This is a genomic window from Azohydromonas caseinilytica (assembly GCF_012927045.1).
GTDB lineage: Bacteria > Pseudomonadota > Gammaproteobacteria > Burkholderiales > Burkholderiaceae_C > Azohydromonas > Azohydromonas caseinilytica.
The window spans coordinates 57,341-101,170 of sequence record NZ_JABBFW010000019.1 but is presented as its reverse complement, the minus strand read 5'-3'; the positions used below and the strand labels follow the sequence as shown (position 1 = coordinate 101,170).

48 protein-coding genes and 1 tRNA gene (1 of these 49 running past the window's edge) are annotated in these 43,830 nt (G+C 69.2%); 30 read left to right on the top strand and 19 right to left on the bottom strand.

Annotated features, from left to right (window positions below; translation table 11 throughout):
- Nucleotides 1–128: 128 nt before the first annotated feature.
- From ruvC to dusB, 4 genes are all read right to left on the bottom strand, one after another.
- The gene (gene ruvC / locus HHL10_RS21650; protein ID WP_169162478.1) at nt 129–677 is read right to left on the bottom strand and encodes a crossover junction endodeoxyribonuclease RuvC; all 549 of its coding nucleotides are present in this window, start codon (nt 675–677) and stop codon (nt 129–131) included.
- 128 nt (nt 678–805) lie between these two features.
- The gene (gene purH, locus HHL10_RS21645) at nt 806–2,398 is read right to left on the bottom strand and encodes a bifunctional phosphoribosylaminoimidazolecarboxamide formyltransferase/IMP cyclohydrolase (RefSeq protein ID WP_169162477.1); all 1,593 of its coding nucleotides are present in this window, start codon (nt 2,396–2,398) and stop codon (nt 806–808) included.
- A gap of 41 nt (nt 2,399–2,439) precedes the next feature.
- A complete protein-coding gene (locus HHL10_RS21640) occupies nt 2,440–2,709 on the bottom strand; it encodes a Fis family transcriptional regulator (RefSeq protein ID WP_169162476.1) in 270 nt (89 codons plus the stop codon).
- A complete protein-coding gene (dusB, locus tag HHL10_RS21635) occupies nt 2,706–3,737 on the bottom strand; it encodes a tRNA dihydrouridine synthase DusB (RefSeq protein ID WP_169162475.1) in 1,032 nt (343 codons plus the stop codon). The genes HHL10_RS21640 and dusB overlap by 4 nt, the downstream gene beginning before the upstream one ends.
- A 136-nt stretch (nt 3,738–3,873) precedes the next feature.
- Between dusB and HHL10_RS21630 the strand changes: the two genes are divergently transcribed.
- On the top strand, nt 3,874–4,356 hold the full coding sequence (locus HHL10_RS21630) for a YqaA family protein (RefSeq protein WP_169162474.1): 483 nt from the start codon (nt 3,874–3,876) through the stop codon (nt 4,354–4,356).
- Nucleotides 4,357–4,623: 267 nt separating this feature from the next.
- On the opposite strand, the gene HHL10_RS21625 is transcribed toward HHL10_RS21630, so the two are convergent.
- Nucleotides 4,624–5,943, bottom strand: coding sequence for a tetratricopeptide repeat protein (locus tag HHL10_RS21625; RefSeq protein WP_169162473.1), 1,320 nt, complete (start codon nt 5,941–5,943; stop codon nt 4,624–4,626).
- 132 nt (nt 5,944–6,075) lie between these two features.
- On the opposite strand from HHL10_RS21625, the gene HHL10_RS21620 reads away from it, so the two are divergent.
- Complete coding sequence (locus tag HHL10_RS21620; protein ID WP_169162472.1) at nt 6,076–7,140, top strand: GlxA family transcriptional regulator; 1,065 nt, start codon at nt 6,076–6,078, stop codon at nt 7,138–7,140.
- Nucleotides 7,137–8,630, top strand: coding sequence for a carboxypeptidase M32 (locus HHL10_RS21615; RefSeq protein ID WP_169162471.1), 1,494 nt, complete (start codon nt 7,137–7,139; stop codon nt 8,628–8,630). Before HHL10_RS21620 ends, HHL10_RS21615 begins: the two co-directional genes overlap by 4 nt.
- 34 nt (nt 8,631–8,664) lie before the next feature.
- On the opposite strand, the gene HHL10_RS21610 is transcribed toward HHL10_RS21615, so the two are convergent.
- Together HHL10_RS21610 and HHL10_RS21605 are read right to left on the bottom strand one after the other, a co-directional pair.
- Entirely contained in the window at nt 8,665–9,555 is an 891-nt protein-coding gene (locus HHL10_RS21610) for a LysR family transcriptional regulator (protein ID WP_169162470.1), read from the bottom strand.
- Nucleotides 9,556–9,792: 237 nt separating this feature from the next.
- Nucleotides 9,793–10,026, bottom strand: a complete 234-nt coding sequence (locus HHL10_RS21605; protein WP_169162469.1) for a hypothetical protein — start codon at nt 10,024–10,026, stop codon at nt 9,793–9,795.
- Here HHL10_RS21605 and HHL10_RS21600 point away from each other — a divergent pair.
- Nucleotides 10,025–10,492 carry a hypothetical protein gene (locus tag HHL10_RS21600; protein ID WP_169162468.1) on the top strand — a complete coding sequence of 156 codons (468 nt, stop codon included), beginning with the start codon at nt 10,025–10,027 and terminating at the stop codon, nt 10,490–10,492. The two genes, HHL10_RS21605 and HHL10_RS21600, sit on opposite strands and share 2 nt — an antisense overlap.
- 103 nt (nt 10,493–10,595) lie before the next feature.
- Here HHL10_RS21600 and dmeF read toward each other — a convergent pair whose 3' ends face one another.
- Together dmeF and HHL10_RS21590 are read right to left on the bottom strand one after the other, a co-directional pair.
- Nucleotides 10,596–11,636 (bottom strand): CDF family Co(II)/Ni(II) efflux transporter DmeF, encoded by a 1,041-nt coding sequence (gene dmeF, locus HHL10_RS21595; protein ID WP_310734647.1) that lies wholly within the window; start codon nt 11,634–11,636, stop codon nt 10,596–10,598.
- Nucleotides 11,637–11,739: 103 nt separating this feature from the next.
- Nucleotides 11,740–12,243 (bottom strand): DUF411 domain-containing protein, encoded by a 504-nt coding sequence (locus HHL10_RS21590; RefSeq protein ID WP_169162467.1) that lies wholly within the window; start codon nt 12,241–12,243, stop codon nt 11,740–11,742.
- Between the two features lie 229 nt (nt 12,244–12,472).
- Here HHL10_RS21590 and argB point away from each other — a divergent pair, with 229 nt between their 5' ends.
- From argB to tatC, 13 genes are all read left to right on the top strand, one after another.
- On the top strand, nt 12,473–13,384 hold the full coding sequence (argB, locus tag HHL10_RS21585) for an acetylglutamate kinase (RefSeq protein ID WP_169162466.1): 912 nt from the start codon (nt 12,473–12,475) through the stop codon (nt 13,382–13,384).
- Entirely contained in the window at nt 13,384–14,064 is a 681-nt protein-coding gene (locus HHL10_RS21580) for a pyrimidine 5'-nucleotidase (protein ID WP_169162465.1), read from the top strand. Before argB ends, HHL10_RS21580 begins: the two co-directional genes overlap by 1 nt.
- Nucleotides 14,065–14,211: 147 nt before the next feature.
- On the top strand, nt 14,212–14,853 hold the full coding sequence (gene slmA / locus HHL10_RS21575; protein WP_169162464.1) for a nucleoid occlusion factor SlmA: 642 nt from the start codon (nt 14,212–14,214) through the stop codon (nt 14,851–14,853).
- Between the two features lie 18 nt (nt 14,854–14,871).
- Complete coding sequence (pdeM, locus tag HHL10_RS21570) at nt 14,872–15,528, top strand: ligase-associated DNA damage response endonuclease PdeM (protein ID WP_169162463.1); 657 nt, start codon at nt 14,872–14,874, stop codon at nt 15,526–15,528.
- An 86-nt stretch (nt 15,529–15,614) separates the two neighbouring features.
- Nucleotides 15,615–16,547, top strand: a complete 933-nt coding sequence (locus HHL10_RS21565) for an ATP-binding protein (RefSeq protein ID WP_169162462.1) — start codon at nt 15,615–15,617, stop codon at nt 16,545–16,547.
- Nucleotides 16,540–17,016, top strand: coding sequence for an NUDIX domain-containing protein (locus HHL10_RS21560; protein WP_169162461.1), 477 nt, complete (start codon nt 16,540–16,542; stop codon nt 17,014–17,016). Before HHL10_RS21565 ends, HHL10_RS21560 begins: the two co-directional genes overlap by 8 nt.
- Nucleotides 17,017–17,029: 13 nt before the next feature.
- Entirely contained in the window at nt 17,030–17,419 is a 390-nt protein-coding gene (gene hisI / locus HHL10_RS21555) for a phosphoribosyl-AMP cyclohydrolase (RefSeq protein WP_169162460.1), read from the top strand.
- A complete protein-coding gene (locus HHL10_RS21550; RefSeq protein ID WP_169162459.1) occupies nt 17,416–17,766 on the top strand; it encodes a phosphoribosyl-ATP diphosphatase in 351 nt (116 codons plus the stop codon). The genes hisI and HHL10_RS21550 overlap by 4 nt, the downstream gene beginning before the upstream one ends.
- 24 nt (nt 17,767–17,790) lie before the next feature.
- Entirely contained in the window at nt 17,791–18,189 is a 399-nt protein-coding gene (locus HHL10_RS21545; protein ID WP_235971702.1) for a DUF4870 family protein, read from the top strand.
- Nucleotides 18,190–18,206: 17 nt separating this feature from the next.
- On the top strand, nt 18,207–18,554 hold the full coding sequence (locus tag HHL10_RS21540) for a histidine triad nucleotide-binding protein (RefSeq protein WP_169162458.1): 348 nt from the start codon (nt 18,207–18,209) through the stop codon (nt 18,552–18,554).
- A 206-nt stretch (nt 18,555–18,760) separates the two neighbouring features.
- Nucleotides 18,761–19,003: a Sec-independent protein translocase subunit TatA gene (gene tatA, locus HHL10_RS21535; RefSeq protein ID WP_169162457.1), complete on the top strand. Its 243-nt coding sequence runs from the start codon at nt 18,761–18,763 to the stop codon at nt 19,001–19,003.
- Nucleotides 19,004–19,101: 98 nt separating this feature from the next.
- Nucleotides 19,102–19,587, top strand: coding sequence for a Sec-independent protein translocase protein TatB (gene tatB, locus HHL10_RS21530; RefSeq protein WP_169162456.1), 486 nt, complete (start codon nt 19,102–19,104; stop codon nt 19,585–19,587).
- Entirely contained in the window at nt 19,584–20,378 is a 795-nt protein-coding gene (tatC, locus tag HHL10_RS21525; protein WP_169162455.1) for a twin-arginine translocase subunit TatC, read from the top strand. Before tatB ends, tatC begins: the two co-directional genes overlap by 4 nt.
- 104 nt (nt 20,379–20,482) lie before the next feature.
- On the opposite strand, the gene HHL10_RS21520 is transcribed toward tatC, so the two are convergent.
- A complete protein-coding gene (locus tag HHL10_RS21520) occupies nt 20,483–21,646 on the bottom strand; it encodes a S1C family serine protease (RefSeq protein WP_169162454.1) in 1,164 nt (387 codons plus the stop codon).
- 14 nt (nt 21,647–21,660) lie between these two features.
- Between HHL10_RS21520 and HHL10_RS21515 the strand changes: the two genes are divergently transcribed.
- Together HHL10_RS21515 and pdxA are read left to right on the top strand one after the other, a co-directional pair.
- Entirely contained in the window at nt 21,661–22,413 is a 753-nt protein-coding gene (locus HHL10_RS21515; RefSeq protein ID WP_169162453.1) for a Nif3-like dinuclear metal center hexameric protein, read from the top strand.
- Nucleotides 22,414–22,418: 5 nt separating this feature from the next.
- Nucleotides 22,419–23,480 (top strand): 4-hydroxythreonine-4-phosphate dehydrogenase PdxA, encoded by a 1,062-nt coding sequence (gene pdxA, locus HHL10_RS21510; RefSeq protein WP_235971701.1) that lies wholly within the window; start codon nt 22,419–22,421, stop codon nt 23,478–23,480.
- On the opposite strand, the gene mscL is transcribed toward pdxA, so the two are convergent.
- A complete protein-coding gene (gene mscL / locus HHL10_RS21505) occupies nt 23,477–23,929 on the bottom strand; it encodes a large conductance mechanosensitive channel protein MscL (protein ID WP_169162452.1) in 453 nt (150 codons plus the stop codon). The genes pdxA and mscL overlap by 4 nt on opposite strands.
- 215 nt (nt 23,930–24,144) lie before the next feature.
- Here mscL and petA point away from each other — a divergent pair, with 215 nt between their 5' ends.
- The 6 genes from petA (at nt 24,145) to HHL10_RS21475 (ending at nt 28,317) form a co-directional block, all read left to right on the top strand.
- Entirely contained in the window at nt 24,145–24,744 is a 600-nt protein-coding gene (gene petA, locus HHL10_RS21500) for a ubiquinol-cytochrome c reductase iron-sulfur subunit (RefSeq protein WP_169162451.1), read from the top strand.
- Nucleotides 24,745–24,769: 25 nt separating this feature from the next.
- On the top strand, nt 24,770–26,170 hold the full coding sequence (locus HHL10_RS21495; protein WP_169162450.1) for a cytochrome b: 1,401 nt from the start codon (nt 24,770–24,772) through the stop codon (nt 26,168–26,170).
- Between the two features lie 23 nt (nt 26,171–26,193).
- Complete coding sequence (locus tag HHL10_RS21490) at nt 26,194–26,964, top strand: cytochrome c1 (protein ID WP_169162449.1); 771 nt, start codon at nt 26,194–26,196, stop codon at nt 26,962–26,964.
- Nucleotides 26,965–27,070: 106 nt separating this feature from the next.
- Nucleotides 27,071–27,688, top strand: a complete 618-nt coding sequence (locus HHL10_RS21485) for a glutathione S-transferase N-terminal domain-containing protein (protein ID WP_169162448.1) — start codon at nt 27,071–27,073, stop codon at nt 27,686–27,688.
- A 3-nt stretch (nt 27,689–27,691) separates the two neighbouring features.
- Nucleotides 27,692–28,210, top strand: a complete 519-nt coding sequence (locus HHL10_RS21480; RefSeq protein ID WP_169162447.1) for a ClpXP protease specificity-enhancing factor — start codon at nt 27,692–27,694, stop codon at nt 28,208–28,210.
- Between the two features lie 31 nt (nt 28,211–28,241).
- Nucleotides 28,242–28,317, top strand: a tRNA-Thr gene (locus tag HHL10_RS21475).
- Nucleotides 28,318–28,469: 152 nt separating this feature from the next.
- Here the strand turns inward: HHL10_RS21475 and HHL10_RS21470 are convergent.
- Nucleotides 28,470–28,772, bottom strand: a complete 303-nt coding sequence (locus HHL10_RS21470) for a hypothetical protein (protein WP_169162446.1) — start codon at nt 28,770–28,772, stop codon at nt 28,470–28,472.
- Between the two features lie 164 nt (nt 28,773–28,936).
- Between HHL10_RS21470 and secA the strand changes: the two genes are divergently transcribed.
- From secA to HHL10_RS21455, 3 genes are all read left to right on the top strand, one after another.
- Nucleotides 28,937–31,672 (top strand): preprotein translocase subunit SecA, encoded by a 2,736-nt coding sequence (secA, locus tag HHL10_RS21465; protein ID WP_169162445.1) that lies wholly within the window; start codon nt 28,937–28,939, stop codon nt 31,670–31,672.
- 36 nt (nt 31,673–31,708) lie between these two features.
- On the top strand, nt 31,709–32,938 hold the full coding sequence (gene argJ / locus HHL10_RS21460; protein WP_169162444.1) for a bifunctional glutamate N-acetyltransferase/amino-acid acetyltransferase ArgJ: 1,230 nt from the start codon (nt 31,709–31,711) through the stop codon (nt 32,936–32,938).
- 172 nt (nt 32,939–33,110) lie between these two features.
- Nucleotides 33,111–37,025 carry a DUF3683 domain-containing protein gene (locus HHL10_RS21455; protein ID WP_169162443.1) on the top strand — a complete coding sequence of 1,305 codons (3,915 nt, stop codon included), beginning with the start codon at nt 33,111–33,113 and terminating at the stop codon, nt 37,023–37,025.
- Between the two features lie 13 nt (nt 37,026–37,038).
- Here the strand turns inward: HHL10_RS21455 and HHL10_RS21450 are convergent, their stop codons facing one another.
- Both HHL10_RS21450 and HHL10_RS21445 read right to left on the bottom strand, forming a co-directional pair.
- The gene (locus tag HHL10_RS21450; RefSeq protein WP_169162442.1) at nt 37,039–37,596 is read right to left on the bottom strand and encodes an MgtC/SapB family protein; all 558 of its coding nucleotides are present in this window, start codon (nt 37,594–37,596) and stop codon (nt 37,039–37,041) included.
- Nucleotides 37,597–37,688: 92 nt separating this feature from the next.
- Nucleotides 37,689–38,678 (bottom strand): Bug family tripartite tricarboxylate transporter substrate binding protein, encoded by a 990-nt coding sequence (locus HHL10_RS21445; RefSeq protein WP_169162441.1) that lies wholly within the window; start codon nt 38,676–38,678, stop codon nt 37,689–37,691.
- A gap of 91 nt (nt 38,679–38,769) precedes the next feature.
- On the opposite strand from HHL10_RS21445, the gene HHL10_RS21440 reads away from it, so the two are divergent.
- Both HHL10_RS21440 and ubiE read left to right on the top strand, forming a co-directional pair.
- Complete coding sequence (locus tag HHL10_RS21440) at nt 38,770–39,180, top strand: gamma-butyrobetaine hydroxylase family protein (protein WP_169162440.1); 411 nt, start codon at nt 38,770–38,772, stop codon at nt 39,178–39,180.
- Between the two features lie 8 nt (nt 39,181–39,188).
- Nucleotides 39,189–39,920, top strand: a complete 732-nt coding sequence (gene ubiE / locus HHL10_RS21435) for a bifunctional demethylmenaquinone methyltransferase/2-methoxy-6-polyprenyl-1,4-benzoquinol methylase UbiE (RefSeq protein WP_169162439.1) — start codon at nt 39,189–39,191, stop codon at nt 39,918–39,920.
- Between the two features lie 35 nt (nt 39,921–39,955).
- Here the strand turns inward: ubiE and pssE are convergent, their stop codons facing one another.
- The 5 genes from pssE to HHL10_RS21410 all read right to left on the bottom strand — a co-directional run.
- Complete coding sequence (gene pssE / locus HHL10_RS21430; protein ID WP_169162438.1) at nt 39,956–40,447, bottom strand: PssE/Cps14G family polysaccharide biosynthesis glycosyltransferase; 492 nt, start codon at nt 40,445–40,447, stop codon at nt 39,956–39,958.
- A complete protein-coding gene (locus HHL10_RS21425) occupies nt 40,444–40,908 on the bottom strand; it encodes a glycosyltransferase family protein (RefSeq protein ID WP_169162437.1) in 465 nt (154 codons plus the stop codon). Before HHL10_RS21425 ends, pssE begins: the two co-directional genes overlap by 4 nt.
- Nucleotides 40,905–41,726, bottom strand: a complete 822-nt coding sequence (locus HHL10_RS21420) for a hypothetical protein (protein ID WP_235971700.1) — start codon at nt 41,724–41,726, stop codon at nt 40,905–40,907. The genes HHL10_RS21425 and HHL10_RS21420 overlap by 4 nt, the downstream gene beginning before the upstream one ends.
- A gap of 129 nt (nt 41,727–41,855) precedes the next feature.
- The gene (locus tag HHL10_RS21415) at nt 41,856–42,953 is read right to left on the bottom strand and encodes a Gfo/Idh/MocA family protein (RefSeq protein ID WP_169162435.1); all 1,098 of its coding nucleotides are present in this window, start codon (nt 42,951–42,953) and stop codon (nt 41,856–41,858) included.
- A 39-nt stretch (nt 42,954–42,992) separates the two neighbouring features.
- A protein-coding gene (locus HHL10_RS21410; RefSeq protein ID WP_169162434.1) for a glycosyltransferase crosses the window boundary here: on the bottom strand, nt 42,993–43,830 show its 3' portion. The gene runs 257 nt beyond the window's last position; the window shows 838 of its 1,095 coding nt (coding positions 258–1,095); the start codon falls outside the window, past its right edge; it ends in the stop codon at nt 42,993–42,995.

The following is a 43,830-nucleotide window of genomic DNA, read 5'->3' as shown; positions in this document are numbered from 1 at the left end:
CGTCTCCCAGGGCCAGGGCCCGCTTGCGTCTTGCTTCACCCATCGGGTGAGTCTGCAGGATCGGCTCAAGTGCTTGTCAGCATTGGCCCGCTGGCCGTCTCACGGGGTAGTAACTGCCGGATTTAGGATCAGTACACCCGTCCCTTGCGGTACATCGCGTGCTGGCGCCGATCCAGCGTGCCGGCGCCGGCCATGGCGGCCAGCGAGGTGGCCGCATGGGCGTGGGCGATGGCGATGCCCAGCGCGTCGGCCGCGTCCGGGCCCGGCGGCGCGGGCAGGGAGAGCAGCCGCATCACCATGTGCTGCACCTGCTCCTTGCGCGCATGGCCGCTGCCGACGATGGCCTTCTTCATCTGCAGCGCGGTGTATTCCGACACCGGCAGGCCGCCCGCCACCAGCGCCGCCAGCGCCGCGCCGCGCGCCTGGCCCAGCAGCAGCGTGCTCTGCGGGTTGACGTTGACGAAGACGATTTCCACGGCGGCGCAGGCCGGCGCGTAGCGCGACTGCACCTCGCGCACGCCCTCGAAGATGATCTTCAGCCGCCCGGGCAGGTCGCCGCGCGCGGCGTCCTTGGTGCGGATCGTGCCGCTGGCCACGTAGCCCAGGTGCGGGCCGTCGGCCTCGATGACGCCGAAGCCCGTGGTCTGCAGGCCGGGGTCGATGCCGAGGATGCGCATGGGTCAGACACATTCACCCGTCATGCCCGCGAAGGCGGGCATCCACGCGTGCCGGGCTGCAGCCCGTTGTGCGTGGACACCCGCCTGCGCGGGTGTGACGAAGTCTTTTTGATGGCGGCGAATCGGGATCAGTGGCGGAAGTGGCGCGTGCCGGTGAACACCATGGCGATGCCGCGCTCGTTGGCGGCGGCGATCACCTCGTCGTCACGCACGCTGCCGCCGGGCTGGATCACGCAGCTCGCGCCCGCGTCCACCACCACGTCCAGGCCGTCGCGGAACGGGAAGAAGGCGTCGCTGGCCACGGCCGAGCCCTGCAGCGTCAGCTGGGCGTTCTCGGCCTTGATGCTGGCGATGCGCGCGCTGTCGATGCGGCTCATCTGGCCCGCGCCCACGCCCAGCGTCATGCCGCCGCCGCAGAACACGATGGCGTTGCTCTTGACGAACTTGGCCACCTTCCAGGCGAAGAGCAGGTCCTGCATCTGCTGCTCGGTGGGCTGCAGCGTGGTCACGACCTTGAGGTCGGCCGGGTCGAAGTCGCGGTTGTCGGCGGTCTGCAGCAGCAGGCCCGAGCCCACGCGCTTGGCGTCCATCAGGTTCAGGCCCTGCTCCCAGGCGCTGGCGCCGCCGCGCGGCAGCTCGATGTGCAGCAGCCGGGTGTTGACCTTGCTGGCGAACACGGCGCGGGCCTCCTCCGTGAAGCCCGGGGCGATCAGCACTTCCACGAACTGCTTGGCCACCAGCTCGGCGCCGGCTTTGTCCAGCGGGCGGTTGAAGGCAATGATCCCGCCGAAGGCCGAGGTCGGGTCGGTCTTGAAGGCCTTGGCGTAGGCCTCGGCGACATCCGCGCCCACGGCCACGCCGCAGGGGTTGGCGTGCTTGACGATCACGCAGGCCGGCACGTCGGCGAAGGACTTCACGCACTCCCAGGCCGCGTCGGCATCGGCGATGTTGTTGTACGAGAGTTCCTTGCCCTGCAGCTGCCTGGCCGTGGCCAGCGAGCCCGGCGCCGGGTACAGGTCGCGGTAGAACGCGGCCTGCTGGTGCGAGTTCTCGCCGTAGCGCAGGTCCTGGATCTTGACGAAGCGGCCGTTGCTCTGGCCGGGGAACAGGTTCTGCTTGGGCTGCTCGCCCTCGGCACCCAGCTCCAGCGCGGAGAGGTAGTCGCTGATGGCGCCGTCGTACTGCGAGATGCGGTTGAAGGCGTCCACGGCCAGCTTGAAGCGCGTGGTGCGCGACACCTTGCCCTCGGCCTTGAGCTCGGCCAGCACCTGGGCGTACTGGGAGGCGTCGGTCAGCACCGCGACGTCGTTCCAGTTCTTGGCGGCGGAGCGCACCATGGCCGGGCCGCCGATGTCGATGTTCTCGATGGCGTCCTCCAGCGTGCAGCCGGCCTTGGCCACCGTGGCCTCGAAGGGATAGAGGTTGACCACCAGCAGCTCGATGGTGTCGATGCCGTGCTCCTTGAGCGCCGCCATGTGCGCCGGCACGTCGCGGCGGGCCAGCAGGCCGCCGTGCACGCGCGGGTGCAGCGTCTTGACGCGGCCGTCGAGCATCTCGGGGAAGCCGGTAACTTCGGCCACCTCGGTGACGGGCAGGCCGGCGTCGGCCAGCAGCTTGGCGGTGCCGCCGGTGGACAGCAGCTTCACGCCGGCCTGGTGCAGTTCGCGCGCGAACTCGACGATGCCGGTCTTGTCGGAGACGGAGATGAGGGCGGTGGTCATGCTTGGAGGGGGAGAGTGAATCGGTGGAAGCCGCGGTGGCTTCAGGTGGACGAGGAGGAGGGCGCGGACGGCGCTCCCCCCAGCAACTTGTGCTCGACCAGCTTGCGCCGCAGCGTGTTGCGGTTGATTCCTAACCATTCGGCGGCCTTGCTCTGGTTGCCGGCGGCGTGCTGCATCACCACCTCCAGCAGCGGCTTCTCGACGATGGTGAGGATCATTTCGTGGACGGAGTGGGGCTGGGCGCCGTCGAGGTCCCGGAAGTACTCCTCCAGGCTCTCGCGCACGCAGGCCTCGATCAGTTGCTTGCTCATGCGGTGAGTTCGAGTAATTCGTCGTTGGCCGCCAGTGGCAGGCGCTCGTGTTGCAGCGCCAGGGCGTCGAACCAGTCGCCCACGGCCTGCAGCTGCTGTTCGCAGCTCTCGATGAGGTTCATGCGGGCGCGGAAGTCCTCGCCCCCGGGCAGGGCGCGCACGGCCCAGCCGATGTGCTTGCGCGCGCTGCGCACGCCGCTGAATTCGCCGTAGAGGCCGTAGTGGTCCTGCAGGTGCTCCAGCAGCCAGGTGCGCACCTCGCGCACCGTGGGCGGTGCCAGCAGCTCGCCGGTGGCGAGGTAATGCGCCACCTCGCGGAAGATCCAGGGCCGGCCCTGCGCGGCGCGGCCGATCATCAGCGCGTCGGCCTGGGTGTAGTCCAGTACCCGCTTGGCCTTGAGCGGCGAGTCGATGTCGCCGTTGGCGACCACGGGGATGCGCAGCGCCGCCTTGACCGCGGCCACGGTGTCGTACTCGGCCTCGCCCTTGTAGCCCTGCTCGCGCGTGCGGCCGTGCACGGTGAGCATGGCGATGCCGGCGCTCTCGGCCGCGCGCGCCAGGCGCAGCGCGTTCTTCTCGGCGGCGCACCAGCCGGTGCGCATCTTCAGCGTCACGGGCACGTGGCGTGGGGCACAGGCCGCAACGACGGCTTCGACGATGTCGATGGCCAGCGGCTCGTTCTGCATCAGCGCCGATCCGGCCCAGACGTTGCAGACCTTCTTGGCCGGGCAGCCCATGTTGATGTCGATGACCTGGGCGCCGCGGTCGATGTTGTAGAGCGCGGCCTCGGCCATCTGCGCCGGGTCCACGCCGGCGATCTGCACCGCGATGGGCTCGACCTCGCCGGCATGGTCGGCGCGGCGCGAGGTCTTGAGCGAATTCCACAGCTCCCGCTTGGAGGTGACCATCTCGCTGACCGCGTAGCCCGCACCGAGCCGCTTGCACAGCTGGCGGAACGGGCGGTCCGTGACCCCTGCCATGGGGGCGACGAACAGCGTATTCGGCAGCGTGATCGCTCCGAGTTTCATGGCGCAGGCGGGGGGAGGTGCTGAAAAAGGAGGCAGGAGTATAGCGGCGGCGCCCGGGCCGACCGCCGTGCCGGGGGCCATGCCCGGCGGGATCGGGCCACCCGGGAGCGCTCCCGGGGCTGCCCATAATGGCCCGATGGAAGCATGGATGCAGTCGTTGCTGGAGGCGCTGGCGTTGCCGGAGTTCGGGCTCAGCACCGTGTTCGTCGTGGCGCTGGTGTCGGCGACGCTGCTGCCCCTGGGCTCGGAGCCGGCGGTGTTCGGGCTGGTGAAGCTGGACCCGGCGCTGTTCTGGCCGGCCGTGCTGGTGGCCACCGCCGGCAACACGCTGGGCGGGGCCATCAGCTGGTGGATGGGCTACGGCGCGGAGGTGGTGGTGGAGCACGCGCGCCACAAGCCCACCGAGCACCGCGTGCTGGGCTGGCTGGAGCGCTTCGGCCCCAAGGCCTGCCTGCTGAGCTGGCTGCCCATCGTGGGCGACCCGCTGTGCGCGGTGGCCGGCTGGCTGAAGCTGCCGTTCTGGCCCTGCATGCTCTACATGGCCATCGGCAAGTTCGGCCGCTACCTGGTGATGACGGCGGCGCTGCTGTGGTGGTTTCCGGGGCAGATCACGCCGTGAAGGTGTCCGCTTGGGTCGTTCGAAGCCAAGGCGGGCCGCACCTCATTTCGTCATCCCCGCGCAGGCGGGGACCCAGGCGGTCCCACGTTGGCCTGCCAGGGGCGACGTGGGCACCACGAGGCCGACAGGCCTTGGCGTTCCGCCCAAGCAGCTTTCGGCTGGCTTAGGGGCCGCCTGGATTCCCGCCTGCGCGGGAATGACGATGTAGTGGGCGCGGCATGTCGGCTGGCGGCCTACGCCCGTCCGGCTTTCCTTGAACGGCCCTCCTCAACCTTCCCCACTCCTCCTCACCAGCCGCTGCGCCAGCGCGCTCGCCGGCCGCACCGCGAGGCGCTCCGCGGTCAATCCCCGCGCCAGCGCCTGGTCGCCGCCGCGCAGCGCGGCCTCGATGAGCGTGAGGTCCAGCAGGTCGCGTTGCGCGTGGCTGCCGCCGAAGCGGTGCGCGCGGTGCCGGATCGGGCGCAGCAGCGCCACGCATGGCGCGTAGTCTCCGTTGCCATAGGCCATCACGGCGCGCGTGGCCGCGCCGCCCACGTCGCGGATGAAACCGGCGTTGTCGTCACCCGTCTCCAGCGCCGCGGCCTGCGCTTCCAGCAACCGCTGCTGCTCGGCACGGCGCCCGGCGCCGGTGAAGGCCAGCATCGCATGCAGATCGTTGAAGGCGTAGCGGCTGGCCTGCACCAGCGGCGCCCAGCGATCCGCCAGCGGCTGCCAGCGCGCGCCCACGTCCAGCCCGCGCAGCTGCAGCCGCCACAGCATGGCGCTGGCGTCGATCAGGTCCAGCACCTGCGGCAGCCCCGAGCCGGCGATGGCCTCGTCGTACAGGCGCAGCACCTCGTCGTGGTGGTCCAGCTCCAGGTGGAACAGCGCCAGGTGCCACCAGTTGTGCACGCCCAGGAAACTGCCCGGCGCCCAGCTCGCCGAGTTCGGCTCCAGCCAGGCGATGCCGTCGGCCGGGCGGTTGCGCATCTCCAGGGTGTGCGCCACGGCATGCCAGGCCCAGCTGTCGCGCGACTCCAGCTCCACGGCGCGCCGGCCCTGGGCCTCGGCCTGCACGTAGTCGCCGGTCTCCTCCAGCCCGAAGGCATGCATGCCCAGCACGGCGTGGTAGCCCGGCATCGACGCGTCCCAGGCGGGCAGGGCGCGGGCGACGCGGTCGCGCAGCATGCGCGAGTCGCCGGTGAAGAAGTCCACCTGGTGCCCGGCCTGCAGCGCCAGCGCGTCGCGCGGGTACTGCAGCGACAGGTCCTCCAGCGCGCGGGCGGCCTCATGCCAGCGCCCCTGCGCCAGCAGGGCGGCGGCGTGCAGGTGCATGCGCTCGCGCTCGCTGGCCGGCAGCGCGGCGCCGGCCTCGCAGGCGGCGCGGGCCACGGGCAGGCCTTCGGGCTCGGTGCCCAGCAAATACAGCCAGGCCTTGAAGGCATGGGCCATCGGCATCTCGGGTGCGGCCTCCAGCGCGCGCTCGATGCTGGCGGCCGGGTCGCCCACCAGGCAGCGCAGCTCGTGCGCGGCCTGCTCCCAGGCGTCCAGGGCGGCGGGGGTGGCGCCGGTGAGGGCGTGGCCGGTGGCGTCGTGCAACGGGTTCATGGCGTCTCCTTACTGGCTTCTCGACTCAGCGCCGTCCGCCGGGGAGCGGACCACAATCGCGCTGGCGCCACTGTGCGCGCGAGCGCGTCCAGGCACCGCAGCCATTCGTGCAACAAAGCGGACGTTCATGCCATGGCCGGTCCCCTTGCCCCGATCACCGTGGCGCTGCTGGCCACCCCCGACAGCACCGCATCCACCCTCTACGGCTTCTTCGACTGCCTGGCCGGCACCCGGCGCGACTGGAGTTTTCTGCACGGCGAGCCCGAGGCCACGTCGCCTTTCCGGCCGCTGCTGGTGAGCCGCCACCGTGAAACCTTCGCTGCCGCCAACGGCGTGCGCATCACGCCCGACGCGGCACTGGCCGACTGCCCGGCGCCGCCGGTGCTGTGCATCACCGACCTGGCCGTGCCGCCGGGCGAGGCGGTGGCCGGGCGCTATGCCGAGGAGGTGCGCTGGGTGCGGCAGGCGCATGACGCCGGCGCGCTGGTGGCCAGCGCCTGCTCCGGCGCGGTGCTGCTGGCCTGCACTGGGCTGCTCGACGGGCGCGAGGCCACCTCGCACTGGGCCTACTGCGACGCGCTGCAGCGCCGGCACCCGGCCACGCGCTGGCACCCGGAGCGCGGGCTGGTGACGGCGGGCGAGCGCATCCTCATGGCCGGCAGCGGCGTGGCCTGGCACCTGCTGGTGCTGGCGCTGATCGCGCGCTTTGCCGGGCCCCAGGAGGCGATGCGGGTGGCGCGCATCAACCTGATGGACCCGGGCCAGACCCCACCGGTGGCCTATGCCTCGCTCACCCGCGGCGGCTGCGCCGCCGACCCGCTGGTGGCGCGCTGCCAGGCCTGGGTGGCGATGAACTATCCCTGCGAGTCGCCGGTGGCGCAGATGGTGGCGCTGTCGGGGCTGGCCGAGCGCACCTTCAAGCGCCGCTTCACGCAGGCCACCGGCATGACGCCGCTGGAGTACGTGCACACGCTGCGGCTGGAGGAGGCCAAGCAGATGCTGGAGTCCGGCAACGCGCCGGTGGAGGCGGTGGCGCTGGAGGTGGGCTACCAGGACGCCGGTTTCTTCGGCCGGCTGTTCCGCCGCCACGTGGGCCTGACGCCGGCGCAGTACCGGCGCCGCTTCGGCACCCTGGCACGCCGGCTGCACGAGCTGCAAGGCCCGGGCACATCCCTTTCCCGTACCCTGACGCAATGAGCTCTCCCACCCCCGACTACGAGGCCCTCGCCGCCACCAACCGCCGCCTGCACCGGCTGGAGCACCTGCAATCCATTGCCTGGTGGGACCAGGCCGCCTTCATGCCGCCCAAGGGCAGCGAGGCGCGCGCCGCGGCGCTGGCCGAGCTGGCCACGCTGCTGCACGGCCTGCGCACCGACCCGGCGCGCCAGGAGCAGCTTGACCGCGCCGGGCAGGAGCCGCTGGACGAGACGCAGCGCGCCAACCTGCGCGAGATCCGGCGCGAGCTCGACCTCGCCACCGCGCTGCCGGCCTCGCTGGTGGAGGCCAGGCAGATCGCCGGCTCGCGCTGCGAGCACGCCTGGCGCCGCCAGCGCCCGGCCAACGACTGGAAGGGCTTCGCCGCCAACCTGCGCGAAGTGGTGCGCCTGGCGCGCGAGGAGGCCGAGCTGCTGTCGCAGCGCCTGGGCGTCCCGCGCTACGACGCGCTGATGCAGCGCTTCGAGCCCGGCATGAGCAACGCCGAGGTGGAGCGGGTGTTCGGCGACCTGCAGACCTGGCTGCCCGACCTGGTGGCGCGCGTGCGCGAGAAGCAGGCGTCCGAGACGGTGCTGGTGCCGCAGGGCCCCTTCGACGTGGCGGCGCAGCGCGCGCTGTGCGAGCGCGTGATGGGGCTGCTGGGCTTCGACTTCGAGGCCGGGCGCCTGGACGTGAGCACGCATCCCTTCACCGGCGGCGTGCCCGAGGACGTGCGCATGACCACGCGCTACCGCGCCGACGAGTTCCTGGGCAGCCTGATGGGCACCATCCACGAGACCGGCCATGGCCGCTACGAGCAGAACCTGCCGCGGGAGTGGCTGGACCAGCCCGTGGCGCTGGCGCGCTCCATGGCGATCCACGAGAGCCAGAGCCTGAGTTTCGAGATGCAGCTGGGTCGGCATCCGGGCTTCATCGGCTTCATCACGCCCTGGCTGGTCGAAACCTTCGGGCCGCAGCCGGCGCTGGAGGCGGGCAACCTGCAGCGGCTGGTGACGCGCGTGGAGCCGGGCTTCATCCGCGTCGATGCCGACGAGCTCACCTACCCGGCGCATGTGCTGCTGCGCTGGCGCATCGAGCGCGCGCTGATGGAGGGCGAGATCGAGGTGGACGACATCCCGGCGCTGTGGGACGAGCAGATGCGCGACCTGCTGGGCCTGGACACGCGCGGCAACTACCGCGACGGCCCGATGCAGGACGTGCACTGGACCGACGGCGCCTTCGGCTACTTCCCCTGCTACACGCTGGGCGCGATGTACGCGGCGCAGTGGTTCGCCACGATCCGGCGCGAGCATCCGCAGTTGGACGAGGAGATCGCCCGCGGCGAGCTGGCGCCGGTGTTCGACTGGCTGCGCGAGCGCATCTGGCTGCAGGGCAGCCGTTGGACCACCGCCGAGCTGACCCAGCGCGCCAGCGGCTCCGCGCTGGACCCGGCGCATTTCCGGCGGCACCTGGAGGGGCGGTATCTGGGGTGAAGGGCGTCGGGCCGGGCATAGCCCGGCCGCCCCGTCACACCAGCGTTCCCGCCTTGCGCCGCGTGAACCAGTCCGCCACGAAGTCCACGGTGGCTCGCACCTTGCGCGGCAGCGGGCGCTGGTCCGGATAGACCAGGTACAGCGGCGTGGGCGCCAGCTCCCATTCCGGCAACACCTGCACCAGCTCGCCGCGGTCCACCTCGTTCAGTACCAGGAAGGCCGGCAGCCTGGCAAAACCCTGGCCTTCGAGCGCAAGGCGCTTCATCAGCGGGTCGTTATTGATGCGCAGCCAGTGGCGCACTTCCACCGGCTGCTGCTTGCCGTCCTTGGTGAGCAGCCATTGCTCCTCGCCCTTGTAGCGGCTGTTGCTCAGGCAAGGCAGCCGCGCCAGATCGGCGGGCTTGGCCGGCGTGCCGTGGCGCTGCAGCAGCGAGGGATGGGCCACCACCCAGTCATGCAGCACCGCCAGCGGCTTGGCGACCAGCGCCGGGTCGGGCTCGCGCGTGAAGCGCAGCGCCAGGTCGGTCTCGGCCGCCTCCCGAGGCTGCGCGCCCGGGTCCAGGTCCAAGTCCAGATCGACTTCCAGCTCCGGGTGCTGCGCGTGCAGCGCCACCAGCATCTCGGCCATCAGCTCCATGCCCAAGGTGGTGGGCACGCTCAGGCGCACGCGCCCGCGCGCCTCGGTGCGCAGGCTGGAGACGGCGCGCTCGGCCTCGCTCAGCGTCTCGCGCAGGCGGCGGCAGTAGTCCAGGTACGTGGTGCCGGTCTCGGTGGGCTGCAACCGCCGCGTGGTGCGGTGCAGCAGCTTGGCGCCCAGCGCCTGCTCCAACGAGGACACCTGCTTGCTCACATAGGTCTTGGAGCAGCCCAGCCGCTCCGCGGCGCGCGTGAAGCTGCCGCTCTCCACCACGGCCAGGAAGGCCATGGCCCATTCGAAGCGGGGTTCTATTGTTTCCATAGCGTTGACACTGTACTCGCGGCGAGCTTTTTATTGAACGCATTGTTGCCCTCTGGAGTACGGTCTTCCCCTGGAGAAAGCACGGGCCTGGGGCGGGCGTCATGCCGCCGGAGCGCTTTGCCGCCGGGCACCTGCAAGCCTTCCAATGCGCCGCCTGAGGCGAGTGGATGCCCGGAAATTTCTCGCCCGAGGCTTCACGCTCACTCAACCGCCGGGGCCGATGGCCGATAAACGAGGCAGTTTCACCGGCGCATCAAACCCGGTGAAACGCCGCGCCTGGTAGGCACTTTCAGTATTTCGGGAAATGGCTTGCGCGCGGCGCCGGCGAAATTGCGCTGGCTGGCGGGTTGTTTCGAGGGCGCGCAGCCTGCGGGCTGCGAAACCCTTGATCCGGCTCAACGGAAACAGAAAAAGGGAAATGGAAGGGTGGCCCCGCATGGAAAGCCTCGGCCTGACGCGGCAGGAACGGCAGCACATCGAACAGGGCGGACGGCTGTTCGTGATCGAGGCCGTGCCGGGCGGACGGTGGCAGCTGGTGTCGGTGTCGGCGCAGGGCCGTGAGCCGCTGCCTACGCCGGGAGGCGAGCCGGGCTACGCCTTGCAGCGCGACGCGGTCCGGGCCGCCGCTGCCGCGGCCCAAGCCGCCGGTGAGGTCTGCCGGCTGCGGCCCTGCCGCTTCAGCTACGAGATCGAATTCCATTGGCTCGATGCCGGCATGGCCTGGCGCTTGTGCCTGCGCCAGGACGAGCGGGACGTGGACGAGAAACTATTTATCCCGGACGACAACCTCGACGACGAGGACGAGGCTTTCCAGGCGGCGCATGACCAAGCGCTGGAGGTGGGGGAGAGGTGGGTGGCAGGACGGTTGAAATCCGGGCAGCGTTTTCACGCCATGGAGATTTGAGGGCGCGGCATGGGCTCTCCCATATCGCCAAGGCCATGAAAAAGACCCGCGAAATATCGCGGGCCCTTTTTCCGTTCGGAGGATATTGAAAAGCCCCTGCGGCTCAGGCCGCGCCCCGGCATTGATGCACCTCCACCGTCACATGCTGCAGCGTGTGCAGGTGCTCCAGCCGCCGCCGGTACTGTGCCGGCTCCAGCGGTTTGTCGGCCACGACCGACGCCACCACGGACCACGCCTGCGGCCCCACCTGCCAGACATGCAGGTCGGCGAGCTGGGCGTCGCCGTCGCTCTCGATGGCCTGGCGCACCTGGGCGCGCAGCTCGGTGCTGGCGGTGGCGTCCACCAGGGCGTGGGCGGAGACTTTCAACACCCCGACCGCCCAGCGCGAGATCACCACCGCGCCCAGCACCGCCACCAGCGGGTCCAGCCAGCGCCAGCCGTAGCGCCAGCCGCCGGCCAGCGCGGCAATCGCCAGCACCGAGGTCAACGCGTCCGCCACCACGTGCAGGTACGCGGCGTTGAAGTTGTGGTCGTGGTGGCCGGCGCCATGGGAATGGCCGTGGCCGTGCGCATGCCCGTGAGCGTGGTCATGGTCATGGTGAGGCCCGTGGTGGTAGCCGTGGTCATGGTCGTCCTCGTGCTCGTCGCCATGCCCGTGCGCGCCGCGGTGCAGCAGCCAAGCGCTGCCCAGGTTCACGGCCAGGCCGATCAGCGCCACCGCCATGGCCTCGCCGTAGGCGATGGGATGCGGGTCCAGCAGCACCCGCACGGCATCGACCACCAGCCAGGCCGACACCGCCAGCAGCATCAGGCCGCTGGTGTAGGCGGCCAGCACTTCGATCTTCCAGCCGCCGAACGCATAGCGCTCGCTGCGCTGGGCGCGCTGCGCCAGCTGCGCCGCCAGCAGCGCGCCGCCCAGCGCCAGCGCGTGCGTGCCCATGTGCCAGCCGTCGGCCAGCAGCGCCAGCGAGCCGCTCCAGGCGCCGGCCGCCAGCTCGACCACCATGGTCAGCAGCGTCAGGATCGTGACGGCACGCAGCGCCCGCGCGCGTCCCTCGGCGCCGGCGTCCTGCCAGTCGTGGCTGTGGTGGAAAGGGGTCAGGTCGTGGCTGTGCTGCATGCCGCCATCGTAGGCAGCGTTCACGACCCCGCCGGGAAGGGCGGTTTGGGCGTGGCCGCCCCGGTGCGCAAGGGAATCCCCACGAGTTGCCGGAAGTCGCGCAACCCGTCGGGTTCGGCCGATGGGGTCAGGCGTTGTAGGTGGCCCAGACGCGGCTGCTGCCGTCGCGCTGCACCAGCAGCACCTCGTAGCGCTCGCGCCGGCCGCCGTATTCGGGGCCGTCCATGCCGGGCGAGCCCACCACCATGCCCGGCACCGTCAAGGCCAGCGCGTCCGGGCGCTCGCGCAGCAGGCGGCGCACGTCGGCGGCAGGCACATGGCCCTCGATCACGTAGCCCTCCACCAGCCCGGTGTGGCAGGAGCCGTACTTGGCCGGCAGGCCCAGCCTGGCGCGCTGCGCGCCGGTGTCCTGCACCTCGAACACCTGCAGGTCGAAACCGGCGGACTGCATGTGCGTGACCCAGTCCTTGCAGCAGCCGCAGCTGGGCGACTTCCACAGCTGCACCTTGGTCGGCGCGGCGGGCGTGGCGGCGTGCAGGACGGGCGCCGCGCCGGCCGCCAGCGCGGCCAGGCCGGCGGCGCGCAGCAGGCGGCGGCGAGCGGTATCGGGGAGGAATGCGGAAGTCTTCATGCGGGCAGTGTGAAGGAGGGGGAGCAGGGTGTCCTTGACGGCTTTCAAGCGCCGCGCCGTCGCGGCGACGACACCGGGCCCGGAGCTTGCCGCAGCGCGGCAGGGCCGTGTCGCGGCCACGTCAAGACCCCGCGCGGAGGCTTGAAGTTCCCCACCTACAATGCGCGCCGCCCGGCGCCGCCCCCGGCGCCTCTCTCCAGGCTCCCAGCCCCCAGCAGGACCGAATCCCATGAGCACTCCCGACCCGAGCACCCCCGACCTGTCGCATGTGGCCCCGCGCGAGAAGGCCGAAATCCTGGCCCAGGCGCTGCCCTACATCCGCCAGTTCCACGGCAAGACCATCGTCATCAAGTACGGCGGCAACGCCATGACCGACCCGGCGCTGCAGCAGGACTTCGCCGAGGACGTGGTGCTGCTCAAGCTCGTCGGCCTGAACCCGGTGGTGGTGCACGGCGGCGGCCCGCAGATCGACGAGGCGCTCACGCGCGTGGGCAAGAAGGGCCAGTTCATCCAGGGCATGCGCGTCACCGACGAGGAGACGATGGAGGTCGTGGAATGGGTGCTCGCCGGCCAGGTGCAGCAGGACATCGTCGGCCTGATCAACGCCGCCGGCGGCAAGGCCGTGGGCCTGACCGGCCGCGACGGCGGGATGATCCGCGCCCGCAAGCTCAAGATGGTCGACCGTGACGACCCCGAGAAGCTGCACGACATGGGGCAGGTGGGCGAGATCGAGGCCATCGACCCCAGCGTGGTCAAGGCGCTGCAGGACGACCAGTTCATCCCCGTCATCAGCCCCATCGGCTTCGGCAAGGACAACGAGTCCTACAACATCAACGCCGACCTGGTGGCCGGCAAGCTCGCCGAGGTGCTGCGCGCCGAAAAGCTCGTGCTGCTGACCAACATCCGCGGCGTGCTGGACAAGGAAGGCAACCTGCTGACCGACCTGACGGCCAAGCGCATCGACGAGCTCTTTGCCGACGGCACCATCTCCGGCGGCATGCTGCCCAAGATCGCCTCGGCGCTGGACGCGGCCAAGAGCGGCGTCAACGCGGTGCACATCATCGACGGCCGCGTGCCGCACGCCATGCTGCTGGAGATCCTGAGCGACCAGGCCTACGGCACCATGATCCGCTCGCACTGATGGCGCAGCCCGCGGTGCGCCGCGGCGCCGCCGTGTGGCTGTTCGACCTGGACAACACGCTGCACGACGCCTCGGCCGCCGTCTTCGGCGTGCTCAGCCCGGCGATGACGGACTACATCGCCACCGAGCTGGGCCTGGAGCATGCCGAGGCCGACGCGCTGCGCCGCCGCTACTGGCAGCGCTACGGCGCCACGCTGCTGGGGCTGATCCGGCATCACGCCGTCAAGCCCGCGCACTTCCTGCACCAGACGCACCTGCTGCCCGGGCTGGAGGAGAAGCTGCGCAGCCACGCGCACGACGTGGCGGCGCTCAAGCGCCTCAAGGGCCGCAAGTACATCCTGACCAACGCCCCGCGCGCCTACGCGCTGCGGGTGCTGCGCACGCTGGGGCTGCTGCAGCTCTTCGACGGCGTGCTCACCATCGAGGACATGCGCGTCTTCGGCCACTGGCGGCCCAAGCCGGACACCCGGATGCTGCAGCGCGTCTGCGTGCGGCTGGGCGTGGCGCCGCAGCGCTGCGTGCTGGTGGAGGACACGCTGGAGCACCAGAAGGGCGCGCGGCGCATCGGCATGGGCACGGTGTGGATGCAGCGCTGGGCGCGCCGCGCCGGCGCGCGCTGCTCCTCGCGTCCGCCCTACGTGGACCGCCGCGTGCGCCGGCTCTCGGCGCTGTGCCGCTGAGCGCGGGACCCGGGCATCACCCTGGGGCCGCCGGGGCTTAGAACGGCGGCGCCGGCTCGGCAACCCGTCGTTCGGATGGGCGCCGGCCTGGGCCGGGCCGGGCAAGCCTGTCCAGAATCCGGCGGTCACCACCCGACGGGGCTCTCCATGTCCGACCTGAGCGAAGCCTCCGGCGCACGCGCCGACATCCCTCCGGCTCTGGTGGCGCGCAAACGCCCGCGTCCCGGCGAGCGCCGCACGCAGATCCTGCAGGCCCTGGCGGCGATGCTGGAGCAACCCGGCAGCGAGCGCGTCACCACCGCGGCGCTGGCGGCGCGGCTGGAGATCAGCGAGGCCGCGCTGTACCGCCACTTCGTGAGCAAGGCGCAGATGCTGGAGGCGCTGATCGAGTTCATCGAGACCAGCGTTTTCACATTGCTGAACCAGATTGCCGAGCGCGAGAGCTCCGGCGTGCAGCAGGCGCGGCGCTCGCTGGCGGTACTGCTGCAGTTCGCCGAGCGCAACCCCGGCATGGCGCGGCTGATGGCCGGCGACGCGCTGGCCTACGAGGACGAGCGGCTCAACGCGCGCATGAACCACTTCTTCGAACGCCTGGAGAGCCAGCTGCGCCAGAGCCTGCGCCTGGCGGCACAGGCGGCCGGTTCGCCCAGCCCCACGGCGGACGCGCAGGTGCAGGCCTCCATGCTTTGCGCCTTCGCGCTGGGACGCCTGCAGCGCTTCACGCGCTCGGGCTTCCAGCGCCCGCCCACCGAGTACCTGGAAGCCACGCTGGCGCTGATGCTGCGCTGAGGGGTTCCAATCGCTGCCATGGAAGGCAGCGACACCTGGATCGAACGCGGCGGCGAGCGGCTGCAGTTGCTGGCCGAGCACGCGCTGTGGTGGCCGGCGCGGCGCGCGCTGCTGGTGGCGGACGCGCATTTCGGCAAGGCCGCCAGTTTCAGAAGGCTCGGTGTGCCGGTGCCGCAGGGCACGACGGGGCGCAACCTGGATCGGCTCACCTCACTGATCGCCCGCCACGGCGCGCAACGCCTGCTGGTGCTGGGCGACTTCCTGCACTCGGCCCATGCCCATGGCGCGCCGGACACGCTGGCGGCGCTGTCGGCTTGGCGCGCGGCGCATGCGGACCTGGAGATCGTGCTGGTGCGCGGCAACCACGACGACCGCGCCGGCGACCCGCCGGCGGCGCTGGGCATCGAGGTGGTGGACGAGCCGCTGCGCCTTGGCGGCTTGGCGCTGTGCCACCACCCGCGGGCGCTGCCCGGCGCCTACGTGCTGGCGGGGCACCTGCATCCCTGCATCAGCGTCGGCCGAGGCTTTGAGCGGCTGCGGCTGCCATGCTTCCACGTCGGACCCGAGGTGGGCGTGCTGCCTGCCTTCGGTGCCTTCACCGGCATGCACCCGGTGCGGCCAGCACGTGGCGACGAGGTGTATGCGGTGGCGGGCGAGCTGGTGCGGCGGGTGTAGGGCCGGCGTCCCGGGCCGGGAAGGGGTGCTGGAGCGCTGGCTACACTGCCCACCCTCGCAAGAATCGCCGTCCCGTTTCGCCTGTCATGCCTGATTTCGATTCCCTGATCGCGCGCGCCGAGGCGCTGTTGAGCCGTCTGGAAGCGGTGCTGCCGCAGCCGCTGGCGGCGCCGGACTGGTCCGCTTCGGTGGCCTTCCGCTACCGCCGCCGCCGCGGTGCCGGCGTGCTGGAGCCGGTGCGGCATGTGGCGGGCATCCGCCTGTCGGACCTCAAGGAGGTCGAGCCCCAGAAGGAAAAGCTGCTGCGCAACACGGCGCAGTTCGTGGCGGGCAAGCCGGCCAACAACGCGCTGCTCACCGGCGCGCGCGGCACGGGCAAGAGCTCACTGGTGAAGGCCTGCCTCAACGAGTTCGCGCCGCAGGGCCTGCGGCTGATCGAGGTGGACAAGGCCGACATGGTCGATCTGCCGGACCTGGTGGAGCTGGTGGCCACGCGGCCGGAGCGTTTCATCGTGTTCTGCGACGACCTCAGCTTCGACGAGGGCGAGCCCGGCTACAAGGCGCTGAAGTCGATCCTGGACGGCTCCGTGGCCCAGGCCAGCGACAACGTGCTGATCTACGCCACCAGCAACCGCCGGCACCTGCTGCCCGAGTACATGAAGGAAAACCTCAGCTACACGCACACCGCCGATGGCGAGGTGCATCCGGGCGAGGTGGTGGAGGAGAAGATCTCGCTGTCCGAGCGCTTCGGCTTGTGGGTGAGCTTCTATCCCTTCAGCCAAGGTGAATTCCTGGCCATCGTGGCGCAGTGGCTGCGCAACCTGGGCGTGCCGGAGGAGCAGATTTCCGCGGCGCAGAAGGCCTCGCTGGTGTGGGCGCTGGAGCGCGGCTCGCGCTCGGGGCGCGTGGCGTACCAGTTCGCGCGTGACTGGGCCGGACGCGGGCATGAGGACGACGCCGCGCCGGCGCCGGCCGCCGCGGCCGAGGACGAGCCGCCGCAGGGACTGGACCATGTCTGAGGCGCGGCGCATCACCCAGCTGCCCGAAGGCCGCACGCCGGTGGAGGTGGCGGTGGGGGTGCTGATCGAGCGCGATGCCGCGGGCCGGGAAGGCCGCTTCCTGCTCACCAGCCGGCCCGAGGGCAAGGTCTACGCCGGGCACTGGGAGTTCCCGGGCGGCAAGCTGGAGGCGGGCGAGAGCGTCGAGGAGGCGCTGCGGCGCGAGCTGCACGAGGAGCTGGGCATCGACATCGACGTGGCCAGCGTGGAGCGCTGGCATGTGGAGATCTTCGACTACCCGCATGCGCTGGTGAGGCTGCACTTCTGCAAGGTCTACCGCTGGACGGGCCAGTTCGAGATGCGCGAGGCGCAGCAGATGGCCTGGCAGGCGCTGCCGGTGCAGGTAAGGCCGGTGCTGCCGGGCACGGTGCCCGTGCTGCAGTGGTTTGCGCAGGAGCGCGGGCATGCCGGGCCCACCCATATCGACTGAGTACACTGAAACGATGGATTGGCTGGATGAAGTGAAGTGGGACCGCGACGGTCTCGTGCCCGCGATCGCGCAGGAAGCCGGCAGCGGCGACGTGCTGATGTTCGCGTGGATGAACCGCGAGGCCCTGGCGCTGACGCTGCAGCGCGGCGAGGCCGTGTACTGGAGCCGCTCGCGCCGGCGCCTGTGGCACAAGGGCGAGGAATCGGGTCATGTGCAGCAGGTGCACGAGATCCGGCTCGATTGCGACGCCGACGTGGTGCTGCTCAAGGTGACGCAGCGCGGGCACGAGCCCGGCATCGCCTGCCACACCGGGCGCCATTCCTGCTTCTACCGCCGTCTGGAGAACGGCGCCTGGAGCGCCGTGGACCCGGTGCTCAAGGACCCGGAGAGCATCTACAAATGAGCAACCAACAAATGCAGCTGGGCGACGAGGTGCTGGCGCGGCTGGCGGAGGTGATCGAGTCCCGGCTGCCCGCCAACGGTGGCGACCCGGCCAAGAGCTACGTCGCCAAGCTTTCGGCCAAGGGCCTGGACGCGGTGCTCAAGAAGGTGGGCGAGGAGGCGGTCGAGGTCGTGATGGCGGCCAAGGACGGCGCTCGCGACAAGGTCATCTACGAGGTGGCGGACCTCTGGTTCCACAGCATGGTGGCGCTGGCCCAGTTCGGGCTGCGGCCCGCCGACGTGCTGGCCGAGCTGGCGCGGCGCGAGGGCCTGTCGGGACTGGAAGAATTCGCCCAGCGCAAGGGCTGACATCCCAAAGCAACAGGAGCTGCCATGGCCACGCCGCCGATGCTGCCGCCCGACAACGTGCCCGAGTGGGAGCGCGAGCGGCATTTGCGCACCATCGGGCAGATCAGCTACGCGCTGCACGCCATCGTGGCCGTGGGCGCGGTGCTGCCGGCCTTCCAGCCCAGCGTGCTGCTGCTGATCGCGGCCTTCATCCTGGACCTGGTGAAGAAGGACGATGCCCAGGGCAGCTGGCAGCAGTCGCACTTCGCCTGGCGCATCCGCAGCGTGCTGTGGGCCGCCGGGCTGTACCTGATCACGGCGCCGCTGTGGCTGCTGTTCTTCATCCCGGGCTGGATCGCCTGGGGCGTGATCTCGATCTGGTTCCTCTACCGCGTGGTGCGCGGCTGGCTCGCCCTCAACGAGCGCCGCCCCATGCCCGAATAACCCTCACTCCCTCTTTCATGAGCACCGACCCGAACTGCATCTTCTGCAAGATCGCCGCCGGCCAGATCCCGTCGCGCAAGGTGTACGAGGACGAGGAGATCCTCGTCTTCCACGACATCCATCCTTGGGCGCCAGTGCACGTGCTGATGGTGCCCAAGGCGCACATCCCGTCGATGGTCGAGGTCGGGCCGGAGCACGCGCCGTTGCTGGGCAAGATGATGGCGCTGGGCCCCAGGCTCATGCGCGAGCTGGGCGTGAGCAACGGCTTTCGCACCATCGTCAACACCGGCGCCGACGGTGGACAGGAAGTGGGGCACCTGCACATCCACTTCATCGGCGGCCCGCGGCCATGGGCCAAGGGCTGAGAGCCGCGGCTCCGAGCCCACCCGCGTGGGCTTGGACGGCTTGAAGGGCCTTCGCTGTGCGAAGGCGCGGGCTGCAAGGCTGAGCCGCGCAACGACGATGCGGCCGGCAAGGTGAACGATTTGGGCGCTGCGGCGCTCCAAGCCCGGAAGGGGGAACTGTCATACGGCTCCCCCTAGAATCCCGGGATTAACAAGGAGTTGCGGACATGGGTTCTTTCAGCATCTGGCATTGGCTGATCGTGCTGCTGGTGGTGGTGCTGATCTTTGGCACCAAGAAGCTCAAGAACCTGGGCTCTGACCTGGGTGGCGCGGTCAAGGGGTTCAAGGACGGCATGAAGGGCGCGACGGAAGACAACGGCAGCACCGCGGCCGTGCCGCCGCAGCAGGTGACGGCGCACAAGGTCGCCGATCCCAACACGGTGGACGTCGAGGCCAAGACCAAGTCCTGAGCCCGAGGCGGCGCGGCTGAGCGGGCATGCATCGCGCATGACGGGCCGCGCCTCATTGCAGTCCAGCGGCGCCACGGCGCCGCGCAACCTGTCTCCGGATGATTGATTTCGGTTTCGACAAGCTGGCGCTGATCGGCGCGGTGGCGCTGATCGTCATCGGCCCCGAGAAGTTGCCGCGCGTGGCGCGCACGGTGGGCCACCTCGTGGGCAAGGCGCAGCGCTATGTGGCCGACGTCAAGGCCGAGGTCAACCGCTCCATCGAGCTCGATGAACTCAAGAAGATGAAAACGCAGTTCGAGGATGCGGCTCGCAACGTCGAACAGAGCGTGAACCAGGAGCTGCACGACACCACGCGCGACCTGGAGCAGAGCTGGAACCAGGCCACGGGCCTGGGCAGCGGCACGGCGGCTGAGGGCTCGGTCTACGAGCCGCTGCCGCCGCACTATGAGCATCCGCGCAAGAACTGGCGGCTCAAGCGTGGTGCCACGCCCCAGTGGTACAAGCACCGCAACGGCGTGCGCACGCGGGTGCAGTCCGGTGCGGCCCGGGTGGCGCGCTTCAGGCCGCCGCGTGCTTCCTCATGAGCGCCCAGCCTCCGCAGAAAGACGAACTCGAAGGCACTGAACAGCCGTTCGTCGAACATCTGGTCGAGCTGCGCGACCGACTCATCAAGGCCCTGCTGGCCGTGGGCGTGGTCTTCGGCGTGCTGGCCGTGTGGCCCGGCCCCGCCGGGCTGTACGACCTGCTGGCCGCGCCGCTGGTGGCCAACCTGCCACAGGGCGCCACGCTGATCGCCACCAGCGTGATCTCGCCTTTCCTGGTGCCGCTCAAGATCACGCTGATGGCGGCGTTCCTGATCGCGCTGCCGGTGGTGCTCTACCAGGTCTGGGCCTTCGTGGCGCCAGGGCTGTACGCGCACGAGAAGCGGCTGGTGCTGCCGCTGGTGGTGGCCAGCACGGTGCTGTTCGCCATTGGCGTGGCGTTTTGCTATTTCTTCGTCTTCGGGCAGGTCTTCAAGTTCATCCAGAGCTTCGCGCCCAAGAGCATCACGGCGGCGCCGGACATCGAGGCCTACCTCAGCTTCGTGCTGACCATGTTCATCGCCTTCGGCGCCGCCTTCGAGGTGCCGGTGGCGGTGGTGGTGCTGGCGCGCATGGGCGTGGTGAGCATCGAACAGCTCAAGGCCTGGCGCGGCTACTTCATCGTCGTGGCCTTCATCATCGCCGCGGTCATCACGCCGCCGGACGTGGTGTCGCAGCTGTCGCTGGCGCTGCCGATGTGCCTGCTCTACGAGCTGGGGCTGTGGTCCGCCAAGCTGTTCATCCGGGCCACCAAGGCGCCGGACGAGGAAGCGAGCGGGGACAACGCCGCCTGACGCGAGTCGGTCGGTCAGGGTGGGCGGGCTTCAAGCGCATCGCCTTCCTGGCCTCCCCGGATAACGGCGGCCCGCGGGCCGCCGTTTGCGTTATGGGAGATTGCTTATTGCTCGCGCTGGCCCGGCTTGGGGCGCTGGCCCACGGTGAGCTTGATGTCCAGCGCCTGGTCGCCACGCTGCACGCCGATCACGGCGTCGCTGCGCGGCTTGAGTGCGGCCACCGCGCCCAGCAGCTGGGCCGTGTTGGCGACGGGGCGCTCGCCCACGCGCGTCACCACGTCGCCGGGCCGCATGCCGGCCTTGCCGGCCGGCCCGTTCTGCAGCACGCCGGAAATCAGCACGCCCTCGCGCACGGGCAACTTGAAACTCTGGATGAACTCGGGCGTGAGGTTCTGCGGCTCCACGCCGATCCAGCCGCGCGTGACCTGGCCGTCGCGGATGAGGCTCTCCATCACCTGGCGTGCCGTGTCGGCGGGAATGGCGAAGCCGATGCCCAGGCTGCCGCCGCTGCGCGAGAAGATGGCGGTGTTGATGCCCACGAGCTGGCCACGCGTGTCCACCAGCGCGCCGCCGGAGTTGCCGGGGTTGATGGCCGCGTCGGTCTGAATGAAGTTCTCGAAGGTGTTGATGCCGAGCTGGTTGCGCCCCAGCGCGCTGACGATGCCGGAGGTCACCGTCTGGCCAACGCCGAAGGGGTTGCCGATGGCCAGGACCACGTCGCCGACCTGCAAGCCCTCGGTCGCGCCGAAGGTGATGGCGGGCAGGCGCTCCAGGTCGATCTTGAGCACGGCGACGTCGGTCTCGGGGTCGCTGCCCACCAGCCGGGCCCGTGCCTGGCGGCCGTCGGCGAGCTGCACCTCGATCTCGTCGGCATCCTCGATGACGTGGTTGTTGGTCAGCAGGTAGCCGCTGCTGGAGACGATCACTGCGGAGCCCAGGCCCTTTTGCGGCTGCGCCGGGCCCTCGCCGTCGCGAAAGAAGAAGCGGAACCACGGGTCCTCGCCATGCGGGTTGTTGCGCACCGCGGCCTTGCGCGCCACCACGCTGGCGACCGTAGGTGCGGCCGCGCGCGCCGCGGCGCTGTAGCCGCCGCCCGCCGGTGCGGAAGTGCCCGGTGCCGGAGGCGGCGCGCTGGCGATGGCGACGACCTCGGGCAGCACCTGCGCGGACCCGCGGCGCAGCCACTCAGGCTTGAGCGTGCTCACGACGAAGAGCAGGGCGACGGCCACCGTGACGGCCTGCGAGAAAATCAGCCAGGTTCTGCGCATGAAAGGAAGCGGCAATGGGCAGCGTGACGCGTGCCGAGATAGAGCAATACCTGAACCAGGCGCTGGCGGCGGACCGCTTCAAGGATTATGGGCCGAACGGCCTGCAGGTCGAGGGCAGGGGTGAGGTGCGCCGCCTGGTTTCGGGCGTGACTGCCAGCCGGGCGCTGATCGAGGCCGCCATTGCCGACGGCGCCGACGCCATCCTGGTGCATCACGGCCTGTTCTGGCGCGGCCAGGACGGCCGCCTCACGGGCTGGCTGGCCGAGCGGGTGCGACTGCTGATGCGGCATGACATCAGCCTGTTTGCCTACCACCTGCCGCTGGATGCGCATGCCGAGTGGGGCAACAACGCGCAGCTGGGCCTCCAGTTGGGCCTGACGGCCGACGCACGCTTCGGCGAGCAGGAGCTGGGCTTCATCGGCGACGGCGGCGGCATCACCCTGGCGGCGCTGGCCCAGCGCGTCAGTGACCGGCTCGGCCGTGCGCCGCTGGTGCTGCCCGGCGACGGCCGGCCGCTGCGCCGCATCGCCTGGTGCACGGGCGGCGCGCAGGGCTGGTTCGAGGCAGCCATTGCCGCCGGAGCCGATGCCTACCTCACCGGCGAGGTGTCGGAGCCGCAGGCGCACCTGGCGCGCGAGACGGGCGTGGCCTTCCTGGCCTGCGGCCACCATGCCACCGAGCGCTACGGCGCGCCGGCACTGGCCACGCATGTGGCCGAACGCTTCGGCCTCGCGCACCGCTTCATCGACATCGACAACCCGGCCTGAACGACATGCAGACCACCGCAACCGAGCAGCCGCTGCTCGTGACCATGGGCGATCCGGCCGGCATCGGCCCGGAGATCGTGCTGCGCGCGCTCATGCGCGAGGACGCCCCGGCGGCGCTGGTGCTGGGCTGCCCGCAGGCGCTGCGCCGTGCCGCCGCGCTGCTGGGCGAGCTGACCTGGCCCATCGCGCAGCTGGCGTCGCCAGCCGACCTGGCGCTGTGCCCGCCGCGCTGCATCCCGGTGTGGGCGCCGCCGGGGTTGCCGACGGGCCTGGAGGCGTTGACCTGGGGGCAGATCGACGCGCGTGCGGGCCAGGCCGCGGCCCTGTGCATCGAGGCCGCGGTGCGGCTGCTGCAGCAGGGTCTCGGGCGTGCCATCGTCACCGCGCCCATCCACAAGGAAGCGCTGTCGGCGGCCGGCGTGCCTTACCCGGGCCACACCGAGATGCTGCAGGCGCTGGCGGCGCCGCAGGGTGGCGAGCCGCCGCCGGTGCGCATGATGCTGGCCAACGAGGAGCTGAAGGTGGTGCTGGTCACCATCCACATGGCGCTGCGCCGGGCGCTGGAGGTGCTGGATTTCGAAGGCGTGCTCTCGACCCTGCGCATCGCGCACCGCGCTGCGGCGGCCTGGGGCCAAGCCACGCCGCGCATCGCCGTGGCAGGGCTGAATCCGCATGCGGGCGAGGGCGGGCTGTTCGGCGACGAGGAGTTGCGCTTCATCGCGCCGGCGGTGCAGGCGGCGCGCGAGGAGGGCATCGACGCGCGCGGCCCCTTCGCGCCGGACACCGTGTTCATGCGCGCGCGCCACGCGCCGCCGCGGCACCCGGGCGAGTTCGACCTGGTGGTGGCGATGACGCACGACCACGGCCTGATCCCGGTGAAGTACCTGGGCGTGGAGCAGGGCGTGAACGTCACGCTGGGCCTGCCCTTCGTGCGCACCAGCCCCGACCACGGCACCGCCTTCGACATCGCCGGCCGTGGCGTGGCCGACGATGCCAGCCTGCGCGCGGCGCTGCGCATGGCGCTGGCGCTCAGTGGCGGGCCGGTCGCGGCTGCCGGCGCGGCTTAAGGCTGCTGAGGTTTCTGCAGCGCGTCGCGGATCTCGCGCAGCAGCACGATGTCTTCGGGCGCCGCGTCGGGCGTCTCGGCCGGCGGCGGCGCGGGCTCCTCGCGGCGCAGCCGGTTGATCTGCTTGACCATCAGGAAGATCACGAAGGCCAGGATCAGGAAGTTCAGCGCCACGGTGATGAAGCTGCCGTAGGCGAACAGCGGCACGCCGGCCTTGCTCAGTGCGTCGTAGGTCATGGGGCCGGTGTAGCCCGGCGGCGGGTCGGCCAGGCGGATGAAGTAGTTGGAGAAGTCGAGCCCGCCGACGACGCGGCCCACCAGCGGCATGATCAGGTCCTTGACCATCGAATCGACGATGCGCTGGAACGCCACGCCGATGATCACGCCGACCGCCAGGTCGACCACGTTGCCTTTCATCGCAAAGGCTTTGAACTCGGAAAAGAAACTCATTGGCCGGTCCTTTCAACGGTTTTTATTAACCCGGTTGTAGCGCCGGGCATACGTCCGGCAGCGGCCAGTATTTCGAGTTTTTGATCCGCGTCAAAGTGGCAATCCATACCGTGACGGACGCCCGGCAGCGTCAGCCACTCGAAAGGCTTTGTGTCAATCCTTGTCCGCTAGAATCTAGGGTTGCCCCTGAATCCGGAAAAGTTCCTGAGGAAGCTATGACAAAGCCTGAAGTCGACCAAGGCCGCCGCACCTGGGTGGCGATTGCCTGTGGCGCAGGTGCCGTCGGCGGTGTGGCCGCAGCCGTACCGTTCGTGAGCACCTTCACGCCCTCTGAGCGTGCCAAGGCCGCTGGTGCCGCCGTCGAGGCGGACATCAGCGCCCTCAAGCCCGGCGAAAAGATGACCGTGGAATGGCGCGGCAAGCCGGTGTGGATTGTCAAGCGCACTCCGGAGCAACTGGCGGGCCTGAAGAAGACGGATGCGCAGGTGGTGGACCCGAACTCCGAGCGCAAGCCCGCCGAGCTCACGCCTGAATACGCGCGCAACGAGTATCGCTCCATCAAGCCCGAGGTGCTGGTGGTCGTGGGCATCTGCTCGCACCTGGGCTGCTCGCCCAGCGACAAGTTCCAGGCCGGCGCGCAGCCTTCGCTGCCCGACGACTGGCAGGGCGGCTTCCTGTGCCCCTGCCACGGCTCGACCTTCGACATGGCCGGACGCGTGTTCAAGAACAAGCCCGCACCCGACAACCTCGAGGTGCCGCCGCACATGTACCTGTCGGACACCAAGCTGTTGATCGGCGAGGACAAGAAGGCCTGACTTCCAGGCTCCCGGAGAACACCTCATGGCTGAATTCAAGACCGTTCCCGCCGATGCGCCGGTCGCCCAGAAGCTGCTGAACTGGGTCGACAACCGCTTTCCGGCTTCCAAGCTCTACAAGGAGCACATGTCGGAGTACTACGCTCCGAAGAACTTCAACTTCTGGTACATCTTCGGCTCGCTGGCGATGCTGGTGCTGGTGATCCAGATCGTCACCGGCATCTTCCTGGTGATGCACTACAAGCCCGACGCGAATGTTGCCTTCGCATCGGTCGAGTACATCATGCGCGACGTGCCCTGGGGCTGGCTGGTGCGCTACATGCACTCTACCGGCGCCTCGGCCTTCTTCGTCGTGGTCTACCTACACATGTTCCGCGGGCTGCTCTACGGCAGCTACCGCAAGCCGCGCGAGCTGGTGTGGGTGTTCGGCTGCGCCATCTTCCTGGCGCTGATGGCCGAGGCCTTCATGGGCTACCTGCTGCCCTGGGGCCAGATGAGCTACTGGGGCGCGCAGGTGATCGTGAACCTGTTCGCCGCCGTGCCCTTCGTGGGCCCGGACCTGGCGCTGCTGATCCGCGGCGACTACGTCGTGTCGGATGCCACGCTCAACCGCTTCTTCAGCTTCCACGTCATCGCCGTGCCGCTGGTGCTGCTGGGCCTGGTGGTGGCGCACATCATCGCGCTGCATGAAGTGGGCTCCAACAACCCCGACGGAGTGGAGATCAAGGCCAAGAAGGACGCGCTGGGCCGCCCGCTTGACGGCATCCCCTTCCACCCGTACTACACGGTGCACGACATCTTCGGCGTGAGCGTGTTCCTCATCGCCTTCAGCGCGGTGGTGTTCTTCGCGCCCGAGTTCGGCGGCTACTTCCTGGAGTACAACAACTTCATCCCGGCCGACCCGCTGAAGACGCCCGCGCACATCGCGCCGGTGTGGTACTTCACGCCGTTCTACTCGATGCTGCGCGCCACGACCGACGTGATGGTCAACGTGCTGTCGGTGGTCGTCGCGCTGGCCGCGGTGCTGGCCGTGCTCAAGGGCCGTCTGCCGGGCAAGGCCAAGGTCGGCGTGCTCGTGGGTGCCATCGTGGCGGTCGCGCTGCTCAAGACCTTCGACGCCAAGTTCTGGGGCGTGGTGGTGATGGGCGGTGCCGTGATCATCCTGTTCTTCCTGCCCTGGCTGGACTTCAGCCCGGTCAAGTCGATCCGCTACCGTCCGAACTGGCACAAGTACCTGTACGCCGTGTTCGTGGTCTTCTTCGTCGTGCTGGCCTACCTGGGCATCCAGCCGCCGTCGGAGATCGGCACCCTGGTGGCGCAGGTCGGCACGCTGTTCTACTTCGGCTTCTTCCTGCTGATGCCGTGGTGGACCCGCCTGGGCGAATTCAAGCCGGTGCCCGAGCGCGTCGTGTTCAAGGCGCATTGAGGCCAGAAGCCGGAGAAGCTCGAATGAAAAAGTTCATCCTTTCGCTCCTGGCCTCGCTGGCCATGGCCACCTCCGCCTTTGCCGCCGGCGGCGGCATCGCCTGGGACAAGTTCCCGGCGGACAAGCTCAACGACATGGCGGCGCTGCAAAACGGCGCCAAGCTCTTCGTCAACTACTGCCTCAACTGCCACTCGGCGGCGTTCATGCGCTACAACCGCATGCGCGACATCGGGCTGACCGACGAGCAGATCAAGGGCAACCTGATGTTCGCCACCGACAAGGTGGGCGACCTGATGAAGGTGTCGCTGGATGCGCGCCAGGCCAAGGAGTGGTTCGGCGCCACGCCGCCCGACCTCACCGTCATCGCGCGCTCGCGCGCCGACGGCGCCAAGGGCAGCGGTGCGGACTACCTCTACACTTACCTGCGTACGTTCTACCGCGACGATGCCAAGGCCACCGGCTGGAACAACTTGGCCTTCCCCAGCGTGGGCATGCCGCACGTGCTGTGGGAGCTGCAGGGCCAGCGCATCGCCAAGTTCGAGGAGGAGAAGGACCCGCACGACGCCAGCAAGGTGGTGCATGTCTTCAAGGGCTTCGAACAGGTGACGCCGGGTAAGCTCAAGCCTGAGGAGTTCGACAGTGCCATGGGCGACCTGGTGGCCTACCTGCAGTGGATGGGCGAGCCGGTGCAGAAGCAGCGCGTGCGCCTGGGCGTGGCGGTGCTGATCTTCCTGGGCCTGTTCACCTTCATCGCCTGGCGCCTGAACGCTGCCTACTGGAAGGACATCAAGTAAGACCGCATTGAACCGGCCCTGAAAGGCCGGCCAGACCCGCGCAGTGGGAGGCGTTGCCGCCCACTGCGCTTCATCTTTTTCAGAGAGACAACAAGGAGCCGATGCCATGATGGTGCTCTACTCGGGAACGACCTGCCCCTACTCGCACCGCTGCCGCTTTGTCCTGTTCGAAAAGGGCATGGACTTCGAGATCCGCGATGTTGACCTCTTCGCCAAGCCCGAAGACATCGCGCTGATGAACCCGTACAACGAGGTGCCGATCCTGGTCGAGCGCGACCTCATCCTGTACGAGTCGCACATCATCAACGAGTACATCGACGAGCGCTTCCCGCACCCGCAGCTCATGCCCGGCGACCCGGTGGCGCGCGCGCGCGTGCGGCTGTTCCTGCTCAACTTCGAGAAGGAGCTGTTCACGAACGTCAACGTGCTCGAAGGCCGCGGCCAAGCCGTCAAGCCCACCGACAAGCAGCTGGAGAAGGCGCGCGCGCAGATCAAGGACCGGCTCACGCAGCTGGCCCCGATCTTCGTGAAGAACAAGTACATGCTCGGCGACGACTTCTCGATGCTGGACGTGGCCATCGCCCCGCTGCTGTGGCGCCTGGACTACTACGGCATCGACATGTCCAAGAACGCCGCGCCGCTGCTCAAGTACGCCGAGCGCATCTTCTCGCGCCCGGCCTACATCGAGGCGCTGACGCCTTCCGAGAAGGTGATGCGCAAGTAAGTCATGAACGAGGCTTCCACCGACCAGGGCTCCAGCACGCGCCCGTACCTGATCCGGGCGCTGCACGACTGGTGCACCGACAACGGCTTCACGCCCTACCTGGCGGTCTTCGTGGACCGCAGCGTGCAGGTGCCGCTGGAGTACGTGAAGAACAACGAGATCGTGCTCAACATCGGCTTCGAGGCGACCTCGGGGCTGAAGCTGGGCAACGAGTTCATCGAGTTCAAGGCCCGCTTCGGCGGCCGTGCGCGCGAGATCGTGGTGCCGGTGGACCATGTGGTGGCCATCTACGCGCGCGAGAACGGGCAGGGCATGGCCTTCCCCGCGCCCGCCGCGGCCGAGGCGCCGCAGGAACCGGCACCGGCGCCCGCGGTGCCGCAGGGGTTGCGGCTGGCCTCGGCCGAGTCCGAGAACGGGGCGCAGCCGCCCGCGCCCGCAGCCGAGGACGTGGCTTCTTCCACGCCCGAGACGCCGCCCGAGCCGCCCGCGCCGGGCCGTCCGTCCCTCAAGCGCATCAAGTGACTCCGCGGCGGATAAAATCCGCCGCAGCCGTGCCGGCTTAGCTCAGTTGGTAGAGCAGCTGCCTTGTAAACAGCAGGTCGCCCGTTCGATTCGGGCAGCCGGCACCACCGGTCCCACAGCGGCGCGTACTTGAGAAAGTACGCGCCGCTTTTTCATTTCCTGGTCCGAGCGGGCGTGGTGCAGGTCTGGGCCGTGACCCTTGGGGAACCCAAGGTGGTGTCGTGAGCCGGCGCTGCAGCGCCGGCGGTGCCTCGGCCAATCAGGGCTGCAGGTGAATGCGGATGCGCTTGTCGCCGAAGCCCGCATCGCGCAGATGCTGCTCGATGCGCGGCAGCAACTGACGCAGCTTGGCCGCCACCGCGGCGTTGGGCGCCAGCAGCGTCCAGCCTTCGCCGTCCACCGGGCCGGCGCGCAGCTGCTGGCGCAGCGCCGCGGGCAGGATGCGCGTCGCCACTTCGAAGCGCTGGTTCGATTCGCGCAGCCGCTGCGTCAGGCGCTGCAGCGCCGCGTGCTCGTTGAGGACCTTGGACAGCTCAAGGGCAGGGGGCAGCGTGGTGGCCATGTCCAAAGTGTAGCCAGCGCCGCCATGGCCTCCCCGCGGGCGCGGCCTTGACGCCCCTGGCGGGCAGAGGCCGGGTGGCGCCGGGCGCCAAAGACCCGGGTGTTAAACTGCCCGGCTTGCCCGCCGCGGCGCCCCGCGGCTTTGCTCCTCTTTATTGCCACTGCATGTTGCCCAAGCTCCTGACCCAGATTTTCGGCAGTCGCAACGACCGCCTCCTGAAGCAGTACCGGCGCGTGGTGGAGCAGATCAACGCCCTGGAGCCCCAGTTCGAGAAGCTCGACGACGCGGCGCTGCAGGCCAAGACCGGCGAGTTCCGCCAGCGCCTGGCCCAGGGCGAGACGCTGGATGCGCTGCTGCCCGAAGCCTTCGCCACGGTGCGTGAAGCCGGCAAGCGCGTGCTCAAGATGCGCCACTTCGACGTGCAGCTCATCGGCGGCATGACGCTGCACCAGGGCAAGATCGCCGAGATGCGCACCGGCGAGGGCAAGACCCTCATGGCCACGCTGCCCGTGTACCTCAATGCGCTGCCGGGCAAGGGCGTGCATGTGGTCACCGTCAACGACTACCTCGCCCGCCGCGACGCGGAGTGGATGGGGCGGCTCTACAACTTCCTGGGCCTGAGCGTCGGCGTCAACGTGCCGGGCCTGATGCGCGAGCAGAAGCAGGCGGCCTACGCGGCCGACGTCACCTACGGCACGAACAACGAGTTCGGCTTCGACCTGCTGCGCGACAACATGGTCTACGAGGTCAGCGACCGCAGCCAGCGCGGCCTCAACTACGCCATCGTGGACGAGGTGGACTCCATCCTCATCGACGAGGCGCGCACGCCGCTGATCATCAGCGGCCAGGCCGAGGACCACACCGAGCTGTACGTGCGCATCAACGTCGTCGTGCCCAAGCTCAAGAAGCAGATCGGCGAGGCCGACCCGCGCACCGGCGAGGGCGTGATCGAGCCGGGCGACTTCACGGTGGACGAGAAGACGCACCAGGTCTACCTCACCGAGGCCGGCCACGAGCATGCAGAAGCCATCCTGACCGAGGCCGGCCTGCTGGCCGAGGGCGCGAGCCTGTACGACCCGGCCAACATCGCGCTGATGCACCACGTGTACGCGGCGCTGCGCGCGCACCACCTCTACAACCGCGACCAGCACTACGTGGTGCAGAACGGTGAAGTGGTGATCGTGGACGAGTTCACCGGCCGCCTCATGACCGGCCGGCGCTGGAGCGACGGCCTGCACCAGGCGGTGGAAGCCAAGGAAGGCGTGCAGATCCAGAGCGAGAACCAGACCCTCGCCTCGATCACCTTCCAGAACTACTTCCGCATGTACGGCAAGCTCGGCGGCATGACGGGCACGGCCGACACCGAGGCCTACGAGTTCCAGGAGATCTACGGGCTGGAGACGGTGGTCATCCCGCCCAACAGGCCCACCATCCGCAAGGACGAGCTGGACCTGGTCTACAAGACGACCAAGGAAAAGTACGACGCCGTCACCAAGGACATCCAGGACTGCCACCAGCGCGGGCAGCCGGTGCTGGTGGGCACGACCTCGATCGAGAACTCCGAGATCGTCTCGGCGCTGCTGACCCAGGCCAAGCTGCCGCACCAGGTGCTCAACGCCAAGCAGCACGCCAAGGAGGCCGAGATCGTGGCCCAGGCCGGGCGCCCGGGCGTGATCACGATCGCCACCAACATGGCCGGCCGCGGCACCGACATCGTGCTCGGCGGCAACGTCGAGAAGCAGGTGCAGTTCATCGAGGCCGACGAGGGCATCCCGGCCGACGAGAAGGCGCGCCGCATCCAGCAGCTGCGCGACGAGTGGGCCGGGCTCAATGCCCAGGTCAAGGCCGCCGGCGGCCTGCGCATCATCGCCACCGAGCGCCACGAGAGCCGGCGCATCGACAACCAGCTGCGCGGCCGCTCCGGCCGTCAGGGCGACCCGGGCAGCTCGCGCTTCTACCTGAGCCTGGACGACTCGCTGATGCGCATCTTCGCGGGCGACCGCGTGCGCGCCATCATGGACCGGCTCAAGATGCCCGAGGGCGAGGCCATCGAGGCCGGCATCGTCACCCGTTCCATCGAGAGCGCGCAGCGCAAGGTCGAGGCCCGCAACTTCGACGTCCGCAAGCAGCTGCTGGAGTACGACGACGTCGCCAACGACCAGCGCAAGGTCATCTACCAGCAGCGCAACGACATCCTGGAAGCCGAGTCGCTGGACGACCAGATCGCCAACCTGCGCCACAGCACCATGACCGCGCTGGTGCGCGAGCATGTGCCCGCCGAGAGCCTGGAAGAGCAGTGGGACCTGGCCGGCCTGGAGCGCCAGCTGCGCGAGGAATGGCAGATCGAGCTGCCGCTGCAGTCCATCGTCGAAGGCAGCCAGTCCGTCACCGACGAGGACATCGTCGAGGCCGTGGTGAAGGCCGCCGACGAGGTCTTCGCCGCCAAGGTCGCGCTGGTGGGGGCCGAGCAGTTCACGCCCTTCATGCGCATGGTGCTGCTGCAGTCCATCGACACCCACTGGCGCGAGCACCTGGCCGCGCTGGACTACCTGCGCCAGGGCATCCACCTGCGCGGCTACGCGCAGAAGAACCCCAAGCAGGAATACAAGCGCGAGGCCTTCGAGCTCTTCGCCCAGCTGCTGGACCTGGTCAAGACCGAGGTCACGCGCGTGCTGATGACGGTGCGCATCCAGACGCAGGAGCAGGTGGCGCAGGCCGCCGAGGCCATCGAGGAAGCTGCCGGCCATGTGGGCAACGTGACCTACACGCACCCCAACGACGACGGCTCGGTGTCGCAGGACCGCGACCTGGCCGACGAGGTGCCCAAGGTCGGCCGCAACGATCCCTGCCCCTGTGGCAGCGGCAAGAAATACAAGCAGTGCCACGGCAAGCTCAGCTGAGCTGAGCGCCGAGCCGACAAGCAAGGAGTCGATTCGATGCCCGTCAACCTGACCGCGCCCGATCCCGCCACGCTCTCGCCGGTGCCCGGCGTGCGCATCGGCACCGCCATGGCCGGCGTGCGCAAGCCCAACCGCCGCGATGTCACCGTCATGACGCTGGCCGAGGGCTCGGCCGTGGCCGGCGTGTTCACGCTCAACCGCTTCTGTGCCGCGCCGGTGCAGCTGTGCCGCGAGCACCTGGCCGGCGGCACCGGCGTGCGCGCCATCGTCATCAACACCGGCAATGCCAACGCCGGCACCGGCGAGGACGGCCTGGTGCGTGCGCGCCGCACCTGCATCGCGCTGGCGCGGCAGCTGGAGATCGCGCCCGAGCAGGTGCTGCCGTTCTCCACCGGCGTGATCATGGAAACGCTGCCGGTGGAGCGCATCGAGGCCGGGCTGCCGGCGGCGCTGGCGGACCTCAAGGAGGACAACTGGGCGCTGGCGGCCGAAGGCATCATGACCACCGACACGCTGCCCAAGGCGGCGTCGCGCCAGGTGCGGATCGGCGGCCGCACCGTCACCGTCACCGGCATCAGCAAGGGCGCCGGCATGATCCGCCCCAACATGGCCACGATGTTGGGCTTCGTCGCCACCGACGCCGTCGTCGCCCCGGCGCTGCTGCAGCCGCTGGTCAAGGAAGCGGCCGACGCCAGCTTCAACCGCATCACCATCGACGGCGACACCTCCACCAACGACTCCTTCGTGCTGATCGCCACCCGGCAGGCCGGCCACGCCGAGATCACGGCGCTGGACTCCGCCGAAGGGCAGGCGCTGCGCGAGGCCGTGATCGCCGTGTCGCAGCAACTGGCGCAGGCCATCGTGCGCGACGGCGAGGGCGCCACCAAGTTCATCACCGTGCGCATCGACGGCGGCCGCACCGAGGCCGAGTGCCGGCTGGCGGCCTACGCCATCGCGCATTCGCCGCTGGTCAAGACCGCCTTCTTCGCTAGCGACCCGAACCTGGGCCGCATCCTGGCCGCGGTGGGCTACGCCGGCATCGACGATCTCGACCAGGGCCTGATCGACCTGTTCCTGGACGACGTGCACGTGGTGGTGCAGGGTGGCCGGCATCCGGACTACCAGGAGGCCGACGGCCAGCGCGTGATGAAGCAGTCCGAGATCACGGTGCGGGTGGACCTGCACCGCGGCGACGCCAGCGCCACCGTCTGGACCTGCGACCTCTCGCACGACTACGTCAGCATCAACGCCGACTACCGCTCCTGAGCGAGCCCGCGGCGGCCGCTGCCGTGCCGCCGCGCTGATCTCCTGATCGATTCCCGGTGCCGTTCCCGGCGCCGCAACGCCCCGCCAGTTCCCCTTGATCCCGGGGGAAACCCTGTGCGGGGTACAGTTCTTTTTTTCGCGCTCACCCGGGTGCGAACCGCGCCCGCCCCCCATGAACGCACCCATTCCCGTCAACACCCTGGCTGCCGCCGCCGTGGCGGCCACTGTCGAAGACACGCCGCGCCTGCGCGAGATTCCCTACAACTACACCTCGTTTTCCGACCGCGAGATCGTGTCGCGGTTGCTGGGCGAGCGTGCCTGGGACCTGCTGCTGCAGCTGCGCGAGCAGCGCCAGACCGGACGCTCGGCGCGCATGCTCTACGAGGTGCTGGGCGACATCTGGGTGGTGCAGCGCAACCCGTACCTGCAGGACGACCTGCTGGACAACCCCAAGCGCCGCGAGGCGCTGATCCAGGCCCTGCACCACCGCCTGGGCGAGATCGGCAAGCGCCGCGATCCGCAGGTCGATGCGCAGCGCGACACCCTGGTGGGCGAGCTGCTGGGAGCGGCGCAGAAGGCGGTGGCGGACTTCGGCGCTGCCTTCACCGAGATCGAGGAGCTGCGCCGGCGCGCGCGGCGCGTGCTGGGCCGCCACACGGCCAAGGACAACATCAAGTTCGACGGCCTCTCGCGCGTGGCGCACGTCACGGACGCCACCGACTGGCGCGTGGAGTTCCCCTTCGTCGTGCTCACCCCCGACAGCGAGGCCGAGATGGCGGCGCTGGTCAAGGATTGCGTGGAGCTGGGCCTGACCATCATCCCGCGTGGGGGCGGCACCGGCTACACGGGCGGCGCGGTGCCGCTGACCTGGAAGAGCGCGGTCATCAACACCGAGAAGCTGGAGCAGATGACCGAGGTCGAGCTGGTCGATCTGCCCGGCGTGCCGCACAAGGTGGCCACCATCTGGACCGGCGCCGGCGTGGTGACGCAGCGCGTGGCCGATGCCGCCGAGCGCGCGGGCTATGTCTTCGCCGTCGATCCGACCTCGGCCGAGGCCAGCTGCGTGGGCGGCAACATCGCCATGAACGCCGGCGGCAAGAAGGCGGTGCTGTGGGGCACGGCGCTGGACAACCTGGCCTCCTGGCGCATGGTCACGCCCGAGGCCAAGTGGCTGGAGGTGGTCCGCCTGGAGCACAACCTCGGCAAGATCCACGACGCACCCAGGGTGCGCTTCGAGCTGCGCTACTACGACGCCGCCGGCAAGACGCTGGAGCGCACCGAGCTGATCGAGGTGCCGGGCAGCGTGTTCCGCAAGGAAGGCCTGGGCAAGGACGTCACCGACAAGTTCCTGGCCGGCATTCCCGGCATCCAGAAGGAAGGCTGCGACGGCCTGATCACCAGCGCGCGCTGGGTGGTGCACCGCATGCCCGCGCATGTGCGCACCGTGTGCCTGGAGTTCTTCGGCAACGCCAAGGACGCCGTGCCCTCGATCGTCGAGATCAAGGATTTCATGTTCGCCCAGGCCAAGGCCGGCGGCGCGATCCTGGCCGGCCTGGAGCACCTGGACGACCGCTATTTGAAGGCGGTGGGCTACGCCACCAAGAGCAAGCGCGGCACGCTGCCCAAGATGGTGCTGATCGGCGACATCGTCGGTGACGACGACGCGGCCGTGGCCCGCGCCACCAGCGAGGTGGTGCGCCTGGCCAACGGCCGCTCCGGCGAGGGCTTCATCGCCGTCAGCGCCGATGCCCGCAAGAAATTCTGGCTGGACCGCAAGCGCACCGCGGCCATCGCGCGCCACACCAACGCCTTCAAGGTGAATGAGGACGTGGTGATCCCGCTGGAGCGCATGGGCGAGTACACCAACGGCATCGAGCGCATCAACATCGAGCTGAGCCTGCGCAACAAGCTGCAGCTGGTCGATGCGCTGGAAGGCTTCTTCGCCCGCGGCAACTTGCCCTTGGGCCGAAGCGACGATGCGAGTGAAATCCCCAGCGCCGAGCTGCTGGAGGACCGGGTGCAGCAGGCGCTGCAGCTGCTGCGCGAGGTGCGCGCGCTGTGGAAGGGCTGGCTGGACCAGCTCGACGTGACGCAGCAGCACTACGGCGGGCGCAGCTTCTTCGAGCTGCTGCAGGACACCTCGCTGCGCGCGTCGTGGAAGACGCAGATCTTCAAGCCGCTGCAGGGTGTCTTTGCCGGCGCGGCCTTCGCGCCGATCCTGGACGAGTGCCGCCGCATCCACAAGCAGGTGCTGCGCGGCCGGGTCTGGGTGGCGCTGCACATGCATGCCGGCGACGGCAACGTGCACACCAACATCCCGGTGAACTCCGACGACTATGAAATGCTGCAGACCGCCCACGAGGCGGTGGGCCGCATCATGGTGCTGGCGCGCAGCCTGGGCGGCGTGATCTCGGGCGAGCACGGCATCGGCATCACCAAGCTGGAGTTCCTCACCGACGAGGAGCTGCAGGGCTTTGCCGACTACAAGCAGCGCGTCGATCCGGAAGGGCGCTTCAACAAGGGCAAGCTGCTGCGCAACCCGCAGGCGCTGGGCCCGGACGTGCGCGCCGCCGACCTTGCGCATGCCTACACGCCCAGCTTCGGGCTGATGGGGCACGAGTCGCTGATCATGCAGCAGAGCGACATCGGCGCCATCAGCGACTCGATCAAGGACTGCCTGCGCTGCGGCAAGTGCAAGCCCGTGTGCGCCACGCACGTGCCGCGCGCCAACCTGCTGTACAGCCCGCGCAACAAGATCCTGGCCACCTCGCTGCTGGTCGAGGCTTTCCTGTACGAGGAGCAGACGCGCCGCGGCGTGTCGATCAAGCACTGGCAGGAGTTCGAGGACGTGTCGGACCACTGCACGGTCTGCCACAAGTGCGCCACGCCCTGCCCGGTGAAGATCGACTTCGGCGACGTGTCGATGAACATGCGCAACCTGCTGCGCAAGATGGGCCAGAAGAGTTTCAGGCCCGGCAACGCGGCGGCGATGTTCATGCTCAACGCAACGAACCCCGCGACCATCAACCTGGCGCGCAGCGCCATGGTGGACATCGGCTTCAAGGCGCAGCGCTTCGCCCACGACCTGTTCAAGCTGCCCGCGCGCAAGCAGACCAGCCTGCCGCCGGCCACGCACGAGAAGGCGCCGGTGCGCGAGCAGGTGATCCACTTCGTCAACAAGAAGCTGCCCGGCGGCCTGCCCAAGAAGACGGCGCGCGCGCTGCTGGACATCGAGGACAAGAACTACGTCCCCATCATCCGCAACCCACAGGCGACGACGGCGGACACGGAGGCGGTCTTCTACTTCCCGGGCTGCGGCTCGGAGCGGCTGTTCAGCCAGGTGGGCCTGGCGACGCAGGCGATGCTGTGGCATGCGGGCGTGCAGACGGTGCTGCCCCCGGGCTACCTGTGCTGCGGCTACCCGCAGCGCGGCAGCGGCCAGTTCGAGAAGGCGGAACAGATCATCACGGACAACCGGGTGCTGTTCCACCGCGTGGCCAACACGCTCAACTACCTCGACATCAAGACCGTGGTGGTGAGCTGCGGCACCTGCTACGACCAGCTCCAGGGCTACGAGTTCGACAAGATCTTCCCCGGCTGCCGCATCGTGGACATCCACGAGTACCTGCTGGAGAAGGGCATCAAGCTCGACGGCGCGGGCACGTACCTCTACCACGACCCCTGCCACACGCCCATGAAGCAGCAGGAGCCGATGAAGACGGTCAAGGCGCTGGTGGGCCCGGACGTGTTCAAGAGCGAGCGCTGCTGCGGCGAGAGCGGCACGCTGGGCGTGACCCGGCCCGACATCTCCACGCAGGTGCGCTTCCGCAAGACCGAGGAACTGCGCAAGAGCGAGGCCGCGCTGCGCGGGGCCGGCAAGGTCGGCGCCAAGGAGGACATCAAGATCCTCACCTCCTGCCCGAGCTGCCTGCAGGGCCTGAGCCGCTACGGCGAGGACCTCAACAACGGGCTGCTGCAGGCCGACTACATCGTGGTCGAGATGGCGCGCAAGATCCTGGGCGAGAACTGGATGCCCGACTACGTGGCCCAGGCCAACGCCGGCGGCATCGAGCGCGTGCTGGTCTGAGGCCGGCCGGGCTCTAGCTCTCGTCCGCGGCGTCGCCGGCCCGGCGCCGGCGGCGCGGCGTGTCGTCGTCCTCGGGTTGCGTGCCGGGGCTCTTGAAGTGGTGCATGCGCCGCTCCAGCTGCGCCAGCACGACCAGGATCGCCAGCACGATGAGCGTGGCCAGCAGCGCGGTGGCCTCGCGGCCTTGCCCCACCGCCACGCCGATGGCCGCGGTGGCCCAGATGCTGGCCGCAGTGGTGAGCCCGCGGATCTCGCCCTGCTCGCTGAGCTTGAGCACCGCGCCCGCGCCCAGGAAGCCGATGCCCGAGATCACGCCCTGCAGCACGCGGCTCAGGCCGTCCTCCTCCAGGCCGGCCTGCGCGGGCGCCAGCACGAACAGCGCCGCGCCCAGGGCCACCAGCATGTGCGTGCGCAGCCCCGCCGCGCTGCGCCGCCGCTCGCGCTCCCAACCGATGGCGGCCCCGAGCAGGATGGCCACCGTCAGCCGCGTGCAGGCCCGGGTGAGCTGCTCCACGTCGGAGAGGTCCACGAACTCCGACTCGATCGTCTTCAGCACCTGGGCCCAGCTCATCGCACCGACGCATCGGCGTCACACCGAAGACCGTTTGTTGTCATGAGCGACGCGCACAGCAAGCCAAAAGCCTGCCGCGGCGCCTCACCCCCTCATTCGGCCGCGAGGCGGCGGGCCTTGATGAGCGCGTGCCAGAAGGCCGTTTCCTTCTGCAGGAAGGCGGCCAGCGCCGGGCCGTCGCCGGGCAGCACCTCCAGGCCGAAGTCCTCCAGCCGCGCCTTGACCTCGGGCGCGAGGATCGCCTTGCGCATCTCCACGGACAGCCGCTGCACGATGGGCCCCGGCGTGCCGCGCGGCACGAACAGCGCCTGCCAGGCCGTGGCCTCGAAATCCCGCAGGCCCAGCTCCTGCAGCGTCGGCACCTGCGGCAGCGTGGGGATGCGGTGCGCCGACATCACGGCCAGCGCCTTGAGCTTGCCGCTGCGGATCAGCGGCAGCCCGGCGGCGGTGTCGAGCACCGTCATGGGCACCTGGCCGGCGATCACGTCCTGCGACGCGAAGGCCGTGCCGCGGTAGGGCACGTGCACCACGAAGCTGCCGGTGCGCTCCTTGAGCAGTTCCATCGCCAGGTGGTGCGGGCTGCCGATGCCGGGCGAGGCGTAGCTGTAGCGCCCCGGATTGGCCTTGAGCGCCTGCAGCCACTGGCGGCCGTCGCTGAAGCCGGCGTTCGGATTCACGACCACGATGAGCGGAAAGCGCGCCATGAAGCCCACCGGGGCGAAGTCGCGCGGGTCGTAGGGCAGGCGCTTGTACATCGCCTGGTGGAACACCATCGCGCCGTTGTCGCCGGTGAGCAGCGTGTAGCCGTCGGGCGCGGCCTTGGCGGCGTTGTCGGTGCCGATGATGCCGGCGGCGCCGGGGCGGTTCTCGATGTAGATGGTCTGGCCGAGCTGGCGGCCGATCTGCGGGGCGAGCTGGCGCGCCAGGAAATCGGAGCCGCCGCCGGCCGGGTAGGCCACCACCCAGCGGATCGGTTTCGAAGGCCAGGCGGCCTCCTCGGCATGGGCCGCCAGCGGAAACAGTGGCGTGAGCAACGAGGCGGAAGCGGCTTGCAGCAGGCGGCGGCGGGGCAGGGCGGTCATGGGGCGGGCGCGGGGCAAATGGGGCGATCTTAGCCAGCGGGATAATCGGGCCCGCACGCGCCCAGGGCGCGCCGAAATTCCCGGAGCCATCATGAGCAGCAGCCTCCAGCACCAGCCCACCTCACTCACCGTGCATCAGCAGTCCAGGCAGCTGGAAATCAGCTTCGACGATGGCGCGAGCTTTCGCATTCCCTTCGAGCTGATGCGCGTGTATTCGCCCTCGGCCGAGGTGCAGGGCCATGGCCCCGGCCAGGAGACGCTGCAGACCGGCAAGCGCGACGTGGAGATCGTGGGCATCGAGCCCGTGGGCCATTACGCGGTGCAGCCCAGCTTCTCCGACGGCCACGACTCCGGCATCTTCACCTGGGACTACCTGTACTTCCTCGGCTCGCAGCAGGAGCGGCTGTGGCAGGACTACGAACAACGGCTGCAGGCGGCCGGCGTCGATCGTGACGCGGCCATGCCTGAGAAAGCGGGCTCGTCCTGCGGCCACCACCATTGAAGCGATCCATGAGCCAGACCCATTTCGGATTCCAGACCGTCGACGAGCAGGAGAAGGCCAGCCGCGTGCGCGGCGTGTTCGATTCCGTCGCGTCCAAGTACGACGTGATGAACGACCTGATGTCGATGGGCCTGCACCGCGCCTGGAAGGCCTACACCGTGGCGGTGGCCAACCTGCGCGAAGGCCAGCGCGTGCTCGACATCGCCGGCGGCACGGGCGACCTGGCCCGCGCCTTCGCGCCGCGCGTGGGCGCCAGCGGCCTGGTGGTGCACACCGACATCAACGAGGCCATGCTGCGCCAGGGCCGCGACCGGCTGCTCGACGAGGGCAAGGTGCTGCCGAGCTCCATCTGCGACGCCGAGAAGCTGCCTTTCCGCGACGCCACCTTCGACCTCGTGAGCGTGGCCTTCGGCCTGCGCAACATGACGCACAAGGACTCGGCGCTGGCCGAGATGGCGCGCGTGCTCAAGCCGGGCGGGCGGCTGCTGGTGCTGGAGTTCTCCAAGGTGGCCGCGCCGCTGCAGAAGGTCTACGACCTCTACTCGTTCAAGGTGCTGCCCTTCCTGGGCCAGATCGTGGCCGGCGATGCCGACAGCTACCGCTACCTGGCCGAGTCGATCCGCATGCACCCGGACCAGGGCACGCTCAAGGCCATGATGAAGTCGGCCGGCTTCGGCCACGTGGACGTGCACAACCTCACCGGCGGCGTGGTGGCGCTGCACGTGGGCATCAAGTGCTGAGCGGCGCCGCCGGCGCCTGAAACGGACGGCCCCTGTCAGCCGCGCGGGCCGCACTCGGTAGCCAGGAACTGGCCGATGCGCTCGGCCAGCCGCTGCGGCGAGGCCTCGCGCCGGCGCGGCTCGAACTGCCGCAGCGCCTGCAGCCGCTCGGGCAGCTGCTCCAGCTCGTAGGCCACCAGCACGTGCTGCAGCTCCTCGAAGCGGCGCGCCGTGGCGATCTGGTGGTCGTTCACATGCTCGCCAAAGCGTGCCAGCCGCGGCACCACTAGCAACCGCTTGTGGTGCTGCAGCGCCATGGCGATGGTGCCGGCGCCCGCGTGGCTGACCAGCATCGAAGCCTGGCCGAGCAGCGCCTCGAACTCCAGCCGGGACAGGAAGCGGTGGAAAGGCATGTGGCACGGCTCGTATTGGCCGTCGCCGATCTGCGCTACCACCTCCTCGCCGATGCGCCCGGCCGCCACCAGGGCGTCCACCTCGCGCACCAGCCGGTCGAAGGGAAACATGCTGCCGACGGTGAGCAGGATCACAGCACCTCCCCCGCGTATTCGACGCCCCGGTAGCGCGCCGCGACGGCCGGCCACTGCGCCAGGCACAGGTCGGCCACGCGGCGCATCAGCCGCCCGCTGACCGAGAGCTTTTCGATCTGGGCCACGCTGTCGATCCACACCACCTTGGCGCCCAGCAGCTTGGCCCAGATGCAGAACAGGGCCAGCGGCATCGAGCCCGTGGTCACGACCACGTCCGGCCGCTCGCGCCAGGCCAGCCACAGCGTGCGCCCCAGCACCCCCACGGCCTGCAAGGGCTTGCGGCGATCGCACTCGCCGATGACGTGCACCGGGCGGCCGCCGCTGTCGAAGCCGGAGGCCGCGATCGCCATGGTGGTGATGTAGGCCGCCGGTTCCGCGGGCCACAGGCCGCGGGCGTTGCGCAGCAGGATCTGCAGCTCGTTGGCATGCCCGCCTGCGGAGGCGCCGACGACGAGTTTCATTGCGGTGCCAAGCTCAATTCATCGATCAGCTGCTTGGTGTGCCGGATATTGGCCTGCGACGAAGCGCCGAAAACGATGGACTCGATGCGCGGCTGGCGGCAGACATAGTCGATGGCTTCCTTGGGCGCGATCGCCCCCGAGGCCAGGACCGACATCGCCACGGGCCGGAAGCGCCTTTTCGCGATCGCATCCTCGTAAGCCGCGATGCCGCCGCACATGCGAAAACCGATCTTGTTGATGTTGGCGCAGACGATCGGGTTTTCGATACCCAATTCGTCCAGCACGTCGAGCAGCTTGGGCAAATTCATGGTGATGAAACCCGGCTCGGCGCCATAGGCCTTGCGCACATGGTCATGGAACATGCGCAGCACCGGCTTGAGATTCAGGCCCAGCAGCAGGTCGGTGATGACGTTTTGAATGAAAATGACCGGCGTGGGCAGGCCGCGGAACATTTTCATTTCGGCATCGACCAGCAATTGCAGGATTTTATCGATATCCTTGTTGGCCAGCGCCATGCCGCCTTTCAGCATGGCGCCCAGTGAATTTTCATCGGGCAAAAAACGCCGCAGCGCCTCGATCATCCCGTATTCGGTCACGGCATTCGCATACTTGTGTGCATAGGGCATGCAAGGGTAGAAGGTGTAATCCGGATACTTGTCGCGATGCGTGCGAAAGTGATCGCAAATCTCGGCCACCCGGTCATGCGTGGTGCACATGAAAGTGCGAATGCCCTCCTGGTAGGCGGCATCCAAGACCTTGATGATGGCGGCGTTGTCCTGAAAGCGCATGGCCTGCGCCCGCGCCTTTTCCTCGGACATGTGGTTCACGCCGAAAAATTGGTTATCCCCGAAAAGCACTCGATCCATGAAAGCTGACCCCGGCAAGGCGTTAAAGGCAAAGGCGAAATTCGAGGCCGAAGGCCTGCGAATCGGAAAGGCGCCCGGCCATCACGGCCGTTCCCCGATCAGGCGCGACCACAGCCCGCCGCGCCGCTCCGGCACGGCCGCCGGCTCGTACGCGCGCTGCGGCGCCCCGGCTTCGCTCTCCAGCAGCATCGCTACCAGCTGGTCGGTTTCCAGCGCGGAGCGGAAGGTGTTTTCGCCGTCGGTGCGGCCCTGCCTGATGCTTTGCACGAAGTAATCGATCTGCGCCGAATACTCCTCGCCGCGCAGGTAATACCAGACCTCCTGGGTGAGGTCGGTGGTGTAGCGCACCGACCAGCCCTTGGGCACGCCGGGCAGGGCGTCGTGGCTCTGGCGCAGGAACAGCTGGCATTCCTGCCGGTCCGCGGTGAGGCGCCCGCGCGTGCCCCAGACCGTGATGGACGTGGACATCTTGCGGTGGCTGTCGTCGCTCCAGTTGACGCTGAGCTGGGCGCTGGCGCCGCCGGGATAGCGGAACAGCGCGTACACCTCGTCGTCCACGTCGCGCGAGAACACGTTGTGCCGCACCACGCCCTGGACGCCGGAGGGCTTGCCGGCCACGTAGTTCAGCAGGTCCAGCGCGTGGCAGGCGTAGTCGTAGAGCGCGCCGCCGCCTTCCACCTTGGTCGAGCGCCAAGTGGAGCCGCTGGGACGCAGCACCACCGGCCCGTAGGCCTCGGCGCGCACATGGTGCACCTCACCCAGCGCGCCGCTGCGCACGATGCGCGCCGCCTCCTGGAAGGCGCCGACGAAGCGGTAGTGATAGCCCACTTGGTTGACCACGCGCTTCTGCTGCGCCAGCTCCACCAGGCGCACGCCATCGGCGGGGTCGAGCACGAAGGGCTTCTCGCAGAACACGTGCAGCCCGCGCTCCAGCGCCTTCGTCACCATCGCGGCATGGGAGCGGGAGGGCGTGGCGATCACCACCGCGTCCAGCTGCTCCTCCGCCAGCAGCCGGTCGAAATCGGCATGGCATTTCAGGCCGGAATAGGTGGACAGCACATCCGTCAAATAGCCGGATGAATCACATCCGGCCACCAGCTCTATATCGGGATGCGCACGCACGATGGCCAGATGAGACAGCCCCATCTTGCCCAGGCCCACTACCGCAGTTTTGATCATCGCAGGTTCCAAAAATGCAAAAAGGCATGCGCCCCGAATTCAGGAAAGCACATGGGCATAAATATCGGAGACGGCGCGCGCCATGCTTGCCGAGGAATAACGCTCGCATTGCACGCGGTAGGCGTCCTGCCGGATGCGGGCCCAGTCATGGCGCCCATCCATCAGCGCGGCCAATTCCATGGCCAGGGCGGTCGCATTGCCGGACGGCACGACCAGGCCGGTGCGGCCATGCTCCAGGACCTCGGGAATACCTTCCACATCGGAGGCCACCACCGGCACGCCCACGGCCATGGCTTCCAATACCGCCATGGGCATGCCTTCGCCATAAAGGCTGGGCAATACCATCACGTCGAGCCGGGACAGGGCGCCATTGACGTCCCGGGTAAAACCCAGCCAGTCCACATGATCGGAAATACCCAGGCTCCGGCAGAGCGCGCGAATTTCCTGCTCGTACGCCGGTGTTTCGAAACCTCCCACGGCCACGACCCGCAACGGCCGGCCCTGCTGCAATAACTGAGCCGCGGCGCGCAGCAATATCTCGATGCCCTTGCGCGGCCTGAACAGCGCCACCGCGCCGATACGCCAGGGCGCGGTCGGTTTGTCGCGGGAAGGCAGCGGCCCCGGCGTCGGCACGCCATTGGGGACCGTGAAGATGCGCTGGCGCGCGAATCCCTGATCGACCAGGTAGCGCTCCAGGCTGCGCGACACCGGGATCAGCGCCTCGATGGACGAGGCGCTCAGCCGCTCGACCACGCAATTGATGCGGTTCATCAGGGGCGTTTCCGTGTCGCGCGCCGCCGGGCTGTGGACATGGTGGACCATCGGCACGCCTGTCAGCGTGCTCACCATCCGGCCTACCATCGCGCCCCGCGGCGAA

Coding starts and splice junctions, on each gene's coding strand:
- ruvC (WP_169162478.1), bottom strand. CDS start 677: ATGCGCATCCTCGGCATCGACCCCGGCCTGCAGACCACGGGCTTCGGC.
- purH (WP_169162477.1), bottom strand. CDS start 2,398: ATGACCACCGCCCTCATCTCCGTCTCCGACAAGACCGGCATCGTCGAG.
- HHL10_RS21640 (WP_169162476.1), bottom strand. CDS start 2,709: ATGAGCAAGCAACTGATCGAGGCCTGCGTGCGCGAGAGCCTGGAGGAG.
- dusB (WP_169162475.1), bottom strand. CDS start 3,737: ATGAAACTCGGAGCGATCACGCTGCCGAATACGCTGTTCGTCGCCCCC.
- HHL10_RS21630 (WP_169162474.1), top strand. CDS start 3,874: ATGGAAGCATGGATGCAGTCGTTGCTGGAGGCGCTGGCGTTGCCGGAG.
- HHL10_RS21625 (WP_169162473.1), bottom strand. CDS start 5,943: ATGAACCCGTTGCACGACGCCACCGGCCACGCCCTCACCGGCGCCACC.
- HHL10_RS21620 (WP_169162472.1), top strand. CDS start 6,076: ATGGCCGGTCCCCTTGCCCCGATCACCGTGGCGCTGCTGGCCACCCCC.
- HHL10_RS21615 (WP_169162471.1), top strand. CDS start 7,137: ATGAGCTCTCCCACCCCCGACTACGAGGCCCTCGCCGCCACCAACCGC.
- HHL10_RS21610 (WP_169162470.1), bottom strand. CDS start 9,555: ATGGCCTTCCTGGCCGTGGTGGAGAGCGGCAGCTTCACGCGCGCCGCG.
- HHL10_RS21600 (WP_169162468.1), top strand. CDS start 10,025: ATGGAAAGCCTCGGCCTGACGCGGCAGGAACGGCAGCACATCGAACAG.
- HHL10_RS21605 (WP_169162469.1), bottom strand. CDS start 10,026: ATGCGGGGCCACCCTTCCATTTCCCTTTTTCTGTTTCCGTTGAGCCGG.
- HHL10_RS21590 (WP_169162467.1), bottom strand. CDS start 12,243: ATGAAGACTTCCGCATTCCTCCCCGATACCGCTCGCCGCCGCCTGCTG.
- argB (WP_169162466.1), top strand. CDS start 12,473: ATGAGCACTCCCGACCCGAGCACCCCCGACCTGTCGCATGTGGCCCCG.
- HHL10_RS21580 (WP_169162465.1), top strand. CDS start 13,384: ATGGCGCAGCCCGCGGTGCGCCGCGGCGCCGCCGTGTGGCTGTTCGAC.
- slmA (WP_169162464.1), top strand. CDS start 14,212: ATGTCCGACCTGAGCGAAGCCTCCGGCGCACGCGCCGACATCCCTCCG.
- pdeM (WP_169162463.1), top strand. CDS start 14,872: ATGGAAGGCAGCGACACCTGGATCGAACGCGGCGGCGAGCGGCTGCAG.
- HHL10_RS21565 (WP_169162462.1), top strand. CDS start 15,615: ATGCCTGATTTCGATTCCCTGATCGCGCGCGCCGAGGCGCTGTTGAGC.
- HHL10_RS21560 (WP_169162461.1), top strand. CDS start 16,540: ATGTCTGAGGCGCGGCGCATCACCCAGCTGCCCGAAGGCCGCACGCCG.
- hisI (WP_169162460.1), top strand. CDS start 17,030: ATGGATTGGCTGGATGAAGTGAAGTGGGACCGCGACGGTCTCGTGCCC.
- HHL10_RS21550 (WP_169162459.1), top strand. CDS start 17,416: ATGAGCAACCAACAAATGCAGCTGGGCGACGAGGTGCTGGCGCGGCTG.
- HHL10_RS21545 (WP_235971702.1), top strand. CDS start 17,791: ATGGCCACGCCGCCGATGCTGCCGCCCGACAACGTGCCCGAGTGGGAG.
- HHL10_RS21540 (WP_169162458.1), top strand. CDS start 18,207: ATGAGCACCGACCCGAACTGCATCTTCTGCAAGATCGCCGCCGGCCAG.
- tatA (WP_169162457.1), top strand. CDS start 18,761: ATGGGTTCTTTCAGCATCTGGCATTGGCTGATCGTGCTGCTGGTGGTG.
- tatB (WP_169162456.1), top strand. CDS start 19,102: ATGATTGATTTCGGTTTCGACAAGCTGGCGCTGATCGGCGCGGTGGCG.
- tatC (WP_169162455.1), top strand. CDS start 19,584: ATGAGCGCCCAGCCTCCGCAGAAAGACGAACTCGAAGGCACTGAACAG.
- HHL10_RS21520 (WP_169162454.1), bottom strand. CDS start 21,646: ATGCGCAGAACCTGGCTGATTTTCTCGCAGGCCGTCACGGTGGCCGTC.
- HHL10_RS21515 (WP_169162453.1), top strand. CDS start 21,661: ATGGGCAGCGTGACGCGTGCCGAGATAGAGCAATACCTGAACCAGGCG.
- pdxA (WP_235971701.1), top strand. CDS start 22,419: ATGCAGACCACCGCAACCGAGCAGCCGCTGCTCGTGACCATGGGCGAT.
- mscL (WP_169162452.1), bottom strand. CDS start 23,929: ATGAGTTTCTTTTCCGAGTTCAAAGCCTTTGCGATGAAAGGCAACGTG.
- petA (WP_169162451.1), top strand. CDS start 24,145: ATGACAAAGCCTGAAGTCGACCAAGGCCGCCGCACCTGGGTGGCGATT.
- HHL10_RS21495 (WP_169162450.1), top strand. CDS start 24,770: ATGGCTGAATTCAAGACCGTTCCCGCCGATGCGCCGGTCGCCCAGAAG.
- HHL10_RS21490 (WP_169162449.1), top strand. CDS start 26,194: ATGAAAAAGTTCATCCTTTCGCTCCTGGCCTCGCTGGCCATGGCCACC.
- HHL10_RS21485 (WP_169162448.1), top strand. CDS start 27,071: ATGATGGTGCTCTACTCGGGAACGACCTGCCCCTACTCGCACCGCTGC.
- HHL10_RS21480 (WP_169162447.1), top strand. CDS start 27,692: ATGAACGAGGCTTCCACCGACCAGGGCTCCAGCACGCGCCCGTACCTG.
- HHL10_RS21470 (WP_169162446.1), bottom strand. CDS start 28,772: ATGGCCACCACGCTGCCCCCTGCCCTTGAGCTGTCCAAGGTCCTCAAC.
- secA (WP_169162445.1), top strand. CDS start 28,937: ATGTTGCCCAAGCTCCTGACCCAGATTTTCGGCAGTCGCAACGACCGC.
- argJ (WP_169162444.1), top strand. CDS start 31,709: ATGCCCGTCAACCTGACCGCGCCCGATCCCGCCACGCTCTCGCCGGTG.
- HHL10_RS21455 (WP_169162443.1), top strand. CDS start 33,111: ATGAACGCACCCATTCCCGTCAACACCCTGGCTGCCGCCGCCGTGGCG.
- HHL10_RS21450 (WP_169162442.1), bottom strand. CDS start 37,596: ATGAGCTGGGCCCAGGTGCTGAAGACGATCGAGTCGGAGTTCGTGGAC.
- HHL10_RS21445 (WP_169162441.1), bottom strand. CDS start 38,678: ATGACCGCCCTGCCCCGCCGCCGCCTGCTGCAAGCCGCTTCCGCCTCG.
- HHL10_RS21440 (WP_169162440.1), top strand. CDS start 38,770: ATGAGCAGCAGCCTCCAGCACCAGCCCACCTCACTCACCGTGCATCAG.
- ubiE (WP_169162439.1), top strand. CDS start 39,189: ATGAGCCAGACCCATTTCGGATTCCAGACCGTCGACGAGCAGGAGAAG.
- HHL10_RS21425 (WP_169162437.1), bottom strand. CDS start 40,908: ATGAAACTCGTCGTCGGCGCCTCCGCAGGCGGGCATGCCAACGAGCTG.
- HHL10_RS21420 (WP_235971700.1), bottom strand. CDS start 41,726: ATGTCCGAGGAAAAGGCGCGGGCGCAGGCCATGCGCTTTCAGGACAAC.
- HHL10_RS21415 (WP_169162435.1), bottom strand. CDS start 42,953: ATGATCAAAACTGCGGTAGTGGGCCTGGGCAAGATGGGGCTGTCTCAT.